This window comes from Synechococcus sp. RS9916, assembly GCF_000153825.1.
Taxonomy (GTDB): Bacteria; Cyanobacteriota; Cyanobacteriia; order PCC-6307; family Cyanobiaceae; genus Synechococcus_C.
Window position 1 is genome coordinate 314997 of sequence record NZ_DS022299.1, and the last position, 51859, is coordinate 366855.

General features: G+C 61.3%; 59 protein-coding genes (3 of these 59 cut by a window edge). 25 read left to right on the forward strand and 34 right to left on the reverse strand.

Going from position 1 to position 51859, the window contains the following annotated elements; translation table 11 throughout:
* On the reverse strand, positions 1-8 hold the beginning of the coding sequence (locus RS9916_RS01920; protein WP_007097492.1) for a CocE/NonD family hydrolase. It extends 1657 nt beyond the left edge of the window; the window shows 8 of its 1665 coding nt (coding positions 1-8); the start codon lies at positions 6-8; its stop codon lies off the left edge, out of view.
* Positions 1-276: the 5' portion of a hypothetical protein gene (locus RS9916_RS01925; RefSeq protein WP_007097493.1), read on the reverse strand. Its footprint begins 3 nt before the window's first position; 276 of the gene's 279 nt are visible here — the first part of the coding sequence; its start codon is at positions 274-276; its stop codon lies beyond the left edge, outside the window. The genes RS9916_RS01920 and RS9916_RS01925 overlap by 11 nt, the downstream gene beginning before the upstream one ends.
* A gap of 65 nt (positions 277-341) precedes the next feature.
* Complete coding sequence (locus tag RS9916_RS01930) at positions 342-746, reverse strand: DUF4332 domain-containing protein (protein WP_007097494.1); 405 nt, start codon at positions 744-746, stop codon at positions 342-344.
* On the reverse strand, positions 743-1204 hold the full coding sequence (locus tag RS9916_RS01935) for a Ycf51 family protein (RefSeq protein WP_007097495.1): 462 nt from the start codon (positions 1202-1204) through the stop codon (positions 743-745). Before RS9916_RS01935 ends, RS9916_RS01930 begins: the two co-directional genes overlap by 4 nt.
* Before the next feature lie 64 nt (positions 1205-1268).
* Between RS9916_RS01935 and RS9916_RS01940 the strand changes: the two genes are divergently transcribed.
* From RS9916_RS01940 to RS9916_RS01975, 8 genes are read left to right on the forward strand one after another with little or no spacing between them, the layout of a single operon-like run.
* Positions 1269-5681 carry a translocation/assembly module TamB domain-containing protein gene (locus RS9916_RS01940; protein ID WP_050752227.1) on the forward strand — a complete coding sequence of 1471 codons (4413 nt, stop codon included), beginning with the start codon at positions 1269-1271 and terminating at the stop codon, positions 5679-5681.
* A gap of 2 nt (positions 5682-5683) precedes the next feature.
* A complete protein-coding gene (locus RS9916_RS01945; RefSeq protein ID WP_007097497.1) occupies positions 5684-6589 on the forward strand; it encodes an ROK family protein in 906 nt (301 codons plus the stop codon).
* Between the two features lie 25 nt (positions 6590-6614).
* Positions 6615-7928, forward strand: coding sequence for a glutamate-5-semialdehyde dehydrogenase (locus RS9916_RS01950; protein ID WP_038024027.1), 1314 nt, complete (start codon positions 6615-6617; stop codon positions 7926-7928).
* The gene (gene folB / locus RS9916_RS01955; RefSeq protein WP_007097499.1) at positions 7928-8290 is read left to right on the forward strand and encodes a dihydroneopterin aldolase; all 363 of its coding nucleotides are present in this window, start codon (positions 7928-7930) and stop codon (positions 8288-8290) included. Before RS9916_RS01950 ends, folB begins: the two co-directional genes overlap by 1 nt.
* Positions 8278-8880: a triacylglycerol lipase gene (locus RS9916_RS01960; RefSeq protein ID WP_007097500.1), complete on the forward strand. Its 603-nt coding sequence runs from the start codon at positions 8278-8280 to the stop codon at positions 8878-8880. Before folB ends, RS9916_RS01960 begins: the two co-directional genes overlap by 13 nt.
* Positions 8881-8935: 55 nt before the next feature.
* Positions 8936-9619: a DUF6629 family protein gene (locus RS9916_RS01965; protein ID WP_038023060.1), complete on the forward strand. Its 684-nt coding sequence runs from the start codon at positions 8936-8938 to the stop codon at positions 9617-9619.
* A gap of 4 nt (positions 9620-9623) precedes the next feature.
* Positions 9624-10163, forward strand: a complete 540-nt coding sequence (locus RS9916_RS01970; RefSeq protein WP_007097502.1) for a hypothetical protein — start codon at positions 9624-9626, stop codon at positions 10161-10163.
* Positions 10160-11251 carry a hypothetical protein gene (locus tag RS9916_RS01975; protein WP_007097503.1) on the forward strand — a complete coding sequence of 364 codons (1092 nt, stop codon included), beginning with the start codon at positions 10160-10162 and terminating at the stop codon, positions 11249-11251. The genes RS9916_RS01970 and RS9916_RS01975 overlap by 4 nt, the downstream gene beginning before the upstream one ends.
* 14 nt (positions 11252-11265) lie before the next feature.
* Here the strand turns inward: RS9916_RS01975 and RS9916_RS01980 are convergent, their stop codons facing one another.
* From RS9916_RS01980 to thrS, 7 genes are all read right to left on the reverse strand, one after another.
* A complete protein-coding gene (locus RS9916_RS01980) occupies positions 11266-12750 on the reverse strand; it encodes an arginine repressor (protein ID WP_232199498.1) in 1485 nt (494 codons plus the stop codon).
* A 36-nt stretch (positions 12751-12786) separates the two neighbouring features.
* The gene (locus RS9916_RS01985) at positions 12787-14913 is read right to left on the reverse strand and encodes a M3 family metallopeptidase (protein ID WP_007097505.1); all 2127 of its coding nucleotides are present in this window, start codon (positions 14911-14913) and stop codon (positions 12787-12789) included.
* An 11-nt stretch (positions 14914-14924) separates the two neighbouring features.
* Positions 14925-16496 (reverse strand): NAD(P)H-quinone oxidoreductase subunit 4, encoded by a 1572-nt coding sequence (locus tag RS9916_RS01990; RefSeq protein WP_038024030.1) that lies wholly within the window; start codon positions 16494-16496, stop codon positions 14925-14927.
* Positions 16497-16552: 56 nt separating this feature from the next.
* The gene (thrB, locus tag RS9916_RS01995; RefSeq protein WP_007097507.1) at positions 16553-17500 is read right to left on the reverse strand and encodes a homoserine kinase; all 948 of its coding nucleotides are present in this window, start codon (positions 17498-17500) and stop codon (positions 16553-16555) included.
* 69 nt (positions 17501-17569) lie between these two features.
* Complete coding sequence (gene glk / locus RS9916_RS02000; RefSeq protein ID WP_007097508.1) at positions 17570-18637, reverse strand: glucokinase; 1068 nt, start codon at positions 18635-18637, stop codon at positions 17570-17572.
* Positions 18638-18707: 70 nt separating this feature from the next.
* On the reverse strand, positions 18708-19103 hold the full coding sequence (locus tag RS9916_RS02005) for a DUF1824 family protein (RefSeq protein WP_007097509.1): 396 nt from the start codon (positions 19101-19103) through the stop codon (positions 18708-18710).
* Entirely contained in the window at positions 19100-20929 is a 1830-nt protein-coding gene (gene thrS, locus RS9916_RS02010) for a threonine--tRNA ligase (RefSeq protein WP_007097510.1), read from the reverse strand. Before thrS ends, RS9916_RS02005 begins: the two co-directional genes overlap by 4 nt.
* 24 nt (positions 20930-20953) lie before the next feature.
* Between thrS and RS9916_RS02015 the strand changes: the two genes are divergently transcribed.
* A complete protein-coding gene (locus RS9916_RS02015) occupies positions 20954-21295 on the forward strand; it encodes a DUF2605 family protein (RefSeq protein ID WP_007097511.1) in 342 nt (113 codons plus the stop codon).
* Positions 21296-21307: 12 nt separating this feature from the next.
* On the opposite strand, the gene RS9916_RS02020 is transcribed toward RS9916_RS02015, so the two are convergent.
* The 4 genes from RS9916_RS02020 to RS9916_RS02035 all read right to left on the reverse strand — a co-directional run bounded on the left by RS9916_RS02020 (position 21308) and on the right by RS9916_RS02035 (position 24808).
* A complete protein-coding gene (locus RS9916_RS02020) occupies positions 21308-21982 on the reverse strand; it encodes a glycoside hydrolase family 104 protein (RefSeq protein ID WP_007097512.1) in 675 nt (224 codons plus the stop codon).
* Between the two features lie 305 nt (positions 21983-22287).
* On the reverse strand, positions 22288-23301 hold the full coding sequence (trpS, locus tag RS9916_RS02025; protein WP_007097513.1) for a tryptophan--tRNA ligase: 1014 nt from the start codon (positions 23299-23301) through the stop codon (positions 22288-22290).
* A gap of 4 nt (positions 23302-23305) precedes the next feature.
* On the reverse strand, positions 23306-23800 hold the full coding sequence (locus tag RS9916_RS02030; RefSeq protein WP_007097514.1) for a hypothetical protein: 495 nt from the start codon (positions 23798-23800) through the stop codon (positions 23306-23308).
* Between the two features lie 87 nt (positions 23801-23887).
* Positions 23888-24808, reverse strand: coding sequence for a cation diffusion facilitator family transporter (locus RS9916_RS02035; RefSeq protein WP_038023065.1), 921 nt, complete (start codon positions 24806-24808; stop codon positions 23888-23890).
* Between the two features lie 151 nt (positions 24809-24959).
* On the opposite strand from RS9916_RS02035, the gene RS9916_RS02040 reads away from it, so the two are divergent.
* Positions 24960-26309 (forward strand): YcjF family protein, encoded by a 1350-nt coding sequence (locus RS9916_RS02040; protein WP_007097516.1) that lies wholly within the window; start codon positions 24960-24962, stop codon positions 26307-26309.
* Positions 26310-26474: 165 nt separating this feature from the next.
* Entirely contained in the window at positions 26475-27551 is a 1077-nt protein-coding gene (gene psbA, locus RS9916_RS02045; protein ID WP_007097517.1) for a photosystem II q(b) protein, read from the forward strand.
* A gap of 178 nt (positions 27552-27729) precedes the next feature.
* Here the strand turns inward: psbA and gap are convergent, their stop codons facing one another.
* Positions 27730-28734, reverse strand: a complete 1005-nt coding sequence (gap, locus tag RS9916_RS02050; protein ID WP_007097518.1) for a type I glyceraldehyde-3-phosphate dehydrogenase — start codon at positions 28732-28734, stop codon at positions 27730-27732.
* A gap of 142 nt (positions 28735-28876) precedes the next feature.
* Between gap and RS9916_RS02055 the strand changes: the two genes are divergently transcribed.
* Positions 28877-29311 carry an HIT family protein gene (locus tag RS9916_RS02055; RefSeq protein WP_232199499.1) on the forward strand — a complete coding sequence of 145 codons (435 nt, stop codon included), beginning with the start codon at positions 28877-28879 and terminating at the stop codon, positions 29309-29311.
* A gap of 17 nt (positions 29312-29328) precedes the next feature.
* On the opposite strand, the gene katG is transcribed toward RS9916_RS02055, so the two are convergent.
* The 3 genes from katG to RS9916_RS02070 form a co-directional block, all read right to left on the reverse strand.
* A complete protein-coding gene (gene katG / locus RS9916_RS02060; protein ID WP_038023067.1) occupies positions 29329-31521 on the reverse strand; it encodes a catalase/peroxidase HPI in 2193 nt (730 codons plus the stop codon).
* Positions 31522-31796: 275 nt separating this feature from the next.
* Complete coding sequence (locus RS9916_RS02065) at positions 31797-32612, reverse strand: PfkB family carbohydrate kinase (RefSeq protein WP_007097522.1); 816 nt, start codon at positions 32610-32612, stop codon at positions 31797-31799.
* Complete coding sequence (locus RS9916_RS02070; protein ID WP_232199500.1) at positions 32609-33004, reverse strand: hypothetical protein; 396 nt, start codon at positions 33002-33004, stop codon at positions 32609-32611. The genes RS9916_RS02065 and RS9916_RS02070 overlap by 4 nt, the downstream gene beginning before the upstream one ends.
* Between RS9916_RS02070 and RS9916_RS15050 the strand changes: the two genes are divergently transcribed.
* A complete protein-coding gene (locus RS9916_RS15050; protein ID WP_232199501.1) occupies positions 32994-33209 on the forward strand; it encodes a hypothetical protein in 216 nt (71 codons plus the stop codon). The two genes, RS9916_RS02070 and RS9916_RS15050, sit on opposite strands and share 11 nt — an antisense overlap.
* On the opposite strand, the gene RS9916_RS02075 is transcribed toward RS9916_RS15050, so the two are convergent.
* From RS9916_RS02075 to nth, 4 genes are all read right to left on the reverse strand, one after another.
* Positions 33206-33475, reverse strand: coding sequence for a hypothetical protein (locus tag RS9916_RS02075; protein WP_038023072.1), 270 nt, complete (start codon positions 33473-33475; stop codon positions 33206-33208). The two genes, RS9916_RS15050 and RS9916_RS02075, sit on opposite strands and share 4 nt — an antisense overlap.
* Before the next feature lie 67 nt (positions 33476-33542).
* Complete coding sequence (locus RS9916_RS02080; protein ID WP_007097526.1) at positions 33543-33779, reverse strand: chlorophyll a/b-binding protein; 237 nt, start codon at positions 33777-33779, stop codon at positions 33543-33545.
* Between the two features lie 70 nt (positions 33780-33849).
* Complete coding sequence (gene thiD / locus RS9916_RS02085) at positions 33850-34659, reverse strand: bifunctional hydroxymethylpyrimidine kinase/phosphomethylpyrimidine kinase (protein WP_038024034.1); 810 nt, start codon at positions 34657-34659, stop codon at positions 33850-33852.
* Between the two features lie 17 nt (positions 34660-34676).
* Positions 34677-35330, reverse strand: coding sequence for an endonuclease III (gene nth, locus RS9916_RS02090; protein WP_007097528.1), 654 nt, complete (start codon positions 35328-35330; stop codon positions 34677-34679).
* Between the two features lie 158 nt (positions 35331-35488).
* On the opposite strand from nth, the gene RS9916_RS02095 reads away from it, so the two are divergent.
* Both RS9916_RS02095 and RS9916_RS02100 read left to right on the forward strand, forming a co-directional pair.
* A complete protein-coding gene (locus tag RS9916_RS02095; RefSeq protein ID WP_007097529.1) occupies positions 35489-35677 on the forward strand; it encodes a hypothetical protein in 189 nt (62 codons plus the stop codon).
* Positions 35678-35730: 53 nt separating this feature from the next.
* Complete coding sequence (locus tag RS9916_RS02100; RefSeq protein ID WP_038023075.1) at positions 35731-35943, forward strand: hypothetical protein; 213 nt, start codon at positions 35731-35733, stop codon at positions 35941-35943.
* 43 nt (positions 35944-35986) lie between these two features.
* Here the strand turns inward: RS9916_RS02100 and RS9916_RS02105 are convergent, their stop codons facing one another.
* From RS9916_RS02105 to RS9916_RS02115, 3 genes are read right to left on the reverse strand one after another with little or no spacing between them, the layout of a single operon-like run.
* The gene (locus RS9916_RS02105; protein WP_007097531.1) at positions 35987-36499 is read right to left on the reverse strand and encodes a rhomboid family intramembrane serine protease; all 513 of its coding nucleotides are present in this window, start codon (positions 36497-36499) and stop codon (positions 35987-35989) included.
* Between the two features lie 56 nt (positions 36500-36555).
* Positions 36556-37131, reverse strand: coding sequence for a pyridoxamine 5'-phosphate oxidase family protein (locus RS9916_RS02110; RefSeq protein ID WP_007097532.1), 576 nt, complete (start codon positions 37129-37131; stop codon positions 36556-36558).
* Positions 37128-37889 (reverse strand): SIMPL domain-containing protein, encoded by a 762-nt coding sequence (locus RS9916_RS02115; protein WP_007097533.1) that lies wholly within the window; start codon positions 37887-37889, stop codon positions 37128-37130. Before RS9916_RS02115 ends, RS9916_RS02110 begins: the two co-directional genes overlap by 4 nt.
* Before the next feature lie 76 nt (positions 37890-37965).
* Between RS9916_RS02115 and RS9916_RS02120 the strand changes: the two genes are divergently transcribed.
* Positions 37966-39093, forward strand: coding sequence for an NAD(P)-binding protein (locus tag RS9916_RS02120; protein ID WP_007097535.1), 1128 nt, complete (start codon positions 37966-37968; stop codon positions 39091-39093).
* Positions 39090-40625, forward strand: coding sequence for an NAD(P)/FAD-dependent oxidoreductase (locus tag RS9916_RS02125; protein ID WP_007097536.1), 1536 nt, complete (start codon positions 39090-39092; stop codon positions 40623-40625). Before RS9916_RS02120 ends, RS9916_RS02125 begins: the two co-directional genes overlap by 4 nt.
* A gap of 9 nt (positions 40626-40634) precedes the next feature.
* Here RS9916_RS02125 and RS9916_RS13465 read toward each other — a convergent pair whose 3' ends face one another.
* From RS9916_RS13465 to RS9916_RS02140, 3 genes are all read right to left on the reverse strand, one after another.
* Positions 40635-40976: a hypothetical protein gene (locus RS9916_RS13465; protein ID WP_007097537.1), complete on the reverse strand. Its 342-nt coding sequence runs from the start codon at positions 40974-40976 to the stop codon at positions 40635-40637.
* A 66-nt stretch (positions 40977-41042) separates the two neighbouring features.
* Positions 41043-41696 (reverse strand): class I SAM-dependent methyltransferase, encoded by a 654-nt coding sequence (locus tag RS9916_RS02135; protein ID WP_007097538.1) that lies wholly within the window; start codon positions 41694-41696, stop codon positions 41043-41045.
* A gap of 204 nt (positions 41697-41900) precedes the next feature.
* On the reverse strand, positions 41901-42179 hold the full coding sequence (locus tag RS9916_RS02140; protein WP_007097540.1) for a TIGR02450 family Trp-rich protein: 279 nt from the start codon (positions 42177-42179) through the stop codon (positions 41901-41903).
* Between the two features lie 57 nt (positions 42180-42236).
* Here RS9916_RS02140 and RS9916_RS02145 point away from each other — a divergent pair, with 57 nt between their 5' ends.
* Positions 42237-42905: an SDR family oxidoreductase gene (locus RS9916_RS02145; protein WP_007097541.1), complete on the forward strand. Its 669-nt coding sequence runs from the start codon at positions 42237-42239 to the stop codon at positions 42903-42905.
* A gap of 89 nt (positions 42906-42994) precedes the next feature.
* Here RS9916_RS02145 and RS9916_RS02150 read toward each other — a convergent pair whose 3' ends face one another.
* Together RS9916_RS02150 and RS9916_RS02155 are read right to left on the reverse strand one after the other, a co-directional pair.
* Entirely contained in the window at positions 42995-43417 is a 423-nt protein-coding gene (locus RS9916_RS02150; RefSeq protein ID WP_038023077.1) for a DUF1499 domain-containing protein, read from the reverse strand.
* 55 nt (positions 43418-43472) lie between these two features.
* A complete protein-coding gene (locus tag RS9916_RS02155; protein ID WP_007097543.1) occupies positions 43473-43952 on the reverse strand; it encodes a hypothetical protein in 480 nt (159 codons plus the stop codon).
* Positions 43953-44032: 80 nt separating this feature from the next.
* Here RS9916_RS02155 and RS9916_RS02160 point away from each other — a divergent pair, with 80 nt between their 5' ends.
* Entirely contained in the window at positions 44033-44722 is a 690-nt protein-coding gene (locus RS9916_RS02160) for a peroxiredoxin-like family protein (protein ID WP_038023079.1), read from the forward strand.
* Positions 44723-44726: 4 nt separating this feature from the next.
* Here the strand turns inward: RS9916_RS02160 and RS9916_RS02165 are convergent, their stop codons facing one another.
* Together RS9916_RS02165 and RS9916_RS02170 are read right to left on the reverse strand one after the other, a co-directional pair.
* Positions 44727-45575 carry a bestrophin family ion channel gene (locus RS9916_RS02165; protein ID WP_156777453.1) on the reverse strand — a complete coding sequence of 283 codons (849 nt, stop codon included), beginning with the start codon at positions 45573-45575 and terminating at the stop codon, positions 44727-44729.
* Between the two features lie 95 nt (positions 45576-45670).
* Positions 45671-46177 carry a hypothetical protein gene (locus tag RS9916_RS02170; protein WP_038023082.1) on the reverse strand — a complete coding sequence of 169 codons (507 nt, stop codon included), beginning with the start codon at positions 46175-46177 and terminating at the stop codon, positions 45671-45673.
* Between the two features lie 53 nt (positions 46178-46230).
* On the opposite strand from RS9916_RS02170, the gene RS9916_RS02175 reads away from it, so the two are divergent.
* Together RS9916_RS02175 and RS9916_RS02180 are read left to right on the forward strand one after the other, a co-directional pair.
* Positions 46231-47541: a Rieske 2Fe-2S domain-containing protein gene (locus RS9916_RS02175; RefSeq protein WP_007097547.1), complete on the forward strand. Its 1311-nt coding sequence runs from the start codon at positions 46231-46233 to the stop codon at positions 47539-47541.
* Positions 47516-47833, forward strand: coding sequence for a cupin domain-containing protein (locus RS9916_RS02180; protein ID WP_232199502.1), 318 nt, complete (start codon positions 47516-47518; stop codon positions 47831-47833). Before RS9916_RS02175 ends, RS9916_RS02180 begins: the two co-directional genes overlap by 26 nt.
* A gap of 15 nt (positions 47834-47848) precedes the next feature.
* On the opposite strand, the gene RS9916_RS02185 is transcribed toward RS9916_RS02180, so the two are convergent.
* Positions 47849-48193, reverse strand: a complete 345-nt coding sequence (locus RS9916_RS02185; RefSeq protein ID WP_007097549.1) for a DUF1651 domain-containing protein — start codon at positions 48191-48193, stop codon at positions 47849-47851.
* Between the two features lie 119 nt (positions 48194-48312).
* Here RS9916_RS02185 and RS9916_RS02190 point away from each other — a divergent pair, with 119 nt between their 5' ends.
* The 4 genes from RS9916_RS02190 to RS9916_RS02205 all read left to right on the forward strand — a co-directional run.
* Positions 48313-49308, forward strand: a complete 996-nt coding sequence (locus tag RS9916_RS02190) for an NAD(P)-dependent alcohol dehydrogenase (RefSeq protein WP_007097550.1) — start codon at positions 48313-48315, stop codon at positions 49306-49308.
* A gap of 39 nt (positions 49309-49347) precedes the next feature.
* Entirely contained in the window at positions 49348-50586 is a 1239-nt protein-coding gene (locus tag RS9916_RS02195; RefSeq protein ID WP_007097551.1) for a glutathione S-transferase family protein, read from the forward strand.
* Between the two features lie 82 nt (positions 50587-50668).
* Positions 50669-50986, forward strand: coding sequence for a hypothetical protein (locus RS9916_RS02200; protein WP_007097552.1), 318 nt, complete (start codon positions 50669-50671; stop codon positions 50984-50986).
* Between the two features lie 30 nt (positions 50987-51016).
* A protein-coding gene (locus RS9916_RS02205; RefSeq protein WP_007097553.1) for an NAD(P)-dependent oxidoreductase crosses the window boundary here: on the forward strand, positions 51017-51859 show its 5' portion. Its footprint extends 12 nt past the window's final position; 843 of the gene's 855 nt are visible here — the first part of the coding sequence; its start codon is at positions 51017-51019; its stop codon lies off the right edge, out of view.

Below are 51859 nucleotides of genomic sequence, written 5' to 3' on the forward strand. Positions count from 1 at the left end.
GCTGACATCCGTGCAATGAAGGCCAATCACGTAGGTGGCCAGAATTTCGGAGTCTTTTTGACTCAGTCCTCGCTGCCTCGCCAGGGTGCGAATGGACGCTTCAGACAGGGCTGATTGCCCTTCTGCGTTCAGCTGGCGGAATGTTCTGCACATCGCCCTGGCTTGACCAGGGTTGTTTTTGACCCCCTCCAAAAGAGACGAGGACGACTGGGCCCGAACCGATGTCGACGCTGCGATCAGGCCGACCATCGGCAGCAACAAGATCAGATTTCGCATGCTCCCTCCAGGTTCATCTCATGTCATTTGAGGTCGGCGATCGAGGTGATGGCAGCAGCGAAGGGTCAGTTCCTCGGTTGCCATGCCTGGGCGGCAAGGATCCAGCGCCTGGCCACAGCGAGGTCGACAACAGCTGGTCTGCCGCTGCGCAGTTGCCGTTCCAGCCGTCCTGTGCGGGTGACAACGTCCTGGGGCGACGAGGCTGCGAGGGCCGAAACGGTGGCAATCCCGGCATGCATCAACAGGGCTGCGTCCGACGGCGCGAGCTCCAGGTGGCAGACAAGAGCCGCCATGCCTCGTAAACGTTTGAAATTGCGCGCACTGGCCCGTCCGCTGCGCGACAGCTGGCTCAGCTGGTGGTCACTCAGGGTCAACAATGCGCCCCAAGTGGCGATTCCAGCGGCCTCAAGGGCCTGCTGTTCATCCCGGAAACTCTGGGGTAAATCCCGCAGCGGCGCAGCGCTGCTCATCCCTCCAGGCCGGTTGGAACGCTCGCGTTGTTGACCTCTGTCTGGCCCAAAATGACGGGTTCGCTGACCCCTTCGCCGGCCGAGCGCAGCTGACGGAGACGGATCGTGACCACCTGGCTGCTACGGCCGCCGGAGCGCAGGTTGCCTGCCAGTTGCTCCAAGGTCGGGGTGATCGCTGCGTCGTCCATCCCAGCTGGTGCCTGGGCGATCACCAGGTCATTGCCGTTGTCAAACACCACCGGAGCGCGGACAGCTCCCTCAATCACGACGGGCGGTGTGTAGCTGACGGTGAAGGCCCAGCTGCTCACCGCCAGCAGCAGGGTGAAGCTGGTTACGCCCACCAAGCGGAAGCGCAGCCCCCAGCGTGCGGCGAAGGCGATGACCGTGAGAACGGCGAAGCCAAGTCCGCTCCATGCCAGCCATCCTGCGGAACTTTGAACGAGCTGGGGCAGATTCATGGGTTGGTGATTCGCGGAAGTGCTCCTTATATTGCGCTGACCTCAGCCAGGACTGACGCGGCCGATGGGCAGTGGGTCATCACCAAAGACCCTCCCACGGCGGCTTTTGGGAGGTGGCATTGCAGTTGCCCTTGTTGGTGGTGGGGCCTGGTTCGCGCTTGATCGTCTGGCTGCGTCGCTGCTGGATCAGATGCGTCCGCAGCTTGAACAGCAGCTCTCCAAGCCACTGGGCCATCCCCTGCGGATCGGTGAGTTCCGGGGACTGCGCTTTTGGGGCATTGCGCTGGGTCCGACCACAGTGGACTCTGGCCCCAGTGATGCCTCCACTGCATCCGTGCAGTCCGTCGGGATTGCCTTTGATCCCCTCGCCAGCCTGCAGCGTTGGAAGCCGGTCGCTGTTGTGCGACTTCAAGGGGCGCGGCTGAACCTGCGTCGTAATGCACAGGGGGCGTATTGGGTCCCAGGGAGTAGTGGCGATGAGCCCCCTCCGAAGTTGGATCTGACGATTCAGTTGATCGATCCTGCCCAGGTTCGGATTGAACCAGCTGATCTCCAATTCAGTGTGGCCGGTCAGGGGGCAGTTCAGCTCGATCAGTCCTGGGGCGATGGGGCCTTTCAAGTTGTGTTCCCAGAGCAGGGCCGGCTCGGATTGCGTCTGAAAGGGGGCTGGCGCAAGCCCGAGGTGGATGTCCAGGCGAAGATCGAGAAGCTGCGGTTGCGATCGTTTCAGGGGCTGATTCCGACAGCCAATGCGGTGTCTCTCGACGGTCAGCTCGGCGGCGATCTGCGGTTGGGCTGGAGGTCGGGTCAGATCAGCTGTGGCGGTGGCCTTTCCCTGGTCAATTTCTCGCTCCAAACGGACGGAGCGCAGGGTTCCCTGCGTAGCCCTCAGTTGCAGATGAGTTGCAAAAGCGATCGTCTGCAGATCGTGCCCAGTGCCTGGAGTTATGGCTCCTATCGGGCCACCCTCGCTGGAGATGTTGCGCTCAACCGCAGGTTTGATCTGCGCTTCAAACTGCACGAACCTGGCAAAGAGCGAGAGCTTCGGGCTTCTCTCCAAGGGCCCTGGCGCGAACCGCGCCTTGCAGTGGATGGCCGTTGGCGTTTGCCGGATGGCGTGCCCGTTGAGGCTCCTGTCCAACTCCGGTTGCTGCTCACTGGTGATTGGCGGGACCCGCAGGCGGTGCGTGCCCAACTCGATCAACTGGATCTCAAGGCTCCTGGTTTGTCGATCCAGGCAAAGGGAGCGGTGTATCCAGAGCTCGCGGTCAATACCGAGCGACTCGAGCTAGCAGGCCCTGCCTGGAGCGGCCTGCCCCTGGTGCCGGACCTGCTCGGAGCGCGCACACCGGTGCGAGGCAGCCTCCAGCTGCGGGGCGCGCCCCGCAGCCCAGACGTCACCCTCGTGCTGTTACAACAGGCCAACCCGTTACTCCAGGACTGGTCATTGAAGGCCGATTGGAGTGCCGCGGAGGGAATCGCCCGGCTCCGGCGCTTTCGCAGTGCAGAGCTGGAGGCCAAGGCGTCCTTGCCTTTGCGCTGGAATGACGGTCGCGCGCAAACCGGTGATCTGGACGCCGCTTTGGATCTGCGGGCTTTCCCCTTGGCGCGACTTGGTCCGATTGTGGGCACCACCATGGGTGGTCGCCTCTCCGCTTCAGGTGCCCTGACGGGGCCACTGGATGCCCTGCAACCAAATCTGGATTTGCAGTTGTCGAACCCCCGTGCCGGCACCTTGCGGTTGCTGGAGACCTGGAGTGGTCGGTTTGAGGGGCTCGCCGGCGGTGGCGGTCAACTGGGCATGGCGTCTGGAAACGGGCCGATCGGTGGTTCGTTGCAGGCCAGCCTTGGACGCAATTGGCTTCCTACGGCTGTCACCCTCCGGCGCCAGCGCGGCGAATTGACACTGGCGGGTTCCCCGGCGTCGTACCGCTGGCGCGCCCAGGGGCTGCCTTTGGATGGCTTGGAATTGGCGCTGCCCCCGAAAGGGCGCTTTGAAGGTCTCTACGGACGTCTCTCCGGAGAGGGCACTCTTGGGCTGCAGCCCCTGGAGATGGCGGGGGCCATCACCCTGGATCAACCCGGTTTGCTGGGCCTTCAGTTGCGCCAAGCCCGTTTGGAGGGCACGTACCGCAATCGCGGTTACCAGCTGACTGGGGAATTGCTTCCACCGGAAACGGGTCAGGTGTTGCTTGAGGCGAAGGGTCTTGTAGGCGGTGGCCTCGAGGCCGATCTGGATGCCCAGGGGCTCAGTGCACGTTGGTTGACTCGCGGGCTGATGAGCCTCTCCGAACTCAACCGCGATAGCCCGGATGCGAATGGCCATGCAGCCGATCTCGGAACGCTGCTGGTGGACACCTTTGGAGGGGCGATCGATGGCCAACTGAAGGCGCTGCGCCAACTCCAGGCTGAGCTCGCTGCAAGGGATGACCACGATCACGCTCGTGCTGCTTTCCACCCTGAAGATTTGCGCGGTCAGATGGATGCGCAGATCAAGGTCAGCGGTCCTTCCCTTGCCGATCTCAATATTGACCTCAAGGCGCGCGGACACCTGTGGGTCGAAGGCGAAGACGTTGACCACGCGTTGCAGATCGAACCGTTTGTGGCCACGCTCAGCGGCCCGTTACGTGATGGTCAGGGTGAGTTTTCCCTCAAGCATCTGCCTTTCACGCTGTTGGCACTCGTGGTGCCGGTTCCGCCTGCGCTGCAGGGCGGGCTTGGGCTGTCAGGCACCTATCGGCTTGGCCAGCCCAGTGGCCCTGAATTGACCACTGAACTGGTGCTTGAGGACGCCAGTGTCGGCTCCCATCGTCTCAGCCTTGAGAAGGGACAGATCACCCTGTCGGGGAAAGGCTTGCAGTTGGATCTGGCCTTGAAGGATGAGGCTGCCGAGCAGCCGATTGTGCTCACGGGTCAGGTGCCTCTGGATCCGTCCGGTGCCCTGGATGTGCGGGTGGTCACCCAAGGGGATGGCCTGCGCTTTCTCACGGGATTTACGGATGACCGTGTGGCTTGGAGCGCGGGGGACGCCCGATTGCGGTTGATCTTGAGTGGCACCCTTCAAGCGCCCGAGGCCAATGGCTTCCTGGTGGTGGAGAAGGGTGGTTTCGCGATTGAGAGCCAGGAGATCAGTGATCTCAACACCTCTGTGGTGTTTGATTTCAATCGCCTTGAAGTGCAGTCGCTGCAGGCCCGAGTCGGCAAAAAGGGACGCTTGCAGGGCCAAGGGGGGCTTGGGCTGTTCCGTCCCACCCAGGAAGCTGAGCCGCTCACGCTTGACCTCAAACAGAGCCGCATCACCTTGCCGATGGCCGATGTCGCCCTCAGCGCCGACCTCACCGTCGGCGGGGCCCTGGTGCGTCCACGCTTGGCCGGAAACGTTGTCATCAGCGACGGCAAGATTCGTCCGGCGCCTGCTTTGTTTGCCCGCCGCAAGGGCAACACATCCGGCACTGCCACGACGACGTCGACCGAGCCTGTGTCGTTCAACACGCTGCTGGAAGAACAATGGGATTTCGAACAACCGCTGGTCCTGTTGGGACCTGAGGTTGAAGCCGACACCAGCCGTTCGCTGAAGGCGGCAATCCCCCAGGTCCCGGCGCTTGGGTTTGACAATTTGCGGGTGACCTTTGGCCCGAAGCTCGCGGTCACGGTCGCGCCAATCGCGGCGTTCACCACCCAGGGCCAGTTGACCCTGAATGGAGCCCTGGACCCCAGCCTCCGGCTTCAGGGTGTGGTGCGGATGTTGACAGGGCGGATCTCCTTCTTCACCACCACATTCCAGCTGGATCCTCGTATTGCCAATGTGGCGGTGTTCACCCCTTCCATGGGCTTGATTCCTTATGTCGACGTGGCGATGGTCAGTCGCGTGTCCGACAGCGTCAGCCTCGGGAGCTCAAGCAACGCAGTGTCGAGCAATGTGTTTGACAGCAACGGCACGGGCTCGTTCGGTGCCGCCGGTCAGCTGCGTCTGGTGAAGGTGATGGTCGAGGCGTCTGGGCCCGCCGACCGTTTGGCCGACAACTTTGATCTTCGGAGCTCGCCTCCGATGCCGCCTGCACAGTTGAAGGCGCTGATCGGTGGTAACTCTCTGGCAGGACTCTCGAATTCGGGTGGCGGAACGGCCTTGGCTGCCGTGCTGGGCCAGTCGCTGCTCACTCCCGTAATCGGAACGCTGACCGATGCCTTCAGTCAGCGGCTGCAATTCGCCCTCTATCCCACCTACGTCAGTCCGGAGATTCAGGATGAGAAGGAGCGTGTTTCTGGTCGGGTGCCGCCGCAGTTGGCCCTGGTGACAGAGCTCGGAGTTGATGTCAGTGAGCGATTCAATTTCTCTGTGTTGGCTGCACCCAATCGCAACGACATTCCGCCTCAGGGAACGCTGTCGTATCAGATCGACAACAACCTCAGTCTTTCGGGGTCGGTCGATAATCAAGGCACCTGGCAAAGCCAGTTCCAGGTGTTTTTCCGCTTCTGACCATGCTTTCAGCGGATCAGGTGATCGGAGTCGACCTCGGCGGGACGGCGATCAAGCTGGCTCGCTTTGATCGTCAGGGTGAGCTCCTGGCGGAGGACCAGATCCCGACGCCTCAGCCGGCGATGCCCGGTGCCGTCTGCATGGCGATCTGCGAAGCGATCGAGCGGCTCGACCCTGCTCGTGAGGCAGCGGTGGTGGGGATCGGTCTGCCTGGGCCGATGGATGCGGCGGCTCGCATTGCCAGGGTGTGCATCAACCTGCCCGGGTGGGAGGAGGTGCCTCTGGCGGATTGGTTGGAGCCGCGACTGCAGCGCCGCGTCACCCTCGCCAACGATGGCAACTGTGCCCTTGTCGGTGAGGCCTGGAAAGGTGCAGCCCAGGCTTGTTCCGATGTGGTGTTGCTCACGCTTGGCACCGGAGTTGGCGGTGGTGTGATGCTTGGCGGTCAGTTGTTCACTGGCCACAACGGTGCTGCTGCTGAGCCTGGTCTGATCAGCATTGATTACCGCGGATTGCCCTGCAACAGCGGCAATCGCGGCAGCCTGGAGCAGTTTGCTTCGATCGCGGCCTTGCGGCGTTTATGGGATGGGGAACCGAAAGAGCTGGCCCATCGGGCTGCTGCCGGTGACCCCGAAGCCTGTGCGGTCTGGGACCGCTACGGCACCACCCTTGGCATTGGCGTGAGTTCCCTGGTGTACGTCTTCACCCCTCAGAAAGTGTTGCTCGGTGGTGGTCTGGCTGCAGCGTCCGTTCATTTCCTGCCAGCTGTCCGGCGCGAGGTGGAGACTCGGGTGCAGTCCGTCAGTCGGGAGGGGTTGCAAATCGAGGCCTGTTCCCTGGGCAATAGTGCCGGTCGCTTGGGGGCGGCGCGTCTTGCCCTGGATCGCCTGACGCATGAAACGGGATGATGCAGCCAAGATGCCCCACCTGACGATGACCAGCCAGGCCGTTCCCGAACCCTCCGCTGAGCTCCTGCGTCTGGCCACTGGCGTGCGGCGTGCGGCCATTGATCTTGGCCAGACCACGGATCAACAGCGGCAGCAGGCGTTGGAAACAATGGCCGCGGCACTGGAGCGGCATCGGGAGCAGATCGCGGCTGCCAATGCCGCGGATCTAGAGCAGGCCGCCGCCGATGGCTTGGCGCCTGCTTTGGTGTCGCGCCTGAAGCTGGATCAAGACAAGTTGGCAGGGGCGATTGAGGGTGTGCGACAAGTGGCAGCCCTAGAGGACCCCCTCGGCTCCAGACAATTGCATCGCGAGCTCAATGAGGGGCTTGTGCTGGAGCGGATTACCGTTCCCCTCGGCGTTCTTGGGGTGATCTTTGAGGCCCGCCCTGATGCAGTGATTCAGATCGCATCCTTGGCGATCCGGTCTGGGAATGGGGCGATTCTCAAAGGGGGGCGTGAGGCCAATCGCACCAATCAGGCCGTGATGGAAGCGCTCAAAGAGGGATTGGCTGACTCTGTGGTGAGTGCCGATGCCCTGGCGTTACTCACCACCCGACAGGAAAGCCTGGCGCTGTTGCGTCTCGATGGGCTGGTGGATCTGATCATCCCGCGCGGTAGCAACGAGCTGGTGCGGTTCATTCAGGACAACACTCGGATCCCCGTGCTTGGCCATGCCGATGGGGTCTGCCATTTGTTCATCGATACCGAGGCTGACTGTGCCCAGGCCCTGCGGATTGCGATCGACAGCAAAACCCAATACCCCGCTGCCTGTAATGCGATTGAAACTCTGCTGGTGCATGAGGCGATCGCTCCACAGTTTTTGGCGGATGCCGTGCCCGCGTTTGCGGCCGTAGGGGTTGCGCTGCGGGGGGATGAGGCCAGCTGTGCCCTCGGGGTGCCCCACCCTGTGACGGAGGCTGACTGGAGCACGGAGTATCTGGATCTGATCCTCGCGGTCCGCGTGGTGCCGGATCTGGAGTCGGCACTGGAGCACATTCGTCGCTATGGCTCCCGACACACCGAGGCGATCGCCACCACCAATGGCACGACGGCGGAACGGTTTTTGCGGGCCGTCGACAGTGCCGGGGTCTATCACAACTGCTCCACCCGCTTTGCCGATGGCTTCCGTTACGGCTTTGGTGCTGAGGTGGGCATCAGTACGCAGACCTTGCCGCCACGGGGGCCGGTGGGGCTCGAAGGCTTGGTCACCTACCGCTATCGCCTGCGGGGAGACGGTCATATTGCCGCTGACTTCGCCAGCGGAGCGCGTCAGTTCAGCCATCGCAATCTGCCCCTGTGATGGATGCCATTCACATCACCGATCTGCGCGTCTGGGCCCATGTCGGCGTGCTGGATCATGAGCGTCTCCATGGCCAGTGGTTTTCCCTCGACCTGACACTGCGCCTGGACCTCACCAAGGCCGCCAAAGAGGATGATCTCGACTCCACTGCGGATTACAGCCTGGCGGTGCAGGAGCTGCAGTCGTTGGTCGCCACGTTGAAGTGCCAGACCATCGAACATTTCAGTGAGCAGGTTTTGGACCTGCTTGAGCATCTCTACGGTCCTGTCGCGATGCGGGTGTTGCTGCGCAAGTGCGCTGCGCCCATTCCAGGATTTGGCGGTACGGTTGCTGTGGAACGTCATCGCCATTGGACGGTGTGAACACTCCCAGACCTCTGGTGCTGGTGCACGGTCTATGGGACACACCGCGGCTGTTTCGGCGTCTTGAGCAGCGCTTGGACCAGAACGGGATCGCTCGGCTTGTCCCACACCTGCCCCACCGTCTCGGAGCTGTTCCCCTGCGGGACTTGGCCAGATTGTTGGATGGCCATATCCAGGCCCGTTGGGGTGAGCAGGAGATCGATCTGCTGGGCTTCTCGATGGGTGGGGTGATCAGCCGCATCTGGCTTCAGGAATTCGGCGGTGCCCAGCGTTGCCGTCGTTTCATCAGTGTTGGCAGTCCTCAGCAGGGCACCTACACCGCGCAGTGGATTCCCCGTTGGTTGTTCGCTGGGCTCGCTGATATGAAACGGGGCAGTGTTTTGCTGAACCAACTCAACGCCGATTGCTCAGCGTTGCAGAGCGTGGATTGCGTCAGTTTTTACTGCCGTTGGGATCTGATGGTGGTGCCTGGGTGGCAGGCCGTGCTGCCGGTGGGTGAACGGCACGATGTGCGTGTGCTCACCCATCAGCAACTGATGGCCCATCCAACGGCTCTCAACCAATTGATGCGCACAATCTTGCAGCCTTAGTGACGATTGCCATCGGCATGGCCACAGTGATGGTTAAGCCTTCGCTACGTCGCAGATGTGTTTTTCAGCTTCAGCCAGCTTCACAGCATCGGCAGTTCTGATGCCGCTGGGGTTGTATGCCCATCATTTGGCCTCGAATGCAGAACGTCCTGGATACAAGCCGCTGGCTCTGGTTCCCTTTTTCTTTGGAGTTCAGCAGTTTGTTGAAGGATTGCAGTGGACCGCCATCGACAACGGTGGTCTGGAACCACTGGGATCAATCACTGCCAAGGGGTTTCTGTTCTTCGCCTATTGCTTCTGGATGATCTGGATTCCATGGAGTGCCTGGTCGATCAGTCGAAGTATTGACTCGCGAGCGCTGCAACATCGTTTGAAATGGGTCGCCATCGTCGCCACGTTGTTGGGGATTGGCTTCTATATCCCTGTTCTGTTTCAGTCGGATCTGGTGCAGCCAGCGATTGAATCTGGCCGCATTCACTACCAGGTCGACACCGCTTGGCACAACTTCGTTAACACCGAACCGATTGGGCAATTGGTTTATTGGGGTTTCATTGTTCTCCCACTGGTGGCGGTGAATGACAAGGCTGTGAAGTTGTTTGGGGTGTTGATCTTTATCTCGATCTTCCTCACCTGGTTCACCTACAGCGTTGCCTTCAACTCCGTCTGGTGCTTCTACTGCGCAGTGCTCTCGATCGTCGTGATCTGGATTGTGAATCGGCCTGAGATGCGCCGAGCTTGATCGGATGGGGCATCCGATCAATGCGCTGTTTGAGTCCATGGTTCAGACCATGCTGGCCATGGACACAGGCCTCGGTTTGGTGATTGGGGTCGGCATCTCCATGTCGGCCTCGCATTTGTTTTCCCTGCTGGCCAATCGACTCAGCCCGCGGCAGATCGCGGTTCAGCTGCTGGTGGATGCCTTGGTGCTCAGCCTTGCGCTCACCCTCGGCATCCTTTGCCACAGCCTGATGTTGATGCTGCTCAAGCAGGTGCCTCCACAGCCGATCACCCTGGCGAACCGCATGGGAGTGGCGCTGTGGCCTGGACTTTTTTATGTGCTGGTGGCCGCTCCCTACGTCAGTGATCTGATCGCTGTCACCTTGCTGGGTTGGATTCATCTCAATGTGTTGTTGCTGCTTCAGGCCAGCTACGGCATTCCCTTGCAGGAAGGGCTGGTCGTGGCTCTGCCGGGGTTTGCCCTGGCCCTTGTGCTGATCGCGCTGGTGTTCGCGCAACGCTGGCGCGCCAGTTACAGCACCCTTGCCCGGGAGGTGGGGGGATGAACGATCCACATGCGCCCCTCCAGCATCACCGCGGTCATCTCCGCTTGGGATGGCGTGTGGTGGTGACTGTGCTCATCGTCATCGCTGTCTTTGCCGTGCTGGGCATCAGTGCGGTGCGCCGTGACGCCATTGATCTGCTGAATCCCGAGGCCATTCGGGAACTGCTGACCGTGTGTGGCGTGCTGGTGGTGGTGGTGGTGGCCTTGGTCGGCGTCTATTCCGTGATGGTGGATTTCGTCTTCTGGGAGGGGTGGATGGAGGGCTTGCCCGATCCCAATCACCTCTTCCCCGACGATCCCGAGGGGGAATGCGACCACCGTCATTTCGTCGTCTATCTCGATGGCATTCACCAGAGCGAGGAGAGCCATCCGCCCAGGGTCAGTGACTTCCTTCAGACCCTCGAGCAGGCGATCGATCAGGACGCATTGCTGGTGAAGGGGATCGAGGCCTACACAATCACTCCAGTGGGGTTGCGTTCAACACCTCTCGCGCAGTGGTTCTGGCATCGCCTCTTTGCGCTTCAGGAGCACCATCCCAATGGCTGGGTGCGTTTCCTTTGCGCCTTCTGTGTGCAGGCCAACAACGTGATCAAGGTGGGCATTTCCTCCGATCGTCGTTATGGCCCGGTGATGAATTACGAACTCGCGCTCAAGATCGCGCGACGCCTGGCGCGTTTGGGCTTCCACCCCAGCCGGGCGGCAAGGGTCGTTCTGGTGGGCTACAGCGGCGGTGGGGAGATGGCCATCGGCACTGCGGCGATGCTTCAGCGGTTGTGCCGCGTGCCCGTGCAGGTGATCACCGTCTGTGGTGTCTTCAGCGGCAATGGCGAGCTCGAATCAGTCGACCACGTGGCCATGGTGGTGGGAGCCAAGGATCCGGTGGCCGCCTTCGGGCGGATCGCCTATCCCGGTCGCTCCCCCTTGCTCCCCCTCTCCAATTGGAACCGTTGGCTCGCCCATGGCCGCTTGCATCGCTACGAAATTCCGGCGATGAATCACAACGGCAACGCCGGTCCGTTCAGCACCGCCTTCCGCGGCAAGGTGGTGGAGGCGATTTGCCGCGAATTGACACTTACCCAGGGGACCTGAGCGAACAGCGTGGTTCAGCGTCGGTGCTCTTCACCGTTCAGCCGGCGCACCAGCAGAAAGGGGCTGTGGGCTGGTTGGCTGGCCCGTAGCCGTTCCAGCGCTCCGGCGCAGGCGTTGCCGTGCAGGTGCAGGTCGCAGGGAAGCGTGTCGAGCGCTTGGCGATAGCGCTCCACGCTGGTGTCATCGATGACCCTCAGGCCCTGATCGAGCAATTGCTCGAGATGCTCGCGCAGCCGTTCTCTCCAGATGCCCCCAAGGGTGAGCGGAAACAAATGGCAGCGACCTGTGAGGGCCTGCTCAATCAGGGCAGTGGAGTCAATGCAGAACCCAAGGGCTCCATAGCCTCCGGTGCGGAGCTTTCCCTGGGTGGCAGCGCTGTTGTGAACCGCGGCCATGAGATCGCAGAGGTCGAGAGCGAGGTCCAGTTGAGCTGCCTCGATGGGCTCGCCGGGGTAGGCAACGCTGCCATTGGTCCGGTCGTTCTGCCAGGGACGGTGCAGATCATTCATGGCGGCCCAACCGTTGAAGCCTTCGGTGCCCTGGTAGTACTGCAGCAGGGTCGGGGCCTGCGCGTCGGGAGGGGTGAGCTCCAGCTCCAGGCTGCAATGGGGGAGCAGAGCCTCTAACTCTTCGCCTTGATCAAGCAGGCCGGTCCGATAGGGCACAGCGAGGGGAACCTGCAGCCAGGTGGTGGTGGTCGCTGCGGTGTTCGGACAGCTGGCACCCAGCCCGAAACTGGCCACGCTGGCCCGAACGCGCGCTTTGCAGGACCATCCGCGTGTCCGCAGCAGCTCCAGGAGTTGCTGGCTCGTGCTGACGCCTTCGAACAGGAAGGGGGTGTCGCGCCCGCTGGTGCCCCTGACGCTTGGCGGCAGGTGATTGGCGCCAAGGGCATTGAACACCTGGGCCATCAGCGTGTTGCCCCAACGGCTGGCGGCCGACTGCAGATTCTGGAGTCCATGGTTCTGCCAGACCAGATCGGCGCCGAGTTGTCGCAGTCCACCGGCGGCAGCGTTGTGCGCTTGTTCGTGCTGACCGTGATCGGCCTGCTCTTTCCAGGCTTTTAGCGATTGGGGTAAGGGCTGTCCTGCCGCGTCAGGCCCAGGTTGCACCGTGGTGGCCGTCCACCGTTTCAGTGCGTCAGCTGTTGCTCCAGTGGCGTTGTCTTGAACCGGAAAGAGATGATGGAGGTCATCCGCCAGCGCTGCCAGCAGCAGTGGACTGACAGAGCCTCCTTCTAACAGCTCCGCCAGCTTGCGTAGATGGTCGGGCAGCGCGGCCGCTCCCAGCCGCCAGCGTTTGGGCAGCATCGCCAGCAAGGGCACCAAGCGGCGTTGGTGGAGGTCGGTGAGCAGCTCGGTCAGGAAATGGTCCCGACTGATGCCCTTTCGCAGCCAACTGGTTTCAAGAACGGCGTTCAAGCCCAGCAAGGGGGCGATATCGGTTTGATCACCAGGGCTTGCCCCCCAGGCTGACGACAGGGCCAGGGGATCAGGCATTCGCGCATTCCCCTGTTCCGTCATGGTGGATGCCGCTTAAGCCGCTGCTGCTGTGAGGCCGGACTGACGAATCAGAGCGTCAGTGCTGGCGGCTCTGCCACGGAAGGCCTGGTAGATCTCCGCAGGGGAACGGCTGCCACCGAGGCTGAGAACGGTGTCGCGGAAACGCTGACCGGTCGCTTGCACTTGCTCCTCCTGGTCCAGGCCCATCTCTTCAAAGGCGGAGAAGGCGTCGGCGCTGAGCACCTCGGCCCACTTGTAGGAGTAATAGCCAGCGGAATAGCCGCCCGCAAAAATGTGGCTGAAGGCACAGAGGAAGTGATCGTCTGCAATCGGCGGGATCACCGTGGTGGCAGGGGCGAGTTCACGACGTAGGGCATCCGGGCTGATCCCCAGTTTTGGAGTCCATTGGCTGTGAAGACGCAGATCGGTGAGTGCGAAATGCACCTGACGCAGCGTGGCGCAGCCCGACATGAACGTGCGGGCCCGCAGCAGTTTCTGGTAGTCGGCCTCCGGAAGGGGCTCGCCGGTCTGCCAGTGGCGCGCCATCCCCATCAATGTGGCCCGATCGAGGCACCAGTTCTCCATGAACTGGGAGGGAAGTTCCACGGCATCCCACTCCACGTTGTTGATTCCTGCGGCCTGGGGGTAATTGACCGTGGTCAGCATGTGCTGGAGACCGTGGCCGAATTCGTGGAAGAGGGTTTCCACCTCTTCGAAGCTCATCAGGCTGGGAGCGGTGTCTGTCGGGGTCGTCTGATTGCAGATCAGATAGGCCACCGGCAGGGTCATGGACCCGTCCTCAGCACGGGAGCGATTCAGGCACTCATCCATCCAGGCGCCGCCGCGCTTGCTTGCTGGTCGGCTGTAGGGGTCGAGATAGAAGGCCGCCAACGGCGTGCCATCGCGATCGCTGACCCGGAAGAAGCGCACATCCGGATGCCAGACCGGAGCTTCGCTATCGGCGGCATGGATGGTGATGCCAAACAACCTGGAGCACAGATTGAAGAGACCATCGAGCACCTGGGGAAGAGGGAACCAAGGTCGCAGCGCTTCCTGATTGAGATCGAACTCTTCCTGGCGGAGTTTTTCAGCCCAGTAGGTCACATCCCAGGGCTGGAGGTCGTCGGCTTCAGGCGCGTGGTGGCGTCGGGCGCAGTCGCGTAGTGCGTCAATCTCCCGCTCGGCTGCAGGCTTGGCGGCAGCCCGAAGCTCTTCCAGCAGGGCTTCCACGGCATTGACGTCATCGGCCATCTTGCTGGCCAGGCTGAGCTCGGCCCAATGGCTGTAGCCCAGTCGGCTCGCCTGTTCCCCCCGCAGGCGCAGGATGGATTCGATCAGTGGGCTGTTGTCGAGATCACCCTGGCTGGCTCGGCCGACATGGGCGCGATAAACCTTCTCCCGCAGCCCCCGGTTCTCGGCATGGGTGAGGAAAGGGATGTAGCGAGGCATGTCGAGCCCGAGCCGCCAGGGGCCTTGTTCACCAGTGGCCTCTTGGCCGTTCCGATGGTGGTCTCCGGCATCGCGAGCTGCCGCTGCAAGGGTTTCGAGTGCCCGGTCCGGCAGACCTGCCACCTCCTCGATGTTGTGCAGCACCAGGCTCCAGGCCTGCGTTGCATCCAGCACGTGATTGCTGAAGCTGGTGGAGAGCTCTGCTAGCTGTTCGCTGGCCTGGTTGAAGGCCGTCTGGGCTTCGCCCTGAAGACCCACGCCGCGTTGCTGCATCGACAGCAGCTCGGCATCAAGGATTCGACACTGGGCTGCATCAAGCGACGCGCCGGACTGGTTGCGAAGCTGCTCCAGGGCTTGGTGCAGAACTGCGCTTTGCCCCAAGCGATTGCTGAAGCGCACCACCTCTGGTTGCTGCGCTGCATGGGCTTCACGCAGTTCCGGGCTGTTGCAGACGGCGTTGAGGTGGCTGACCACACCCCAGCTCCAGCGCAGGCGTTCCCCGATCGATTGGAGCGGTGGCATGACCGCTTGCCACTCGAGGGTTTGCCCCTGGTTGAGCTGGTCTTGCAGCGTTTGCTCAAGGGCTGCAAAGTCGGCTTCGAGCGCTTTCAGCAGGCCCGGGATCTCGGCGCTCACCTGATCGGGAGTGATAGCCGTGTAGTCGGGGAGGCCCCGGCCCTTGAGCAGGGCCGGTTGGCTGCTGGTGGTCATGCCGTCTCGCTTCAGCCCAGGGGCAGAAGATTGTGAAGTGCGATCAGGCTATGGGTTGAAAGCGTTTCGGCGAGAGCGTCAGTGGAGGCCTCGTAGACATCCATCGCGACCCGTGGCCAAACGCCGATGGTGAGCGTGGGAACCAGAAGGGTGAGGCCTATCACTAACTCACGGGGATTCATGTCGCCGACGAAGGCGAGCGCTGGAATCCTGGGCCCGAAGAACACGCGACGGCACATCGAGAGCAGATAGATCGGGGTCAGCACCAGGCCGATGGCAGCGGCCACGATGGTGATCACGCGGAAGCCGATGGTGAAGTCGGTCTGGCTGGTCACCCCGAGGAAGATGGTGATCTCACTGATGAATCCGCTCATGCCTGGCAGGGCGAGGGACGCCAGGGAGCTGGCCAGGAAGAACGCGAAGGTGATCGGGAGCACTTTGGCCAGCCCGCCCATGTTAGGAATCGACAGGGTTTTGGTGCGCTCGTAGAAGCTGCCGGTCACGAAGAACATGGCCGCGGCAATCAGCCCGTGACTGATCATCTGCAGCATGGCGCCACTGAGGCTGAGTGCGTCAATCGCGCCGATTCCGACCAGAACAAAGCCCATGTGGCTGACTGAGCTGCAGGCGATCCGCCGCTTGACGTTGTCTTGGCCGAAAGCGTTAAGCGCGCCATAAATGATGTTGACGATGCCGAGCACGATCAGGGCGGGGGCCAGCACCAGGTGGGCGTCCGGCAACATCTGCACGTTGAAGCGCAACAGCGCATAGCCGCCCATCTTCAGCAGCACCCCCGCCAGCAGCATCGAGACGGGCGCATTGGCCTCGCCGTGGGCGTCAGGTAGCCAGGTGTGGAGAGGGAACATCGGAAGTTTCACCCCAAATCCCACCAGGAAGCCCAGATAACAGAGCAATCCGAAGGTTCCCCCAGGTGAGCGGGTTGCCAGTTCGGTGAGGTTGAGAGTGAAGGAATCGCCAGCCAGGGCTAAGGCCAGACCGCTGATCAGGATCAGCAGTGATGCCAGAGCGGTGTAAAGGATGAATTTGGTGGCGGCGTACTGGCGGTTCTGTCCGCCCCAGATCGCAATCAGGAGATAGACCGGCACCAACTCAAGTTCCCAAGCCAGGAAGAAGAGCAGGAAATCCTGGGAAAGAAAGACCAGGGCCTGCGCTGCGGCTTGCACGAGCAGCAGGCCGAAATAGAGCTTGGCCTTGTGCTGAACTTTCCAGCTCGCAGCCACTGACAGCATCGTCACCAGGCCGCTGAGCACCACCAATGGCATGGACAGACCGTCGGCGCCGACGGACCATTCCAGCCCGATCGCCGGAACCCAGCTCAGCCGTTCCACCAACTGCAGGGATGAGTCCTGCGCATCGAAGTGCTGGCTGAAGGTCACCAGCATCAAGACGAAATCAATGGCCAGTACGCCAAGGGCCAGATTGCGCGGCCAGGGGGAGGGGTTGCTCTCGTCGCCGGGGAGCAGGGGCATCAACAGGGCTGCTGCTGCCGGGAGCAGCACAATTACAGACAGCCAGGGGAAGCTCTCGCCGGACGCAGCAATCAGCGGCAGATTGGCGTCCATGGCGTTCATCAAGTTGTAGTCGAACTTATCAGGGACTTCGCCTGAACTGAGTACAACTACTCAGGAGTCACGGGTTGCCAGTGGCTGCCTGTTGTTTGGAGGTTGAGCAGCGGCGCTCGACTTGCTACACCAGCGGCTTCCCAGGCTCTGACCATCGCCTGACTGACGGCAGGGCCTTTGTCTTCGGAGCACAGCGCCAGGATGCTTGGACCAGCACCGCTGATGGCGCACCCCCAGGCACCGGCCTGGAGGGCTGCATTCCGGACCTCTTGGCCTCCTTTGATCAGCCGCCAGCGGTAGGGCTCATGCAAGCGGTCGTGCATGCCATCGGCGATGAGGTCGCCATTACCGGTTCGCAGTCCCTGCAGCAGCAGGGTGAGGGCACCAAGGTTGACGACTGCATCCCCCACGGGAATGGACTTGGGCATCGCCCGTCTGGCTTCGCTGGTGCTCAGGCGAATCGCAGGGATGGCCACCACAGCCTTCACCGCAGGCACCCACTCACAGCGCACCACCCGCCAGCGTTGGGACGCGGCTTTCGCGGTCATGCACAAACCGCCCAGCAGTGATGGCACCACATTGTCGGGATGTCCTTCGATATCGATGGCCAGCTCGAGCAGTTTTTCCCGGCTGAGGGGCTCGCCCACCAGCGCATTGGCACCCACCAAGCCCGCCACGATGGCGGTGGCACTACTGCCCAGACCCCGCGCAGGGGGGACTGCCAGGCGGACGCGTGCTTCGAGCCCCACCGGCTCTTCCCCTGCTGCTTTCCAGACCCGCTGGGCTGCGCGATAGACCAGGTTGTCGGGGCCGCCACGCAAGTGGCTGCCTTCCTGACCTTCGATGATCAATTCAAAGCGTTCACCGTCGCCTTCAATCCGGCGCATGGTGAACCGGTTATTGAGATCAAGGGCGGCACCGAGGCAGTCGAAGCCTGGGCCGATGTTGGCTGTGGTGGCAGGAACATCCACAACCACCGACTGGCCGATGCGCGGTTGCACCATCCCTGCTGTCCTGTTCAAGACAGTGTCTCACCTGAGAGGCCGGAGCCTGCGCTTCTGTCGGAACAGTTTTCAGGTCGCCGTCATCCCGGCTGCCAGGTCACGGGCGCGGCAGGCCGCGCTGAATAATCCGGCATTGGGATCAATCACCGCCTGCACAGTGATGCTTTCAATCAGGGGGCGGAAGCGGCCTTTGCGTCGCATCGGCTCCAGGAATGAGGCTGATTGCAGGCCCTTGAGTTGTTTGGCGGCCGTGCCGCCGCCAATCCAAAGCCCCCCCGTGCAGAGCTCCTGGAGCGCCAGATCTCCGGCCGTTGAGCCGTAGGCACCGAGCCAGAGGTCAAGGGCGCTGCGGGCCAGGGCATCCCCTCGCTGGGCTGCTTGTCCGACGAGAGCCGGCAGATCCTGATAGTCGTCGTCATCGACCGCGCGGGTCCGCCAGGCTTCCGCCGCGCGCAGCAAGGGGTGCCCAGCACCGTCACTTCGCTGCAGCCGCCAGCGCATCACATGCCCGAGGCCTGTGCCGCTGACAATCCGTTCAATCGACAGGCGATCCAGGTCGAGGTCGGCTTTGAGCCAGCTGGCGAGATGCCACTCGTCGTCGGTGCGTGGTGCAAATTCGCGATGGCCTCCTTCGCTGGCAAGAGCGATCCAGCCATTGGCATCGGAGATCCCGCGCGCCATGCCAAGGCCTGTGCCGGCACCAAGAATCGCCACGGGTCCCCTGCTGCCTTCAGGACCGGGGTTGTTTGTTTTGGCTGCTTGCAGCGTGACTTGCTGCTCTTGATCGAAATGGGGCAGCCCATGGATCAGCACGGCGAAATCGTTGACCAGTTCGAGTCGAGCCAGCCCCGTGGCGGCCACGAGAGCTGTTTCGCTCAGCATCCAGGGCAAGTTGGTGAGCTTGGCGCTGCCATCGCTCACGGGGCCAGCGACGGCAATGCAGCTGGTGACAGGCTGCGGATGCTCGGTGGGCACGTCCTTGAGGAACTGCTGGAGCATGTCTTCCAGGCATTGCCACTCGCCTGAGAGGTAACGCTGGCTGAAGAGAGGCTGGAGCTGGCCGTTCTCTGCGCCGTAGACCGAGAGCAGGGTCTTGGTGCCGCCCAAGTCCCCAGCCAGATAGGTGTTCTCAGCCATCCCCTGGTCTGTTGCTGATCACCTTCAGGCTGCTTGCCACCCCTGGAAACGGCAAGCAATCAGCGTGTCTTCAAGCGAAAAAATCGAGAGGGAGAGGGCCCCAGGTGGTGCCTGGTTGATCCGGTGCGTTGCTGTGGCCGCTGATCAGGATTCCTTCACCAAGCCCGTGTTCAATCCGAATGCGGATGGCACCACTGGATTGGTTCGCCTTGAGAAAGACCGGACCAGTTTCGGAGGTCGTTTCTTCCAAGGTCATTGCCTCCCATTGAAGAGACCGTTCAAGGGCTCGCAGTGCTTCCAGCGCCTCATCACTGGAGGGCGCCATCACGCCAACCGTGAACCAGGCGAAAGATCCCATCGCAGTCACCAGTTCTTCAGCGAGGACTCGGCGCTGATCGGTCGTCAGGGTTGGTGCGGTGCGCAGCTGGCCGAAATCGGCCAGGGTTTGGACGTTGAGGTCGCTCATAAGGAAAGTCCAGAACTGCGGTTCTGATTGGCTTGGCGTGCCGCCTCGATCAGAGCGTCCGCCCCAACCAGGCCGAGATCGCCATCGCGACGGCTCCGAAGACTTGCTGAGGCCTGTTCAGCCTCTTTGGCACCGATCACCGCCAAAACAGGAATTTTCATTTTCTCGCCGGTGCGAATCAATTTGCCCAGGCGTTCACCGCTGCGATCGACCGAAGCGCGAACACCGGCGGCCTTGAGTTGGTCACAGAGGGACTCGGCATAGCTCTGCACCTCGTCCGTGACCGGCAGTAAACGGATCTGCTCGGGAGCCAACCAGAAGGGGAAGTCGCCGGCGTAGTTCTCGGTCATGATCCCGAAGAAACGTTCCAGCGAGCCAAAAATGGCGCGGTGGATCATGATCGGCCGCTGTTTGCTGCTGTCGGCAGCGACGTAGTCAAGTTTGAAACGCTCGGGCAGGTTGAAGTCGAGCTGGATGGTGGAGCACTGCCACATCCGACCAATGGCGTCTTCGATCTTCAGGTCGATCTTGGGGCCATAGAAGGCGCCGCCTCCTTCATCCACCTTGTAATCCCAGCCTTTGCGCTCAAGAGCTTCGATCAGCCCTTTGGTGGCCAAGTCCCAGACGGCGTCGTCGCCGATGGATTTCTCCGGGCGGGTGGAGAGGTTGATTTCGTAGTTCTTGAAATCAAAGGTGGAGAGAATTCGCTCGGTGAGATCAAGGATGCGCAAGATCTCATCACTGATCTGCTCAGGCAGACAGAACACATGCGCGTCGTCTTGGGTGAAGCCCCGCACGCGCATCAGCCCGTGCATCACCCCGGGACGCTCGTAGCGATAGACGGTGCCCAGCTCGGCCCAGCGAATCGGTAATTCCCGGTAGCTGCGCAGCGTGCTCGCGTAGGTGAGCACGTGGAACGGACAGTTCATCGGTTTGAGCTGGTATTCCCGCTCATCCACCACCATCGGGCCAAACATGCTCTCGCTGTAGAAGTCGAGGTGGCCTGAGGTTTTCCAGAGGCTGATATCAGCCACATGGGGGGTGTAGAGCAGCTCATAGCCCCCTTCGAAGTGGGCCTGACGCCAGAAGTCTTCGATCAGAAGACGCATGCGGGCGCCGCGGGGATGCCAGAAGACCAGACCTGCACCCGCCTCGTCTTCGATCGAGAACAGATCGAGGTCAGTGCCGATCCGGCGATGGTCTCGGCGCAGGGCCTCTTCCTTGCGGCGCTTGTGTTCTGCCAGCTGCTCAGGGGTCTCCCAGGCCGTGCCGTAGATGCGTTGAAGCTGGGCGTTGTTCTCATCCCCACGCCAATAGGCGCCTGCGACGCTCTCCAGTTCAAAGGCCTTGGCATTTAGCTCGCTGGTGTTGGCCACATGGGGGCCAGCGCAGAGGTCCCACCACTCCTCTCCCAGGGTGTAAAGGGTGATGGGTTCCTGGATTCCCGAGAGGATCTCGAGTTTGTAGGGCTCGTTTTGGGCCTTGATCTTGGCTTCTGCTTCGGCCCGGCTGACCTCAACCCGTTCCAGAGGCAGCTTGCGGTTGATGATCTTGATCATCTCCTTGCGGATGGCCTTGAGGTCAGCCTCAGTGAAGGGATCCGGGCTGTCGAAGTCGTAATAGAAGCCGCTTTCCGTCCAGGGGCCGATCGTGACCTGCGCCTTCGGAAACAGCTTCTGAACGGCCATGGCCATTACATGGCTCATGGAGTGACGGATCCGCAGCAGGGTGTCGCTTTCGCTGGTTTTGGGCAGCACCACCGTTTCAGTCGGGGCGGGGGCGGTCACTGCAGCGCTGCTCACCGGTTCAAGCACGTCAACCGCCATCCTATGGGCGTGTCCTGCACCCCTATGGAATCGACCCCTTCCCGCGACGACGATCGCCACCGGGATGCCGAGGCCGATGCTCTGTTGGAAACTCTGCTCGACTCGCTCCTCAACGATTTCGCCCACTGGTTCAATCGTGGAGAGGAGTTGTTGGCGGTTTGTCCTGATCAAGTGATGGCAGCTGATCAGCGCCAGGCCATGGCCGTGCGTCTGGAAGAAGGGCGTAAGGCCATTGCTGCAACCCGCGCCTTGATTGATGCCTCACCACAGGCCATGGCTGTGTCGATGGAAGCCATGGGGCCGTGGCACCAGCTGGTCACCGAGGTGTGGGCTTTGGCCGCCAGGGTTTCACAGGCGGCCCGCTGAACGGAGTGAGAGTCAGGCGCCGTGCCGAATCTGGCGCAGGTTCTCCGAATAGAACTTCGCCAGTTCTGAGTGGGTCTTCACGGGCTGGCCGTAGGCACTGAATCCACCATGGGTGGGAAACGAAGCCCACTCCGGAGCCAGTTTGTGCATCGCCACTTTGGTCAATCCGTTGCGATCCACTTCTGTGAGAGCGCCACGGCGCTCCACCAGACGCAGGGCTGCCTGGTCTTGATGGTTGGGTTCAAAACTGTTGAGCTTCAGTTCACGGGCGACTTGTTCCCAGGTGCCGGGAAGGAACTGGTAGGCGCCCGCTGCCGCACTGGCGTAACGCCTCACCACCACGCGATCGGGATGCCGTGACAGATCGGAGAACTGGCCTCCGCCGTAGAGGGTCTTGTAGCCGAGGTCTTTGCCGTCCTTCCAGGTGCCTTCCGCGTAGCGAATGGTGTTGAGCAGGGCTCTCCGCTCGGGAGTGATCTGGTAGTGCCCACCGCTGAGCTCCACCTGGACGCTCCGATCTCCTGCCTTCAAGTGGGTGTTGACCACATCGCTCTGCTCGAGTCGTTCCGCGGATCGCTCAGCATTCAGGGCTTGTCCGGTGAGAAGGGCTGCACCAATCACACCAGCGATGGGAAGCACGCTCAGACGGGCAGGCGTCTTGAGCGAACGCTCGAGAACGCTGGACATCCACTGTTTCGGAGCGACAGGCATGCAGTCCGGTCAAAGGGTCCATCACCTTGACGAGAGGAGAGGTCCCTACGCGAGGCCCTTCTGACCACCCTTGACGCGGGCATGGTGATGTGTTCTCGACAAAACGCGTGACCGTTAAACGCGTTTGAGACCAGTGAGACCCATGGGTGCCACTGTTTTTGTTGGCCCAGAGTGCGGTTGACGGGAAAGGTTCCTCAGGAACTTTTAATGATTAGCGCAGCTTTTGTGAAGGTTGGTCACCGATTAGCCCCGCCCGGGTCGATCCAGAGCCCCCTCCCTGTTCAAAGGGTTTGCAGGAAGCCCAGGCTTGTGCGCACGCGGTCAACCGTGGCCTCCGCCACCGCATTGGCTCGGTCGCGACCTTCACGCAGCACGCGGTCGAGTTCACCGCGATCCGCCATCAGCTCGTTGTAGCGGGCCTGGATGGGCTCCAGTGCTGCAACTGCGCTTTCAGCGAGGAGCGGTTTGAACTTGCCCCAGCCCATGTCGGCACACTCTTCTGCTGCTGCCTCACGGCCTTTGCCGGTGAGGATGGCGTAGAGGCCGAGCAGGTTGTCGGTTTCCGGCCGGTCGGGATTTCCAAATTCCAAGCCCATCTGAGGGTCGGTTTTGGCCCGTTTGATCTTCTTGGTGATCAGATCGGGTGGATCCAGCAGGGTGATGCGGCTTCCTTCGTTCGGATCGCTTTTACTCATTTTGCTGCGCCCATCCGTGAGGCTCATCACCCGAGCTCCCTCTTTGAGGATCAGGGGCTTGGGCACCTTGAGCACAGGGGCATCGTCGTTGCCAAAGCGGGCATTGATGCGCTGCTGAGCAATGTCGCGGGCCAATTCCAGGTGTTGTTTCTGGTCTTCGCCCACTGGCACCAGGTCGGCGTCATAGAGAAGGATGTCGGCCGCCATCAGCACGGGGTAATCCAACAGCCCAACGGACACGTTGTCACCATGCTTGACCGCCTTCTCCTTGAACTGGATCATTCGCTCCAGCCAGTTGAGCGGGGTGACACAGTTCAGGAGCCAGCAGAGCTCGGCATGGGCCGGCACATGGCTCTGCACAAACACCGTGCTTTTCTCAGGATCAATCCCGCAGGCCAGATAAAGGGCCGCTGTGCTGAGGGTGTCCTCTGCCAGGCGGCTCGGGTCATGGGGAACGGTGATCGCGTGCAAATCCACGACACAGAAGAAGGTGTCGTGGGAGTGCTGGAGGTCCACCCAGTTGCGGATGGCACCCAGCCAGTTGCCCAGATGGAGGGCCCCGGTGGGCTGGACGCCTGAAAGAACCCGCGACTGGGCCATGAATTCAGTCCTGAGCTTCGGTGGTTTCTGCAGCGGCGTCGGCCACAGCGTCTGTGGGCGCTTCAACGTCCGCTGCGGCGACCTCCTCGGTGGCCTCCACAGGAGCGGCCTGAGGTTTGGCCGGACGGGCGAAGGGGTCGGGGCGATTGCCGCGACCACCGCCGTCACCACGGCCGCCGGACCGACCGCCTTCGCTGCGGCGTCCGCCCCCACGGGGAGCCTGAGACTTCTGCTGCTCGATCAGTGCATCCAGCTGACCGTCTTCAAGCATTTGCCCGAGGCTGCGGACAGCGAAGCCGAGCACCGCAACGGTGGAACGCAGGTTGAAGGCTTCCTGCAGGGCGCGCACCGAGCGCATTTCGTTGTCGCTGAGACGAATGCGGAATCCGCCACCCTCACGGTTGCCCGGGCCGCGCCGACGGCCGCCATCACGGCCACCCTCCCGTCCGCCATCACCCTGTCCCCCGAATTTCTGGGGATCTCCGTAGGAATCAGTCATGGCCCGGGGCCTGCAGTCAGGCGCAAGTGTGACGCATCACAGGGGGGAAGACGGGTCAGGGTGGCGCCGCCCTGACGACCGGCCCAATCAGCCGTGCGTGCCCCGAAATGTGATGGCTTGCTCCGCGTAGTCCTTGGGCTCGAGGTGGATGGTGCAGCGCACAGGCCCAAAGCGTTGTTCCAGTCGATCTTCCACGCGTTCGGTGATCGTGTGGGCCGTTGGCAGGTCATCGGTATCCACCACCATGTGCATGTCGATGAACACGCGCTGACCCAGCACGCCGCGGCTGGCGATGTCATGGCAGTTCAACACTCCGGGCACTCCCATGGCCTGCTCATGAATCGCCTCGGGAGCAATGGCGATGTGATCGACCAGCCAAGGCAGGTTGGTGCGCACCACGTCCCAGCACACGCGGATCAACAGCACTGCCAGAGGGGCTGCAAGCACCACATCAAGCCAGTTGATGCGAAACCACCAGGCAGCAGTCAGGCCTAACAGCACAATTACCGTGGTCCAGATGTCGCTGGTGGTGTGACGGGCATCGGCCATCAGAAGCTGGCTCTTCAAACGCTTGCCTTCGCGTCGCTCGTAGAGCGCAAGGACGAGGTTGAAGCCAAGCACCACCAGCAACAGCAGCAATTCCTGACCGTTAATGCGCAGAGGGGGGATGCCTTCCAGCCACCGCTCGCCGGCCTTGATCAGGATTTCAATCGCGGTGAACAGAATGAAGCCGGCAATGGCTAGGGCGCCAATTCCTTCGTATTTGTCGTGTCCGTAGGGGTGGTCGCGATCGGGCCGAGGATCGGAGAGTCCGTTGGTAATCAGCCCCATCAGGCTGGACAAGGCATCGGTGGCGCTGTGCATCGCATCAGCAATAACGGCGAGCGAACCGCTCAGCAGGCCAATCAGCAGTTTCAGACCGGTCATGGTCAGATTGATCACCAGGGCGGTGACCAAAACTCTCTGCACCTCCCGGCGGCGATCGGTTGCGGCGCGGTCGCTGGCCATGCGGCACTGCACTGACACCGACACGTTATGGAGGGATTCGCGATCCGTCTTGTGGACGGGGGCGGATTGCACTTTGCCTTGCGGCTTTGAACATTCCTGGTCCCCTCTCGCAGAGTGAGCTAGGAAGGCCCGTAATTCCTGACTGATCCGCATGCTTCCGGTGCCGTCACTCGGCTCCCTGATTGAGCAGCCGAAGGTGCTGCGTACGGTTGCGATTGCCGGAGCTGGCCTTGTGGTGACCCAGTGGGCACTGGCCGACCTATTGCATGTGCCAGGTGGTGGTTTTGGGCTCATCGCCCTCGGCGGCGGCTTGTGGTGGTTGAGCCGTCCTTCCAGCTCTCCTCGTTTCAAAAGTCCATCAACGGTGCAGGGCTGGGTGAAGCGTTGTAACGCCGTGTTGGATCAGTTCGATGATCTGGAGGCGCAGGCCGGCACGCCCGCCACCCGCCTGCAGCGCCAGCAGGCTCTCGATCGTCTGATCGATCGCCGCGAACCCCTGAGTCTTGGTGTGGTGGGGTCTGAGGGGGTGAACCTCCCCGCATCAGACCTTCTTCAACAGGCCCTGAGCGGTCACCATGCCCTCAGCCTCTGCGTTGGTCACACGCTGCCCAGCGTCAGTGATACCTGGGCCTGGCCCGATGCGCTTCAGGAGCAGGACGCCCTTCTCTTTGTCTTGCCGTTGCCGCTGCGCGCCTCGGACCTGCTGCGTCTGCAGCAGGTCCCCGAACGTCAGCCCGCTTGGCTGGTGGTGAATCAGGACCAGCTTTCAGGTGACTGGGACGATGCCCATCAGGCCTTGATGACGCAATTGCCCGAGCGCTGGCATCAGCGGCTTCTGATCTGGGATGGCAGCCACGATCAGCTCAGGCCTGCTTTGGCTCCGATTCGTCAGCTGTTTCTGCAGCCACAGCAGGGGCGTGATCAGACCCAGCAACGCTTGATCGAGGCCCTTCATCGTCAATGGCAGGCCGAGCTGGAGTGCTTGCGTCGCGATCGTTTCCGAGACCTGCTGCAGCGCAGTCAATGGATTGTTGCTGGGGCGGTCGTGGCTTCACCGTTGCCCAGTACTGACCTCCTGGCTGTGGCCGTGGGTAATGGCTTGATGCTCAAAGAAATGGGTGTGATCTGGGGCTGTCGTTGGACCCCAGATGTGCTGCAAGTGGCGGCAAAACATCTGGCCGGGGCTGCTCTGGCCCAAGGCGTTGTGGAATGGAGTGGTCAGGCTCTACTCGGTTTGGCCAAGCTCGACGGCAGCGCTTGGTTAGCGGCAGGAGCGATGCAGGCCCTCAGTGCTGCCTATCTCACCCGGGTGGTGGGCGCTTCGATGGCGGATTGGCTGGCCTTGAACGCGGGTGTGGCGCAGCCGGATTTGGAGTTGCTCAAACAGCAAGCGCCTTTATTCGTTGCCAAAGCTGCAGAACGCGAGCGTCTGGATTGGCAGGGATTTCTTCAGCAGGCTGGGCGCTGGGCCCAGGAGCAGAGCATCCCCAAACCCGCCTGATTTACGTAACTTCATGAACTCTTGATGAAGCGCTTCATGAAGTCAATTTGCGGGATGACTCGAACTTTTTAATTTCCGGGAAAAGGAAAGTTCTTTCCATAGTCTTGAGTCCTGTCTTGATGTCTTTCGGGGCATGCAGGGCGGATTCCGTACTCCTTTTTTGTCATGGCTACTGCCATTCGCAGCGGTCGCTCCAGTAACTGGGACAACTTCTGTCAGTGGGTCACCAACACCAACAACCGCATTTATGTGGGTTGGTTTGGCGTCCTGATGATTCCCTGTCTGCTGGCCGCCACCATTTGCTTCATCGTTGCCTTTATCGCTGCTCCTGCAGTTGATATCGACGGCATCCGTGAGCCCGTCGCCGGCTCCCTGATCTACGGCAACAACATCATCTCTGGTGCTGTTGTTCCTTCTTCCAACGCCATCGGCCTGCACTTCTATCCCATCTGGGAAGCGGCCACCCTGGATGAATGGCTGTACAACGGCGGTCCTTACCAGCTGGTTGTCTTCCACTTCCTGATTGGTATCTCTGCCTACATGGGGCGTCAGTGGGAACTCTCCTACCGCCTCGGCATGCGTCCTTGGATCTGCGTTGCTTACAGCGCCCCGCTGTCTGCAGCCTTTGCAGTGTTCCTGGTCTACCCCTTCGGTCAGGGTTCCTTCTCTGACGGCATGCCCCTGGGCATCTCTGGCACCTTCAACTTCATGCTGGTGTTCCAGGCCGAGCACAACATCCTGATGCACCCCTTCCACATGCTGGGTGTGGCTGGTGTTTTCGGCGGCAGCCTGTTCTCCGCCATGCACGGCTCCCTGGTGACCTCCTCCCTGGTGCGTGAAACCACCGAGAGCGAGTCCCAGAACTACGGCTACAAGTTCGGCCAAGAGGAAGAGACCTACAACATCGTGGCTGCCCACGGTTACTTCGGTCGCCTGATCTTCCAATACGCGTCCTTCAACAACAGCCGCAGCCTTCACTTCTTCCTGGCTGCCTGGCCTGTCGTTGGCATCTGGTTCACCTCCATGGGCATCAGCACCATGGCGTTCAACCTCAACGGTTTCAACTTCAACCAGTCCATCCTTGATGCTCAAGGCAAGGTGCTTCCCACCTGGGCTGATGTGCTGAACCGCGCCAACCTCGGCATGGAAGTGATGCACGAGCGCAACGCTCACAACTTCCCCCTCGACCTCGCTGCTGCTGAGTCCACTCCTGTGGCTCTGCAAGCTCCCGCCATCGGTTGATCGAGACAGCCTGAGGCTGAAGTCTCCAAAAGATTCAGCGTCAGTTGAATCGGAAAGCCCCCTCTCACGAGGGGGCTTTTTATTGCTCTTGTCAGATCATCTCAAGGAATGCAGGGCAAACAAAAACCCCCGCGATGGCAGGGGCGTTGCAATGCTGACGTTGGCATCGATCAAGTCATCAGCCTGTGTAAGCGGCCATGTGGCGGATCAAGTCAATGCATTTGCAGCTGTAGGCCCATTCGTTGTCGTACCAGGCCACCAATTTCATGAATTGGTCATTGAGTGCCATGCCTGCACCAGCGTCAAACACTGAGGTGCAGCTCTCACCGAGCAGGTCGTTCGACACGATCGGATCTTCGGTGTAACCAAGGATTCCTGAAAGGCCGTTTTGCGACGCCGCCTTCATGGCCTGTTTGATCTCGTCATAGCTCGCGGGCCGGGCCAGATTTACTGTCAGGTCCACCACTGACACGTCTGGGGTCGGCACGCGGAAGGCCATGCCGGTGAGCTTTCCATTTAGCTCGGGGATCACGCGACCCACGGCCTTGGCTGCACCCGTGGAGCTGGGGATGATGCTTTGCCCTGCGCCACGGCCGCCACGCCAGTCCTTCAAGGAGGGACTGTCGATGGGTTTTTGCGTTGCTGTGGTGGCATGCACCGTGGTCATCAAACCACTGACGATGCCGAAGTTGTCGTTGACCACCTTGGCCAGTGGGGCCAGGCAGTTGGTGGTGCAGCTTGCATTGGAAACAATGTCTTGGCCGGCATAGCTGGTGTGGTTCACCCCCATCACGAACATCGGCGTGTCGTCTTTGGAGGGCGCACTCATCACCACCCGTTTGGCACCGGCCTCCAGGTGGGCATGGGCTTTGTCTGCGGTGAGGAACAGGCCACTGCTCTCCAGCACATAGTCGACATCCACCTCATCCCAGTGCAGCTGATGGGGGTCACGCTCCGCTGTCACGCGAATGGGTTTGCCATTCACCATCAGGTGGCCATCCTCCACCTGGATGTCTCCTGGAAAGCGACGATGGGTTGAGTCGTAACGCAGGAGGTAGGCGAGGTAGTCGACCTGGATCAAATCATTGATGGCGACCACCTCCACATCGGGACTGCTCATGGCCTGGCGGAAGGCCAGTCGCCCAATCCGACCGAACCCGTTGATGCCGATGCGGATGGTCATGAACTGCAGGCAGTATCTATCTGTTCTTATAGAGCGAATACGGCCATGCATCTCTTCCCCTTACGGGGACGCAGATACAACTCCAGGCCTCCTTCACATGATGGCCAACGTCTCAATCGATCCCTCGTGCGCGATTTGTTCTTTGCACCAGAATCTCAGCCATCTTGCTGAACACGAGCTGTGGCGCAGTGAACGCTGGTTGCTCCGTCACCACCCCCAGCCCTCGCCTCTGATGGGTTGGTGTTTGCTTGATTCCCGGCGTCATCTCGGTGGCCCCATCGACTTCGCTCCTGCAGAAGCGAGGGAGTGGGGACTGATTGTTCAACAAGCTGCCCAGCTGGTGAAGGCGGTCAGCGACTGTGACCGGGTGTACGCGATTGCCTTTGGTGAAGGTGCACGTCATCTGCATCTCCACTTGATTCCCCGCCACGGGGACGATGACCGCAGTTCTGCATGGTCGGTGGCTGATCTTTATCGGCGAGTGGAGGCCGGTGCGGAGCCGGCTGCGAGTGCCGAGCGTGTGCAGCGCTTCATTGCTGAAGCGCGCGCCCACGCTCCTGCCTGTTTTGGGGCCTGAAGATTGCGTTTGAGCTGTCAGAGGAGATCGAAGCGGTCCAGCTCCATCACCTTCACCCATGCCTTGACGAAGTCGGTCACGAAGCGCTTCCCTCCATCCCGCTGGGCATAGACCTCGGCAATGGCCCTGAGCTGACTGTTGGAGCCGAACACAAGATCAGCACGACTCGCGCGCCAACGCAGGGCCCCGGTGTCGCGATCCCTTCCTTCGTAGTGGTTGTTGGTCTGATCTGTGGGTGCCCAGGTGGTGTCCATGTCCAGCAGGTTGACGACAAAGTCGGTGCTGAGCACGCCGATTCTGTGGGTGAAGACTCCTTCCAGGTTTCCGCCGCTATTGGCACCAAGCACCCGTAGCCCTGCCAGCAAAACGGTCATTTCCGGTGCACTCAGCGTCAGTTGTTGGGCTCTGTCGAGCAGCAGCTCTTCAGCGCGAATTGGCAACCCCTGTCGCTGCCAGTTGCGGAATCCATCCGCCATCGGCTTGAGCACATTGAACGACGCAGCATCGGTGTGCTCTTCCCCGGCATCCACTCGGCCGGCTTGGAATGGCACCTCAATGATGTGGCCAGCATCTCGGCTGGCTTGTTCCACGGCAGCATTGCCTCCCAGAACAATCAGATCAGCCAGCGAGATCTGGGCCCCGCTTGGGTTGCTGCGGTTGAAGCGCGACTGCAGGTCTTGAAGAGCACCCAGCACCCGATCGAGCTGAGCAGGGTCGTTGACCTCCCAGTTGTTTTGTGGCTGCAGCCGGATTCGCGCACCGTTGGCACCGCCGCGGCGGTCTGAATTGCGGAAAGTGGAGGCTGAGGCCCAGGCCGTGCTGACCAGTTCGCCAACACTAAGCCCGAGGCTGAGTAGGTCTTGTTTGAGTTCGTTCTGTTCGTCGCTGTTCACCAGAGGGTGATCGACGATGGGCAGGGGGTCCTGCCAAATCAATGTCTCGTTCGGGACGTCTGCGCCGAGATACAACGCCTTGGGCCCCAGGTCCCGGTGGGTGAGTTTGAACCAGGCGCGGGCGAAGCAGTCGGCGAATGCCTCCTGATCCTGGTGGAAGCGCCGGGCGACTGGCTCCATCAACGGGTCATGGCGCAGGGATAGATCGGCGGTGGTCATGATCGGAGCAGCGTTTTTGCCTGCCACATGGGCATCGGGAATCATGTGCTCAGGGCGCACATCCTTGGCGACCCATTGCCATGCACCAGCCGGGCTCTTGGTGAGCTCCCAGTCGTAGGTGAACATCATTTCGAAATAGCCCTGGTCCCAGCGGGTGGGATGGGGTTTCCAAGCTCCTTCGATGCCACTGGTGATGGTGTGTTCTGCCATCCCCGTTGCAAAACGGTTCGTCCAGCCCAGGCCCTGTTGTTCGAGAGCAGCGCCCTCAGGCTCGGCGTCGAGATGATCGGCGGATGCGGCGCCATGGCACTTACCGAAGGTGTGCCCTCCCGCCACGAGTGCCACCGTTTCTTCCACGGTCATCCCCATGCGAGCGAAGGTCTCGCGTACATCGCGCCCTGAGGCCACAGGGTCAGGATGACCTTCGGGTCCTTCGGGATTGACGTAAATCAGTCCCATCTCAACAGCGGCGAGAGGATTGTCGAGTTGCCCTTCGCTGTTATGGCGTTGATCGCTCAACCAGCTGGTTTCACTTCCCCAGAACACGTCCTGTTCAGGTGCCCAGGTATCCGTGCGACCTCCCGCAAAACCGAAGGTCTTCAACCCCATCGATTCCAGAGCCACGTTCCCCGTGAGGATGATCAGATCTGCCCAGGAGATGGCATTGCCGTAGCGCTGCTTGATCGGCCAAAGCAGCCGGCGGGCTTTGTCGAGATTGGTGTTGTCAGGCCAGCTGTTCAATGGCGCGAAGCGCTGGTTGCCGTGACCGGCACCCCCGCGTCCATCCGCACTGCGGTAGGTGCCGGCACTGTGCCAAGCCATCCGGATGAACAAAGCCCCGTAGTGCCCCCAGTCCGCAGGCCACCAGGGCTGGGAATCGGTCATCAAAGCGCGGAGATCTAGTTTCAGTGCCTCCAGGTCAAGCTGTGCAAAGGCCTCGCGATAGCTGAACTGCTCCCCCAGGGGGTTTGCCGCAGGGTGATGTTGGTGCAGGATCTCCAGCCTGAGTTGATTGGGCCACCATTGATGGAGCCCTGAATCCCGGGCTGGCGTGGTTGCACTGCCGTGGCCGCTGAATGGACACTTCAGGTCTGACATGGCGGGGAATTCGCTGCAGGTGGGAGTTGATGCCCCCATCGCAAACGCTATGAATACTGCGCCAGTCGCACCACCTTTGTTGTCGATAACGAAAGGTTGCCACTTGTGCCGTGGCCACCGGCTTCAGGCAGGCTGTGTGCGTTATCAGATTCGAACGTAATGCCCGTGCTGTTCGCCTCTCAGACGGCTCCTGGCGGCCCCGCTGTCATTCTTCCGGCTTTGTTGATTGCGGGCATCCTGATTGCCTTGTCTCAGGCTTTCGTCCCGAAAAACGATCAGTAAGGTCCGAACCGGGAGGCGCAGGCTGCCCCGCATGTGGCCCCCAGGTGTGTCGCCTGGGGTGGTGCCCATCCTGCAGCCAGTCCTGCCGTTACTCCTGCGGCAAAACTGTCCCCGCATCCATACGACTCCACCACGGGGCCAGGGGGAGCGGATGCTGAGTAGCGCCCTCCAGGGATCAAGAGTCCTCCCTGCGCACCTTCCGTCGCAATGGTGAGCGCAGGAGCGGGGGTCAGAGAACCTTGGGGGACTTGCTCACTGGGATCCAGCCCACTTCCGATCAGAGCATTGATCACGATTCCCGCCTCCTGCAACACCGGTAAGCGCAGCCGGGGGGTGGCTGTCAGAACCTTGGCTTTGCGTGCCAAGGTCAGACCGGTGGCGTCTGTGGCCGAGACGAACACCCCATCACAGTCGGCTAAGAGGTCCCAGGGCAGCGGATCTTGAGCCACGGGGGTGTGGCGTTCGCCAATCACGGTGATGGCACGGTCGCCTCCATCGTCGACGAGGCTGATCCCTCGCCGGCTGGGTCGATCGCGCCAGGCCACCAAGGGGTCAACCCCCAGGGATTGCAGTCTGGCCACACTTCGCTCGCCGATCGCATCCCGGCCTAGGGCCGTGAAAAAAGGAATGCGCTGGCCGGTCAGGCGCGCGAGCTGCACGGCTACGACGGCCCCGGCTCCTGCGGGTTCCTCTAGGTCACGCAGGGAGCGGCTGATTCGGCCTGGCTGCGGCAGCGCATCCACCTGCAGAAAGGTGACCCATTCCTGATGGCCAACAACGGCAAGATTCAGATGGGAGAGGTTGTTCAAGGAATGGGCAGCAGTGACTTCGCGGCATCACGAATTTGCACACTGATCTTGCCTCCTACCTGATTCACACCGACGGAGCCCGTGACCTCCAAGGGATTCTCCTCGCTTGTTGAGACGACCACAGGTTCACCGTTTTCGCCCTGCACCGACACAGGCGCCTGCACTTCTTCAACGCTCACATCGCCGGCAACCTCAACATCACCTTTGACGCCCACCGACCCTTGAACCGGAAGCGTTGCAGCGGCCTCAATCTGCAGACTTTCTGCGCCCTTGATCTTCAAGGGTTCACGCAAGGCATCGATCTGTAGGTTTCCCACCACCTGCACGGGCAACGGCTGATCCAGGGGCAGAGCAATGGGGATGGGTTGCTTGAGGATCTGTATGGCTGCCACTGCGATTGCCCAGGCCGCCAAGGCGATGGCCAAGGGCCAGCGAGAGGCCATGGCCAGTGAAAACCACAAGGGCGACGACGACGTGAATCCTGGCTTGGACTCAGGCATTGTCTCCACTGGCAATGGTGATGTTCCGGTTTTATCAGCTCCGGAGATTCATGGCAGTGGTTTGGTGCTGATCGTGATCAGCAGTTGGTCGTCTTAGAGCTCGTATTCCTCTTCGAAGTTTTTAAGCAAGTCTTTGTAAAGAGCCAGCGTGGCTTCGCTCTGTTCTGTAAATCCTTCGAGTTTGTAGAGCTCGCCCAGCTGTTTAGCGGCGAGGTGCACTTGCGCGAATGCCTCGGCGTATTCGTTTTGAATGTCTTCTTCGGTGATGTCACGGATCATCGCCGAAATGAATTCGACTTTTTTGATGGAGGCGGCAATGTCCGCTTCCATCTCCTTATTGAGCTTGCGCCGCTTGCGGACCATCCCTTCGTTGAGTGGGCCGCTCACCTTACGCTGGCCCCAGGGGGAGCTTGGGGCCAGCAGCCGTTTTTCAGAAGCAGAAGGGCAGCATCTTGGTGCTGCAGGCGACGTAGCCATCAACCAGTGGGCCGAGACCGATCTGATGGATGATCCCCTGTCCGGTGAGGGCTTCGGTGAGCACACCGATCACAAAGCCCAACATTGCGGCGCGCCCGTTGAAGCGTTCGACCTGGCTGAGCTGTTCTTGGTGGATTGAGCGAGCGGCACTGTCTTGGAACCACTTGTCATTCGCTTGCTGGTTGGCCATGAACCCTCCTTCGACTGTTGAAGATTGTAACGGATTGTTGACGCTTGTATCGAGGGCTTATGTGTTTCGGTTAGTTCCCTGAAGTACGCCAGTGGCAAATCGGTCCCTGGCCGTGGCCGATGGCCAAAGCTCTTTGCAGGCCTTGTTTGACGTAGGTCCTCCCTGTATCGATGGCGAGGTGGAGGCCCTGCTGCTTGGCAAGGCCGGCTGTGATCGCTGCCGAAAGGCTGCAGCCCGTTCCATGGCTGTGGGGCGTGTTGATCCACTCTCCTTCGAGCCAATGCGGCTCTCCGTCGAAGAACAGATCTCTGCCGCCCAGGTCTTGTTGGCCGCAGCGCTTGATCAGCACGGCTGCAGCGCCTTGGTTGTGGAGCTTGGTCGCGGCGCTGACGGCGCTTGCTTCATCGCAGATCTCTTCGCCGCTCAGCAGTTGGGCTTCGTGGCGGTTGGGTGTCAGCAGGGTGGCCATCGGCAGCAGCTCATGGCGAATGGTCACAACCGCGCTGGGCTCGAGCAGCACGGCTCCAGTGCGACTCACCATCACGGGGTCAACCACAAGGGGGATGGGCCAGTGGCGGAGTTCGTCTGCGGTTGCCTGAATTAACTCATCGTTCATCAGCATCCCCGTCTTCACGGCGCTGACGTTCAAATCCCCTTTCACCGCCTCGATCTGAGCCTTGAGTCCGGAGGCCGGCAAAGGGTCGACGCGTGAAACCCCGCACGTGTTCTGCGCTGTGATGCAGGTGATGGCGGTGCAGCCGTGCACTTCAAAAGCCATGAACGTGAGCAGGTCGGCTTGAATTCCTGCTCCGCCTCCGGAGTCACTGCCCCCGATGGTGAGGGCGATGGGTGGGGTGATGTGCTCAGGCTTGATCGTCATGGGGGGTGTGGGTTGGATCAGGGTTTGCGCCAAATCACCGGCTTCCTGCGGTTCGGGTAAAGCTCGGTGCAGAGCGGGCAGACGGTGCCATCGCAGCCACGGGCTGTGCAGTACTCGCGGCCGTAAAAAATGATCTGGAGGTGGAGTTTGTTCCAGGCCTCTTCAGGGAACAGTTGTTTGAGATCCCGTTCGGTGCGTTGCACGCTGTCGCCGGAGCTCAGGCCCCAGCGTTGCGCAAGGCGATGGATGTGCGTGTCCACGGGAAAGGCGGGAACGCCGAAGGCTTGGGCCATCACCACGCTGGCTGTTTTGTGGCCGACACCAGGAAGCGCTTCCAGTTCCTCGAAGCTGGCGGGTACCTCTCCGTCGTAAGCGGTGACGAGGATCTGGGCGAGTTTTTTGACGTTGCGTGCCTTTGTTTTCGCCAGGCCGAGCTGGCGGATGTGGTTCAGGATTGTTTCTTCGTCCAGCGCGGCCATGGCTGCGGGTGTTGGTCCTGCAGCGAAGAGGGCGGGGGTGACCTCGTTCACCTTTTTGTCAGTGCACTGGGCGCTGAGCAGAACCGCGATCAGAAGGGTGAACGGATCGCTGTGGTCGAGCGGGATTGGGGTTTCTGGATAGGTCTCCTCAAGGCGCTGGAGGATCCTTTGGGCACGTTCGCGTTTCTTCAACCCGGGCCGATTGCGCTTCGGGGCGGACCCTAGGGCTGCCAGCCCTAGAGGGACGAGCTTGTAGCAAGGGCTACCGTTTTTAACTTCCGTTAAGGATTGCGCCCCCTGTCTGGTTTGCTGCCCCGGCCCATTCAGGATGTTGATCCTGAGGAAGATCAATGGCCAACGCCGGCAACCCCCGTCGCGGAACCAGCTTGAAGTGGGAATCGAATGGCGAATTGGCAGGAGCTGATCTTCGCCACATCCTTCAGCGGCTCCAGGATGCGGATCCCAAGGCTCAGGGCTTGAACAGCTGCGAGTTCGGTTGCGATCTGACCAGTCGTCCTCCTCAGACGCCCTCGGCTTAGTCAGCCTTTGGCCGCCTGACCCACCTAGGGTTTTGGTCGTTGAGGTGACCTGAATGACTCCTGTTGTGAGAGGCGTGCTCTACGTCTCTGTCTGGGTGGTGCTTTGGGGAACCGTGGCCTCGCTGATCGATTGGGTGCTGCTAGCAGGGGAGGTCTACGGTGCGGGATCGTTCGGCCAGGCCTCCACATTCATTGCTTACGGCGCAGCCACAGTGGTGTTGGCGGTGCGTTTGTCCGGGCGTTTCCTTGCCCAGGATGAAGGGTGATTGACGCAGAGTTTTCGATGCTCAGGTCGTTTGCTGCTGCTGCTCAAGCTTGATTGGCTTTCCGGGCTGTGGCAGCAGCGGCTATGAGGCCTCCGATAAAGCCTCCGGTGTGGCCAATCCAGCTCACGCCGGGTGGTGATGCCCAGGGCAGCAGGCCGAACAGCGAACTCCCGTACAGGCAGAGCACCAGCACGCTCAGTCCCAGGCTGAGTGGCCGGCGTTCAATCAGGCCAATCGCCAGCAGGTAGGCCAGCAGCCCATACACCACGCCCGAGAGCCCATGGCTACCGACGGGCCAGAACAGCCAGATCGGGATCTCGAGGCAGATCACACCCATCCAGACCGCCAGATAAGCCCGTAATCCCTTGAGCATCACCAGATAGCTGAGGGGGAGAAACACCAGGGTGTTGGTGAGCAGATGGCTGAATCCGCCATGGCTGAAAGGCGCAGTGAAGAGCGTCCACCACCCACTGCCCGGGTGAATCGCGAGTGACCACTGTCCTCTCAGGAACAGCGTGTCGATCAGCTCCTGCAGCCAGGCAAGTCCCACGAGCACCAGAGGCAGGCTGAGGGACAGGGCACGTCTTGCGACGGGGTCAGGCGTTGGTTGCGTCAGGGGTTGAGATCGGTGACCTGCCAGCCATTGTTGGCAATCCATCGCCGGCGTCGGTGGGGTGAGCCGGTCAGTTCCAGCAGTTCCACCTGATGGATCTCCAGGCTGAGCAAGGCGAAGGAGTCAGGAGTTGGCGTGCCATCAAGGATGGCGGAAGGGAAGTGGGCTGTCGCCTCCAGGGGCTGGCCGGGTGCGGGCCAGCCCCATAACGCCCGCCCTTCTGGGCGTAACTGCATCCAGTGGGCCTGTTCTCTCTCTTGTTGTGTCTCAGGTGCCAGCTTCAACGCGACTCCTCGCAAACGGAATTGACATCGGGCTTTGGGAAGAAGCCAGCAGAGTTCAGCGCGCGGTTCGCCGGCTAGGTCTTCCACCTTGGTGCTGCGGGCATCGGTGAACAGCTCCAGGGTGCTGCCTTCCCGCCACCCACGAAACACCAGGGTGCGGACTCGGGGGCTGCCATCGCTGGCCACCGTCGCCAACTGCAGCCAACGACTCATTGGGGAGCGTCCCTCTTTGCGTTGGGCCGCTTTCAGTAAGGGACGCCAAGGGGGGAGCTGCGATGGAGCCGAGGTCATTGGACGCGGAACGTGACGCCCATCACTGCTGTGATGTCTTTCCAGATTGTGCGCGTGTCGTAAGAGCCGTAACTGCTCATGCTGGTGGAATTCGGCTCCGTGATTTGAAAGGTTCCGGTGTCGGCTTGGGTGATCGCGCCGATCCCTGAACCCGCTTGGTCGGCAATGGCTTCGGCGCGGCGCTTGGCATCCGCTGTGGCTTTGGCCAGCATGTCGACCCGTTTTTCCGCCAGACGGGTGAAGGTGTAAGCCGGGGGACGGATGCTCAGAGAAACGCCCTGGCCCACCAATTCACCGATGCGTCGGGAGACGCTGCTGATTAATTCGACATTGCTCGTGCTGATCTGAATGGATTGTCGGGTTGTCCAGCGGGTGCTGATCAAGGCTCCGGTGACCCGGTTCCGTTCGTCTTGGCTGTTGGATTGGATCACGCCAAGGCTGATGGCTTCATTGGGAATGCTCTGCGCTCTCAGAAACGCCAAGGTGCGCTTGAGCTGGGGTTGAAGCGCCTGGTAAGCCTCTTGCTGGCTGGATCCGCTGCCGCTGACCTCCACGTTCCAATCTACGGAATCACTTTTGATCCGTTCCGTGCTGGCTCCCGTCACCGTGATCGTGTCTGCTGCGGTGCGGATGCCTCGCACGGCCACGGAGCCGGCGATCACCAGTCCAGCGCTCAACACCAACATCGGCAACACCAGCGGAGGGGTGCGACGTAAGACGTCAACCAGCGCGGGCCTGGATGAGGACGATGCCGGCATGACGGTCTTCTCGCGGATGCTCCAAGCACCCTATAAATGATTCAGGTAACAGTCCTGACGAAATGATGATGGACCTGTGACCAGCTGCGACTGTGATCTCGCTGTGGTCGGCGCAGGCCTGGCCGGAACGACGTTGCTGGCTTCCCTGCGTTTGGCTGGCTGGCAGGGGAGCGCCATGGTCATCGAGGTAGGGCGCGGCCCTGGAGGGAGGGCCTCCACCCGTCTGCGCCGTGACAATCCCCATTGGCGCCTCGACCATGGCGCGCCAGTGCTGCATCTCCAGTCGGGTGGTGGTGGAGCACTGGCCGATTTGCTTCAGAAGCTTGAGGCGATGGGGGCGATCAGCGCTGACACGTCCGAGTCGGTCTGCGTTGGCCTCGATGGTCTTCAGTCGTTGGACACCACCTCGGCTGGCTTTGATGCAGGCGGATCCTGTTGGCGGGGACGTCCGACGATGGGATCGGTGGCCGCGGCGTTGCTCGACCTCGCGGGTGATTCAGTGATCCGGCGTTTTGGCGTGCGCGTCCAGACCCTTCAGGCGTCGGACCGTGGCTGGGACCTGCACGATCAACACGGGCAGGCCGTTGTCAATGCCCGGATGCTGGTGTTGAGCGGCAACATGCTCGCCCATCCCCGTTCTCTAGCCATGTTGGGGTTGGCGAACCGACCACTTCGGGAGGCTTGTGCTGTTGGGCTGGATCCTGTGTTGGATCAAGCCCTTGATCGGATCGCATCGATGCGGATGGCTCCGCGCTGGAATCGGATGTTGGCGTTGTCAGCGGAGCCTGCTGAAGTCGCCTCTTGGCCCCGGCAGATTGTGCTGAGTGCCGCCGCTTCTCAGCAGTGGCAGCTTGAACGTCTTGTGGTGCAGCCCATGGCCGATGACTCTGTTGGTTTAGTGGTGCATGGTCTGACTGACTCGGTTCCCGTGCCGATGGATTTGTTGTCGCCCTGGCCCTCGCTGGCAGCCGCGGTCGCCTCGGCTGACGACCTGGGCGTCATGCGTTGGGGTGCTGCGCGTCCCCTCGACCATCCCCTGCCCGTGGATCTGCAGTGGTGCCCAAAGGTGGCGCTGGGATTCTGCGGTGACTGGATTGATGGGCCTGGCTTTGGCCGTGCCCATGGCGCCATGGCCAGTGCCGTCGCACTGGCCGATCGGATTGTTGAGCACGATGCCCTTGTCGCTTCGGGAGCGATGGCATGAGCGCAAGCCATTGCGACGTGGTTGTGATCGGCAGTGGCATCGGAGGACTCTGCTGCGGGGCGTTGACGGCCCGCGCTGGCCATGAGGTGCTGGTGCTGGAAGCCCATCAGCAACCGGGCGGTGCGGCCCACGGGTTTCGCCGTGGTGGCTATCACTTCGAGTCGGGTCCTTCGCTTTGGAGTGGCCTTGGTCGCTGGCCCACCAACAATCCTCTCGCTCAGATCCTGAGGGCTCTGGATCAGCCTCTGGATCTGATCTCCTATCGCGATTGGGATGTGCTGTTCCCTGAAGGGGATTTGCGCATCGGTGTTGGATCAACAGGCTTCGAAGCCGTCGTCCAGCAGTTGCGGGGCGATGCAGTGCTGTTGGAGTGGCAGCGCTTCTGTGAGGTGCTCAAACCGGTGGCCGCTGCGGCGGATGCGTTGCCCCTGCTTGCCTTGCCGCCAGGGGCTGATGCCATGGGTGCTTTGTTGAAGCGCAGTGGCCGTTTGTTGCCCCATCTCCAGGCTCTGCGTCATCTCGGCGGAGCCTTCGGCCCCTTGGTGGATCGCCATCTGCGCGATCCTTTTTTGCGTCATTGGGTGGATCTGCTCTCGTTCCTGATCAGCGGCATGCCCATGGGTGACACCAATGCTGCAGCGATGGCCACGCTGTTCGGTCAGTGGTTTGAGCCTGACGCCTGTCTGGATTACCCAAGGGGCGGTAGTGCTTCGGTGGTGGCAGCCCTGGTGGCGGGGCTGCAGGGTCATGGCGGCAGCCTTCGCTGCGGAGCCCGGGTGCATCAGCTGCTGTTGGATGGCGACCGGGTATGTGGCGTCGAGCTCGACAATGGCGAGCGGATCACCGCAACGCATGTGGTGAGCAATGTCGATGCATGGGGCTTGGCCCAACTGTTGCCTGAAGGTGCTGCGCAACGTTGGCGGCGGAAGCTGGCGTCGACGCCGACCTGCGGCTCTTTCCTCCACTTGCACCTTGGCTTTGATGCCAGCGGACTCGACCCTTTGCCCCTGCATCAGGTTTGGGTCGGTGACTGGGATCGTCCGATCGATGCGGAACAGAACACTGCGGTGATTTCAATCCCTTCGGTGCTTGACCCGGAGATGGCACCAGCCGGCCATCACGTTCTGCATGCCTACACCCCAGCGAGCGAACCTTGGCAGCTGTGGGCTTCTCTCGATCAAGGTTCAGAGGACTACGCCCGTCTCAAGCAGGATCGCTGTCAGATTTTCTGGTCGTTGCTGGAGGCCCGAATCCCTGACCTACGGGAACGTTGCCAGGTGGTGATGGAGGGCACACCGCTGACGCATCGCCATTTTCTCAATGTGCATCAGGGCAGTTATGGCCCTGCCCTGTCGGCGGCCAAGGGTTTGTTCCCCGGCGTCACGACGCCGCTGAAGGGGCTCTGGTGTTGCGGTGCCAGCACGTTTCCAGGGATTGGAATCCCACCGGTTGCGGCCAGTGGAGCGATGGCGGCCCATGGGATTGCCGGGCCCCGTGCCCAGCAGGAGCTGCTGGACACCCTGGGGCTTTAACGCGGCGGTTCAGTCTCCGGAGCGGCCACCGGCAACAAGAGCCATCACGCCAAGGGCACCGAGCAAGACACCCGCACCCGCGGAAAGCGCAACCGACAGCAGCGGTTTCTCCTTCACCGGTTGCTCCAGTTTTGGCCGCAGCGTTTCGTCGAGCTCATGGAGCTTGAGATCCAGTTTTTTCTGCAGAGGGTCGATCGCGTCAGCCATATGACGGCTTTGCTCGCTGAGGAGCTGGCGCATCCGGGCCACATTCAGAGGTGGCGCTTCTGTGGGCCTGGGAGGGGCCGCAACACCAGTGGCGCCCTGCGGTTCGGGCGTGCTCTCGTAGAGATGTTCGTCGATCGGAGCCATGGCTTGATCTCATGAGACTCATGCCTGGCGTAGCCACGGCTTCGCCGTCTGCCAACCCAGGGGGCGTTAAGGCCGGGCTTTGCTGGCGATCACGGAAAAGAAGGGATCCCCCTGGCCGCCGAGCAGGCCCATCACTCCAGTCGCTCGGGTGGTTTCAGCGACCTGTGTGGGGTGTTCCCATCCCTGCGCGGTAAGCACATCAGCGACATAGTCGAGATGCTCGCGGTCATCGGAGTCCGTCCAGATCTGGGGCGCCTTGGTGAAGAACATCCGATTGGAGAACGACACAATCACCTGTCCGGCGGGCCGGGTGATGCGCAGCAGTTCTGCTGCGATGGCTTCGGGGTACTGCAGGTATTGCCAACCAGCCACGATCAGGGTGGCGTCAAAAAAGTCATCAGGCCAGGGCAGGCTCTGGTCGAGATTGAGGTTCTGCATCCAATGACTGTCGAGCCGCGGATTAGCAGCCAGCTCCTGGGCGTTCAAACCATGGCCGATCACCCGCTCGTAGCGAATGTCGTCGGGCAGGTGGGACACCCATGACGACATCAAATCGAGCACGGTGGCGCAGGGTGGAATCTGTTCCCGATACAGCGCAGTCAGGCGCGCTCGGAACGCTTCGTCCAGGTGATGGACGAAGCGGGGATCGCGATAGAAGACGGCATCGTCTTCACCGTCCAGCTTGTAGCGCTGCGCTGGGGTGAGAACCTCCACGGCCACGGGGTCATGCCTCTTAGTAGGGGCATCATTACGGAGTGCTGTCGCTCGTCGTGGTTTCAGCTCCGCTGTCGATTCGATCTCTGCAGGTGGAGCAGAGCAAATGACCCTTGCGCTTCCAAAACGCCCGCATGGAGCGTTCGATCGTCTGTCCACACATCAGGCAACGAAACAGCGGTGGCATGGAGGAGTGCCAAAGCAATGGGTTCAGCCTGGTGGCTCTGGCTCGGCTTCGTTGTTCATGGCAGACCCTTCCAGCTGATCGTCATCTGGCTCTTCAACAGGAATCTGCTGCCAACCACTGCTCCAGAGCGTGGGGTCGCAGAGCTCGCGCCAGGCCACCCGTTGGCGGGTGTGCGCGTCGAGCACGGCTTCGAGCTCCACCCAGCGTTCGCGGCCCTTGCCCCCTTGGAGCACCAGCCTGAAATGGCGGTAGCCCGCCACAGGGCTCTGGCTGGTCCAGGCTTGTGCAAGTCTCCAACCCATGGCAGCGGTGACAGCGCTTCGGCTAGCTGGTTAGCGTCGCACCCCCTCCGATTCCCTATGGCTTCCACCGTTGCGATCAGCGGCGCTTCCGGCAAGACCGGTTACCGCATTGCCGAAGAGGTGCAACGCCGTGGAGATCATGCACGTTTGTTGCTGCGTGCCACATCGCAGCCACCTGACTCGCTTCAGGGCGTTGATCAACGGCGTTTATCACTAATGGATGCCACTGCTCTCGATGCTGCTCTGGAAGGCGTGGATGCCCTTGTCATTGCCACGGGTGCGCGCCCATCAGTTGACCTCACAGGCCCGATGCGGGTGGATGCCTGGGGTGTGCAACGCCAGGTGGAGAGCTGTTTGCGGGTGGGCGTCCGCCGGGTGGTGCTGGTCAGTTCTCTTTGTGCAGGGCGTTGGCAGCACCCCCTGAATCTGTTCGGGCTGATTCTGGTGTGGAAGCGAATCGGTGAACGGGCCCTGGAATCCAGCGGTCTTGATTGGACCATCGTGCGTCCTGGTGGTCTTTCCGAACGGGAGGAGGATCTGGATGGTGAGGGGGTGCTCTATACCCCCGCCGATCAACAGGAAAGCAACTCCATCCCGAGGCGCTTGGTGGCTCGTTGTTGCGTTGATGCCCTCCAAACACCAGAGAGTATTGGTCGGATTCTTGAGGTGACCAGCTCGATGGATCAGCCCGTCGTCGGCCTCCAGGAGGCGCTCGCCTCCTGGTGAATTGGCAATTGGGTAAGAACGCCTAAAGCGCGTTGTCGTTGCTTGTGAGATAACTCAGCTGATTGAAGACGGGCCGCCACCCGTCCTTTTTATGGCTGTTCTGCCAGATGCAACGCAGCAGCCAATTGGTCGAGCCGGCGGCCATTCACGCCGAGATCGGAATCTCCCAGGCGCGATTCCGATCGCGCTGAGATCACTCCGAGCTTGGCATTGCTGTGGAGTTCAACGTCATCAACAAAACCGAACAGGCGGCTGGTGGCGGTGGCGTGGAGATAGCCCTTGGCAGGCTCGCTCAACACAATGCTGGTGCCAGGCGTGTTGCTCAGCTGCTGCTCGAGAGCGGCCATCGCCTCACTGATGTCGTTGACCGCCCAATCGCGCACGGCACAGTGCGCTGGGCTGGGGCAGGGCCTGAGATGCCCATCGTTGAGCCCCAGATCGGCGGGAACGGGTCCCGCAAAGTGGAACAGAGCCAGAAGCCAGGGCAGGGTGAGCGCGAGGAGATGGGGCATCGCTGTGATCAATCGGGCCGATTGGAGATCATGCCTGCAAGCGATTTGATTCGCGTCAGACCCTGCCGTTGATATGGCGGCATCCCTTCCCGGGGATCCAAAACCCCTCGGCAGCGCGAATCAGGGGCCCGTTGCCCCTGTGGTCTCCGTAATACAGGGTGCTCCCCAGTCCCACGGTCAGCAGTGTTGTTGCAGCGGCATCGCGGCGGGCACCCGCCAGGCTGCGGACGGGGACTCCGTTCTTGAAAACCACGATGGTTCCGCGCCCTGGTTTGTCCTCCCCTTCTTTGCCGCGATGCCACCAGTTGCTCGCGTAGCCCTGGTAGTTGCCTTCCCGGAAGTTCATGATCCATCGGCCGTTGAGGTACACGGCGCCTTGATATCCACCGATGCCGTTAGTGGACGTGAACTGGATTTTTGCCGCTGGAGCGACCTGGCTGGTCCAGGTGCACGAGTAGGGGTATTGCTGTTGCGCCATCGCCGCTGGAGACAGCAGCAATGGTCCAGCAATGAACGAAAAGACTCCGGTTTTCATCGCAGGTCGAATGGTTGTTAGCCCTTTCTCTCCATGCTGTCCGCGACAGAATCGATGGCAACTGGGATGTCACCACAGCAATGAGAGCACCTGAAGCGCTGTTGCAACGGATTGATTCCATCCCTGGTATGGAAACGGGATCGAGGCGGCTTGTTGTGTTGATGCCTCAACTCGGTGACTTCGACTCCTTGGAATACGCCCAGGCGCTTGCGGGTGTTCTACCCGAGTTGGACCAGGCCGGGATGCGGCTTCTGGCGATTGGGATTGGTGACCCCGGCAGTGCAGATCGCTTTTGCGCCTTCACCGGTTTCCCTCGTTCCTGTCTTCAGGTGGAGCCTGATAACCGTCTGCATGCTGAGCTCGGCTTGTATGAGGGGCTTCAGGCGCCTGGTGGTCCCTGGCCGAATCTGTTGCTGATGTGTGCTGGGATCGGATCTCCCGGAACGTTGGCCGAAGTGTTCCGTGGTTACATGGGTGATCGCTCAGCGCCGCAGAGGTTGACGACCCCCCTGTTCCGTTTGGCAGGTGGTGACGGGTTCCAGCGTCCTTTTGAGCTCGCCAGCGTGCGCTTGCAAAACATGGTGGAGGTGCTGGGTCGTTGGCGCACCTACGTGCCCTGTGATGACTTCATCACTCAGCGGGGGGGGACATTTGTTTTGGAAGCCGATGATTCTCTGCTGTATGTGCATCGGGATCAGGGCATTCTTGGCTTCTCCGCCACGATGGCCAAGCCCCTTGATTTCCTGACGCCGTTTGTTGCGTTGACCTGAGGGGTTAGGTCCAACGCACTGGATCAGTGGAATGGTGATGCAGCAGATGTTCGAACCGTTGGCCGAGAAGATTGCGGCTGATGGTGAGGCAGATGGCATTCAGAGGGAGTGAAAAACTGCTTCCATCAGCATCAAAAGGGCCTTCCACATAGGCCCCGATGCGTTCGGCGCTCAGGAAGCAAACAAAGATGGCTGCGGCGATCACCAAAGAGGCCCAAGTCCGATCACTCGAGTGAATCTCCACCAGCAGGTAGCAGCCAAACACCCAATTGATCAGACGTACGAAGACGTCGTACGACGCTGGAAGAGGCGTGTTACGAATCCGCTCGAGCCCTCCGATGGCGTCGATGCAGGAGTCAGCAACGCCCATCAGTTGTTGGCGTCCCCATCCATCGATCCAGCCGTCCTGATAGAGGCTGTGAATCGCCCTGGCGCGGACTTGGCCTAAATCGCGCAGTGTCGTGTCGTTGGCCAGTTTGAGCTCGGCGAACACCTCGCCCTGTAGTTGCATCAGCTCACGGTGCCAGAAATTGCGCAGCTCAAAGTTGAGTTGCCACACCGTGGCCACCTGCACCATCAGCAAATGTTGTCCTCGCCTTGATTTGAGTTGTTGCCGAGTCAACAGTGCGCTGAGGTTGTCGTGCCAGTTCCGGCTGACATTGACGATGGATCCCCAGAGTTTGCGCGCTTCCCACCAGCGGCTGATGGCTTGGGTGTTGCGGAAACCGATGAAGATCGAAACCGTGATTCCAAGAATGCGCAAAACTCCACCACTGTGAAACCAGCTCAGTGGGAGTTGATCACTGCCCACCAGCAGGCTCAAGGCTGCAAGCAGCAAAAGATCAAATCGCATCCTCCAGAGCAGCTGAATCAGAACGACTGAGTAATCACGCCGTCGCGTTTTTGGAGGGTGGCCGAAGGGGCCTTCATCAATGCTCAAAGGGAGGTTCACGTCTGATCGCTCTGTCGGCCATCCTCCCCTTCCGGCTGCAGCGTCCAGAACGCCAGCCCGCCACCGCGCCCCCGAGCGGCCAGCCAGCCTGTTGGATCGCGATGGATCAAGGCAAAGAACGGCAGTCGCGATGGTGCCGGCTGCGGCAGGGCGCGTTCGATCCAGCGTCGGCTCCAGGCGACCAGCACAACCTTGTCGAAGCTGAACTGGAGTAAGGGGCGTGTCCCTTGCAGGGTGCCGGCCCCCTCAAATCGCAACTGGAAGGGCCCAAGGTTCACCGCATTGCTGATGGCGAGCTGTTCGCTGTTGAGCTGGCGCAGCACCAGCCGAGCCTGCAACCCGCGCAGGCTCCAATTGCTGAGGTTGGCCGGCCGCAAATTGCCTTTGCTCCAGACCCCCTGGAGCATCCAGCAGCCCTGAAGATCTGCGGTGGTGAGGTGGGTGCCTTGGCGACGGGCTTCACGCTCAAGCGTCAGCAGCGTTGCCGCATCGGGGTGCTGCATCACCACGGTTGGGAATCACTGGCAGCGATCATGGCCGTTCCGCCTGAAGCGCCATGCATCCCACCTGGACCGAACAGTGGTGGCCCGTGGCTTACGTCCGGGATCTGGACCAATCGAAACCGACGCGATTCACATTGCTGGAGCGTGACCTGGTGATCTGGTGGGATCCATCAGCTGCGCTTTGGCGGGCCTTCCCCGATGTGTGCCCGCATCGACTGGTGCCCTTAAGCGAGGGGCGCATCAATGAGCGGGGCGAGCTCGAATGCCCTTATCACGGTTGGAGTTTCGATGGCGAGGGGCGTTGTCAGCACATTCCTCAGGCAGAAGAAGGAACCCGTAGCGACAGCCTTCGTTCCCGTTGCGACAGCCTTCCCTCGGCCACGGCGCAGGGGTTGTTGTTTGTGTGGACGGGGGCGCCCGAGGCTGCCGATCCTGATTCCCTCCCTTTGGTGCCGCAGCTGCAGGACAACCCGGAGAGTTGGACCGTGCAGGACACCTTCCGGGATTTGCCGATGGATGCCCTCACGCTGCTGGAGAACGTTCTTGATGTGAGCCACGTTCCCTTCACCCACCACCGAACCGTTGGGCGGCGTAGCAATGCAGCACCTGTGCGGGCCGAGATCACACGGGAAGACAGGGGTGGATTTTCAGCCGTCTGGGAGGAGGGGCCGCGGCGCGGAAGCCTTGGCTCGCAATTCACCACGTTTCGCGCTCCTCAACTGATGTGGCACGACCTGGATGCCAAAGGCTTTGCTCGCATCCTCACGGTTGTGTACGCCGTTCCCATTCGCCGCGGAGAGTGTCGTTTATTTGCACGGTTTCCATTTCAGTTCCGTTCGCCGGCACCCCGCTTGTTGCTGGGACTCAGACCGCGTTGGCTTCAGCACATCGGCAATCACAAAGTGCTGGAAGACGATCAGGTGTTTTTGCATTGGCAGGAACGGCTGTTTGCGGCAGCTGGTGGTGGCGCTGCCATCGATCGAGCGTTTTATTTGCCCTGTCAGGCCGATGTGTATGTGAAGGCGCTGTACCGCTGGGTGCAGTCCAACGGAGGGGAGCCCTTTGTGGGTCAGCCGCTTCCCCCTCGCCAAGAGTTGGCTCCGTTGATGGATCGTTTTCACAGCCATACCCGCCATTGCCGCAGTTGTTCAACGGCCTTGCGCCGTTTGCAGGCTCTGCGCCCCTGGCTTTGGGGATCGCTGTGGCTCTCTGCGGTGCTGGTGGGCTTGGGGCAGTTTGGTCTGTTGAGTTGGCTTGGCCTGGGGCTGGGGCTTTTGACGGGTTTGGTGACGCGCCAATGTCAGCGATGGGAACGGGGCCTGCGGGCCGGCGATGGTCATGCGCCGCGCAATGATCGAAGGTGACGCGTCCTTCGAAGCTGCTGTGGCGATCAAGGTGACCTCCCCTTGCCCGGAGAGTGTGATCGTGGCGTTAGGGGCCAGGAATTGGCCGGTGTGGGCCTGTGAGGTCAGCACCTTTCCCTGGAGCTATGACCAAAAGGAAATGTGTTTACTTCTCGAGGGAGAAGTGACGGTGACCCCCGAGGGCGGAGAGCCTGTTCGGATTGCTGCTGGTGATCTTGTGGAGTTCTCCGCAGGGTTGGCCTGCTCCTGGGACGTCATCAAGCCCGTGCGTAAGCACTACAAATTCGGCTGAACCTGAGACCTCGGCTCAGATTTCAACGTCGCTCCCCCATTGCGGGGTGCAGGTTCGCCATCCCACGCGCACCAGCTCTTTCCAGAGCAGTTCAGCGGTGTCGCGCCGTAGATGCACGCGTGTTTTCAGCAGGGGTGCTTCTCCTGGAACAGGTCTCCCTGAATCCACAAACACGCGTGGATCCTGGTGCCAGCTTTTTTCATCGGGGTGGAAGCGTTTGGTCTCGCTGGTGCGGGGATCCTGGATCCAACCGTGCTTTGGCATCGCTTGCGGGAAGAGAGGGCAGGCGTGCGCATCCACTCCTCGGCTTGAAACGTGGCGTAAGGAGAGCTTGGCGCCATGGGCCTGCTGCTGATACACCTGTTCTAGTTAGCTAGTACAAATGTGTCAATGCTTTAGGGGTGGTGCCCGGCGGGTGGTGTTTCTCGACAGCGTCAACCCACTGCTCTTACTACAACGAAGTCAGTGATGGGTTGGTGATGGAGATTCGCGTGTGGGAAGCGCCTGGCTCAGGAGCTGCGCTGCAGAGCAGCTCCCGGACTGTGCAGGAGCCAGCAGCAGGTGAGGTGGTCCTCGAGGTGTTGCATTGCGGCCTTTGCCACAGCGATCTCTCGATGATCGACAACGCCTGGGGGCTGAGTGCGTATCCGCTCGTGCCGGGGCATGAGGTGGTGGGCCGGGTGGTCGCGGTGGGTGATGGCGTTGACCCTGCGTTGCTCGGTGACGTGCGCGGGCTGGGTTGGATTAGTGGCAGTTGCAGCCATTGCCTGCAGTGCCTTGGCGGTGATGCCAATCTTTGCCCCTCTTTGGAGGCCACGATCGTGGGGCGTCAGGGGGGCTTTGCCAGTCATGTCACCGCGCGTCAGGACTGGACGATTTCCTTGCCGGAGGGTGTCGCTGTGGCCGATGCCGGCCCTTTGTTTTGCGGCGGCATCACGGTGTTTGCTCCATTGATCGATGAAGCGGTCTCTCCGACGGCCCATGTCGCCGTGGTGGGCATCGGTGGGCTAGGTCATATTGCTCTGCAATTTGCCAAGGCCTGGGGCTGTCGCGTCACGGCACTGACCACCAATCTCGGCAAAGCGGAGGAGGCCCGTCGTTTCGGGGCCCACGATGTGCAGCTGTTGGAGCAGCTTCCTGACCTGGCAGGTCGGTTTGATCTGGTGATCAACACGGTGAATCATCCGCTCGACTGGCCGGCGGTGATGGCTTCGCTTGCACCGCGCGGCCGACTGCATCAACTGGGGGCTGTGCTTGAACCGATGCAAATCGCCGCCTTCGACCTGATCCCTCAGCGTCGCTCGGTGACTGGCAGTCCCACGTCGTCTCCAGCCAGCCTGTTGAAGATGGTGGAGTTTTGTGCGCGCCACGGCATTCGTCCCCAAGTGGAACATCTGCCCATCAGCCAGATCAACGACGCCATTGCGCGCTTGAGGCGGGGCGACGTGCGCTACCGCTTCGTGATGGATTTCTAAGGAACGCCATCATGGGCAGCCCCGTGCTGTCGCGTCGCCATGGTTGAAGCCGCTCCTGCCTATCAAGCACTCAGCTGGGAGGCGCTGGAGGCAATGGCTCCTGAACCGATCGATCGCATCAACGGGCCCACCAATGCCCAGGCCACGTTGCGTTTGTTTGGCCAACCCGAAGACGCGGTGCGGGTGACGTTGTTCCGGGACCATCACGCCTGGTGTCCTTACTGCCAGAAGGTGTGGCTTTGGCTTGAACTTCGGCGGATTCCCTATCGGATCCGCAAGGTAACGATGCGTTGTTACGGCCCGAAGGAGTCGTGGTTCACCGCGCAGGTGCCGTCGGGGATGCTGCCCGCACTGGAGCTCGATGGTCGACTCATCACCGAAAGCGATGAGATCCTGATCGCCCTCGAGCAGGCCTTTGGTCCGCTTGGTGCGTCGATGGTGACGCCGAAGGTGCGAGAGCTGCGCCAGTTGGAGCGACTCCTGTTCCGGGCCTGGTGCATTTGGCTGTGCTCCCCCGGTTTGACGTCGCAACAGGATCAACGGGCCCGTGAGCAGTTTCAGGCGATTGCCCAGCGGATGGAACAGGCCTTGGTGGCTGGTGGTGGCCGCTGGTTGGATCCGGAATCACCCGATGCTCTGCAGCCAGGCAGCGCCGATCTGGTGTTCATCCCTTACGTCGAGCGCATGAATGCCTCCCTCGCTTACTACAAGGGTTTTTCCTTGCGGGAGCAGCATCCGTGGATCGATCGCTGGCTGTCTGCATTGGAGGGTCTGGAGACCTATCGCGGCACCCAAAGCGACTTCCATACCCATGCCCATGATTTGCCCCCTCAGATGGGGGGCTGTTGGTCCAATGGTGTTGAGGCTCAGCATCGCTTTGCGGCAGCCATCGACAGTGGTGAAGGCCTCGGCGCTTGGGAGGGATGCACGGGTGGGGATGTGGTGTTGGAGGGACTGGGAGCCCTGCAGCCTGTGTTGCGTCATCGCCAGACCCTGATGGCCCGGAACCCCCTTGGTGCTGGTCTGGATCAACCTTTGCGAGCGGCGCTGACCCGTTTGACCACAGGGCTTTCGGTTCGACCGCAATCGGGCTCAGCCCTGGGTCTGCGCTACCTGCGCGATCGCATTTCCGTTCCTCGCGATATGCCCCTTCCCAGTGGCCGCCTGCTGCGTCAGGCCCTTGAGTTCACGGCCCAATTGGATGGCGATGCGCAACCTGAGGCCTTGCCCCAGAACCATCGTTTTGACCAGGATCCCAGGCCATTTCTGGGCCTGTGACCAGGATCACAGCGGTGGGTGATGCCGGTCATCTCTGACGTCTCTCGATGACGGGAAGGTGTGGTCAATTGCCCCAAGCCCCATGGCCCGTCATCCCCAAGCGGTCTATCGCTGCCCCCACTGCCAGAGCATCAAGGCTCAGGCTCATCACCTGGGCGGTGAATGCCCGAGCTGCTTCCAGTTGCTGCCGGAGGATCTGCAACCGGCCTACCAGATCACCAATCCCCATCCTTTTCGTCGCGCCAAAGCGCATTCTTCAGCGCGGGTGCCCCAGGGCATGGGCTTGCCGACCCAGCTGCTGGCTGGCCTCGTGCTGGTGCTCTGTCTAGTGCCGTCTTTAGTGCCGACGCAGTTCCAGGCTCCAGAGCTCCAGGAGCTGTCGTCGCAGGTGCGCGGGTGATGATCGGCTGCATTGATTGCGTGAGTCGGGATGCCCACCGTTGCCCTGCTTGGAACTGGATTGCTCGGTGAGGCGATCGGCTTGCGCTTGCTCGCCCAGGGCGTGAAGCTCCATGTCTGGAACCGCAGTGCAGAGAAGTGCGAGGCGCTGCTGGCGGCGGGGGCGGAGCCGATTGATCACTTGGCTGGTGCGGCCCGCTCCTGCGACACCGTGATCACGGTGCTTCGCGATGGTCCGGTGAGCGCCGACGTGGTGGCGGCGCTGGGTGATCTCGGTGGTGCCTGTTGCCTGCCGATGGGCACGATGGGCATCAGTGAGTCGCGTGAGCTGGCAACTCAGGTGCAGGCCCAGAACGGGTGTTACCTCGAGGCGCCGGTGCTGGGCAGCAAGCCTGAGGCCTTGAAGGGCAGTTTGTTGGTGATGGCTGGCGGTGACACCGACGTGTTTGAGGCTCAGTTGCCCCTGCTGCAGTTGCTCTCTGGGGATCCCAAGCTGATGGGGGAGGTCGGTCGTGGTGCGGCCTGCAAGTTGGCTCTGAATCAGCTCATTGCCAGCCTCACCCACGGTTATTCGTTGGCGTTGCGATTGGTGGAAGCCTCAGGTTTGGAGGTGGAGCGTTTTATGGAGGTGCTCCGGCCTTCGGCTCTGTACGCGCCCACGGTGGATAAGAAGTTGGAGCGCATGCTTGGCCATCACTACGCCGATCCCAACTTCAGTACGGCCCTGTTACGCAAAGACCTGCAGCTGTTTCTGCGGGAGGCGCCCCTGCTGGGCATTGATGCTTCGGGTCTGAACGGGCTGCTGACGCTGCTCAAACGCGCCGAACACACTGCTCTCGATGACGGTGATTATTCGGCGCTGCATGAACTGACG

What these genes read in the sequence shown, in the direction of transcription:
- RS9916_RS02020 (WP_007097512.1), bottom strand. Translation starts at nt 21,982, where the DNA reads ATGTCCAGCGTTCTCGAGCGTTCGCTCAAGACGCCTGCCCGTCTGAGC.
- RS9916_RS02095 (WP_007097529.1), top strand. Translation starts at nt 35,489, where the DNA reads ATGGCCAACGCCGGCAACCCCCGTCGCGGAACCAGCTTGAAGTGGGAA.
- RS9916_RS01980 (WP_232199498.1), bottom strand. Translation starts at nt 12,750, where the DNA reads ATGCCTGATCCCCTGGCCCTGTCGTCAGCCTGGGGGGCAAGCCCTGGT.
- RS9916_RS02015 (WP_007097511.1), top strand. Translation starts at nt 20,954, where the DNA reads ATGGAATCGACCCCTTCCCGCGACGACGATCGCCACCGGGATGCCGAG.
- thrS (WP_007097510.1), bottom strand. Translation starts at nt 20,929, where the DNA reads ATGGCGGTTGACGTGCTTGAACCGGTGAGCAGCGCTGCAGTGACCGCC.
- RS9916_RS02100 (WP_038023075.1), top strand. Translation starts at nt 35,731, where the DNA reads ATGACTCCTGTTGTGAGAGGCGTGCTCTACGTCTCTGTCTGGGTGGTG.
- RS9916_RS02195 (WP_007097551.1), top strand. Translation starts at nt 49,348, where the DNA reads ATGGTTGAAGCCGCTCCTGCCTATCAAGCACTCAGCTGGGAGGCGCTG.
- RS9916_RS02035 (WP_038023065.1), bottom strand. Translation starts at nt 24,808, where the DNA reads ATGGCCAGCGACCGCGCCGCAACCGATCGCCGCCGGGAGGTGCAGAGA.
- thrB (WP_007097507.1), bottom strand. Translation starts at nt 17,500, where the DNA reads ATGGTGCAACCGCGCATCGGCCAGTCGGTGGTTGTGGATGTTCCTGCC.
- psbA (WP_007097517.1), top strand. Translation starts at nt 26,475, where the DNA reads ATGGCTACTGCCATTCGCAGCGGTCGCTCCAGTAACTGGGACAACTTC.
- RS9916_RS02160 (WP_038023079.1), top strand. Translation starts at nt 44,033, where the DNA reads ATGAGAGCACCTGAAGCGCTGTTGCAACGGATTGATTCCATCCCTGGT.
- RS9916_RS01990 (WP_038024030.1), bottom strand. Translation starts at nt 16,496, where the DNA reads ATGGACGCCAATCTGCCGCTGATTGCTGCGTCCGGCGAGAGCTTCCCC.
- thiD (WP_038024034.1), bottom strand. Translation starts at nt 34,659, where the DNA reads ATGACGATCAAGCCTGAGCACATCACCCCACCCATCGCCCTCACCATC.
- RS9916_RS01975 (WP_007097503.1), top strand. Translation starts at nt 10,160, where the DNA reads ATGAACGATCCACATGCGCCCCTCCAGCATCACCGCGGTCATCTCCGC.
- glk (WP_007097508.1), bottom strand. Translation starts at nt 18,637, where the DNA reads ATGGCTGAGAACACCTATCTGGCTGGGGACTTGGGCGGCACCAAGACC.
- RS9916_RS15050 (WP_232199501.1), top strand. Translation starts at nt 32,994, where the DNA reads ATGGCTGCCACTGCGATTGCCCAGGCCGCCAAGGCGATGGCCAAGGGC.
- RS9916_RS13465 (WP_007097537.1), bottom strand. Translation starts at nt 40,976, where the DNA reads ATGGCTCCGATCGACGAACATCTCTACGAGAGCACGCCCGAACCGCAG.
- RS9916_RS02200 (WP_007097552.1), top strand. Translation starts at nt 50,669, where the DNA reads ATGGCCCGTCATCCCCAAGCGGTCTATCGCTGCCCCCACTGCCAGAGC.
- gap (WP_007097518.1), bottom strand. Translation starts at nt 28,734, where the DNA reads ATGACCATCCGCATCGGCATCAACGGGTTCGGTCGGATTGGGCGACTG.
- RS9916_RS02180 (WP_232199502.1), top strand. Translation starts at nt 47,516, where the DNA reads ATGCGCCGCGCAATGATCGAAGGTGACGCGTCCTTCGAAGCTGCTGTG.
- RS9916_RS02190 (WP_007097550.1), top strand. Translation starts at nt 48,313, where the DNA reads ATGGAGATTCGCGTGTGGGAAGCGCCTGGCTCAGGAGCTGCGCTGCAG.
- RS9916_RS02110 (WP_007097532.1), bottom strand. Translation starts at nt 37,131, where the DNA reads ATGACCTCGGCTCCATCGCAGCTCCCCCCTTGGCGTCCCTTACTGAAA.
- RS9916_RS02155 (WP_007097543.1), bottom strand. Translation starts at nt 43,952, where the DNA reads ATGAAAACCGGAGTCTTTTCGTTCATTGCTGGACCATTGCTGCTGTCT.
- RS9916_RS01970 (WP_007097502.1), top strand. Translation starts at nt 9,624, where the DNA reads ATGGGGCATCCGATCAATGCGCTGTTTGAGTCCATGGTTCAGACCATG.
- RS9916_RS01945 (WP_007097497.1), top strand. Translation starts at nt 5,684, where the DNA reads ATGCTTTCAGCGGATCAGGTGATCGGAGTCGACCTCGGCGGGACGGCG.
- RS9916_RS02170 (WP_038023082.1), bottom strand. Translation starts at nt 46,177, where the DNA reads ATGCAGCACCCCGATGCGGCAACGCTGCTGACGCTTGAGCGTGAAGCC.
- katG (WP_038023067.1), bottom strand. Translation starts at nt 31,521, where the DNA reads ATGTCAGACCTGAAGTGTCCATTCAGCGGCCACGGCAGTGCAACCACG.
- RS9916_RS02175 (WP_007097547.1), top strand. Translation starts at nt 46,231, where the DNA reads ATGCATCCCACCTGGACCGAACAGTGGTGGCCCGTGGCTTACGTCCGG.
- RS9916_RS01940 (WP_050752227.1), top strand. Translation starts at nt 1,269, where the DNA reads ATGGGCAGTGGGTCATCACCAAAGACCCTCCCACGGCGGCTTTTGGGA.
- RS9916_RS02030 (WP_007097514.1), bottom strand. Translation starts at nt 23,800, where the DNA reads ATGACTGATTCCTACGGAGATCCCCAGAAATTCGGGGGACAGGGTGAT.
- RS9916_RS02125 (WP_007097536.1), top strand. Translation starts at nt 39,090, where the DNA reads ATGAGCGCAAGCCATTGCGACGTGGTTGTGATCGGCAGTGGCATCGGA.
- RS9916_RS02150 (WP_038023077.1), bottom strand. Translation starts at nt 43,417, where the DNA reads ATGCCCCATCTCCTCGCGCTCACCCTGCCCTGGCTTCTGGCTCTGTTC.
- folB (WP_007097499.1), top strand. Translation starts at nt 7,928, where the DNA reads ATGGATGCCATTCACATCACCGATCTGCGCGTCTGGGCCCATGTCGGC.
- RS9916_RS02140 (WP_007097540.1), bottom strand. Translation starts at nt 42,179, where the DNA reads ATGGGTTGGAGACTTGCACAAGCCTGGACCAGCCAGAGCCCTGTGGCG.
- trpS (WP_007097513.1), bottom strand. Translation starts at nt 23,301, where the DNA reads ATGGCCCAGTCGCGGGTTCTTTCAGGCGTCCAGCCCACCGGGGCCCTC.
- RS9916_RS02165 (WP_156777453.1), bottom strand. Translation starts at nt 45,575, where the DNA reads ATGCGATTTGATCTTTTGCTGCTTGCAGCCTTGAGCCTGCTGGTGGGC.
- RS9916_RS02080 (WP_007097526.1), bottom strand. Translation starts at nt 33,779, where the DNA reads ATGGCCAACCAGCAAGCGAATGACAAGTGGTTCCAAGACAGTGCCGCT.
- RS9916_RS01935 (WP_007097495.1), bottom strand. Translation starts at nt 1,204, where the DNA reads ATGAATCTGCCCCAGCTCGTTCAAAGTTCCGCAGGATGGCTGGCATGG.
- RS9916_RS02040 (WP_007097516.1), top strand. Translation starts at nt 24,960, where the DNA reads ATGCTTCCGGTGCCGTCACTCGGCTCCCTGATTGAGCAGCCGAAGGTG.
- RS9916_RS01985 (WP_007097505.1), bottom strand. Translation starts at nt 14,913, where the DNA reads ATGACCACCAGCAGCCAACCGGCCCTGCTCAAGGGCCGGGGCCTCCCC.
- RS9916_RS01930 (WP_007097494.1), bottom strand. Translation starts at nt 746, where the DNA reads ATGAGCAGCGCTGCGCCGCTGCGGGATTTACCCCAGAGTTTCCGGGAT.
- RS9916_RS02115 (WP_007097533.1), bottom strand. Translation starts at nt 37,889, where the DNA reads ATGCCGGCATCGTCCTCATCCAGGCCCGCGCTGGTTGACGTCTTACGT.
- RS9916_RS02005 (WP_007097509.1), bottom strand. Translation starts at nt 19,103, where the DNA reads ATGAGCGACCTCAACGTCCAAACCCTGGCCGATTTCGGCCAGCTGCGC.
- RS9916_RS01950 (WP_038024027.1), top strand. Translation starts at nt 6,615, where the DNA reads ATGACCAGCCAGGCCGTTCCCGAACCCTCCGCTGAGCTCCTGCGTCTG.
- RS9916_RS02075 (WP_038023072.1), bottom strand. Translation starts at nt 33,475, where the DNA reads ATGGTCCGCAAGCGGCGCAAGCTCAATAAGGAGATGGAAGCGGACATT.
- RS9916_RS01965 (WP_038023060.1), top strand. Translation starts at nt 8,936, where the DNA reads ATGTGTTTTTCAGCTTCAGCCAGCTTCACAGCATCGGCAGTTCTGATG.
- RS9916_RS02145 (WP_007097541.1), top strand. Translation starts at nt 42,237, where the DNA reads ATGGCTTCCACCGTTGCGATCAGCGGCGCTTCCGGCAAGACCGGTTAC.